Origin of the sequence: Shewanella sp. BC20, assembly GCF_003129585.1 — a bacterium.
Classification (GTDB): domain Bacteria; phylum Pseudomonadota; class Gammaproteobacteria; order Enterobacterales; family Shewanellaceae; genus Shewanella; species Shewanella seohaensis.
In genome coordinates, this window is record NZ_NHRI01000001.1 from 288,357 (window position 1) to 346,027 (window position 57,671).

Genomic DNA, 57,671 nt, shown 5'->3' on the forward strand with positions numbered 1-57,671 from the left:
GACTCTGGGAGAGCTCCTCATGGTATCCCTGCAGAAATACAAAATGGGCATACTTAGCCGCAAGGGTTTGAAAACATTGCCCTATCTCAGGGTCGCCACTGCCTAATAGTACAAAAAGTGCCTTGGGCTGCGTCTGCTGCAACTGTTGCAGTAACGTCTCTAATACCGATAAGCCAGAAGGTAAAATATGGCGCAGGATCAGCACTTTTTGATCGGTCAGCCGACCGACCGAAGTCAACAGAAAGTCCGGGAACTCCCCCGCAGAGGCTTGGCGCCACAGGGCTTGCAGCCGAGTAAAAGCAATCATATCGACGCCACTCACCTGAGTTCGCCCGCCCTGCCACTGCACTAAGGCCGACTCTATGCAATTCAGTAGCGCCCTAAACTCAGTTAATCCCATACGTTCGAGGGAGGTTTGAGCTAAAGCCTCTGGGTATTCGCAACCGTTTAAAATACCAAGCACTCGCCCCTGCTCGGCTTTGTGTTGCAAATCGGCCTCAAGCCCTTCTCCACCAAAAAAGCCCAACTCTGGGCGAGAGGGAAGCAATACCTCCTTGGCGTAGGTGGGTGAGACGAGATGCACTTTATCCGCCAGTGCAATCCCCATCCGCATCGGATTAATGCAATGGGGATAACGGGGATCGATAATCTGGGCGCGTTGTCCCTCATCCAACTGGGCGAATAAATGAGGAAACCAAGCCGCAAAGCTTGAGGTATCATGGCTCAGCGGCCTTATCCCCTGCAGCGCAAGGTTATGAATCGAAAACACACATTCTATGCTTTGCAATGCTTGATACTCAGGCGCCAGCGCCCGCAGCATGGCTAAACAACCCGTGTGCCAGTCGTGCAGATGTAAAAGCTCTGGCATAGGCACAAGCCCCGCCACTAAGGCTTTGGCTACGCTTGCACACAAAAGCGCAAACTTAGTCGCATCATCGGCAAAGGGGCGATCACTTGTTCCTTGGCTATAAATCTGCCCGGGGCTCGATTGCCACAGCCCATGCTCGAGCAAGTAAATATTGGCGCCCTGCACCTTGGGGTGCGCCAGCCAATACAACTTAATCGGCTCCTGTCGCCCAGCAAAACTCACCTCAAACTCATGGATAAGTTTGGCGTCAAAGCCCGTTAAAAATCCGTAGCTGGGCATAATGACATCAGCTTGGATACCAACACCCGCGAGCGCTTGGGGCAAGTCACGGATCACATCCGCCATCCCGCCCACTTTCGCCCCTTTCAGCGCCCCATTTTCCGCCGCGACCATTAATATGCGTTTCACCTAACTTCATACTCCAACAGGGTTAATATTCAAGCAAATTATCAACTTGGCCTTACTCATAGCCCACGGGCAGCCCCAACATATCGCGGGTGACTAAGGTGATGCCTTTCTCGGACACCCTAAAGCCTTTTGCCCTGTCATGGTCGTGGTTATAACCTATCACTGTGCCTTCGGGGATGATGCAGCCCCTGTCGATGATGGCGTTTTTAATCTTACAGTGGCGCAGCACCACCACATCGGGCAGCACGACTGAATCCTCAACCACTGAGTAGGAACAGACCCGCACCTCGTTAAACAATACGCTGCGACGCACTGTCGCGCCCGAGATGATACAGCCGCCGGAAATAATCGAATCCACCGCCATTCCGCGTCTATCGTCATCGTCGAACACAAACTTAGCGGGGGGCAATTGCTCCTGATAGGTCCAAATCGGCCATTTGGCATCGTAGAGATTTAAGGCAGGCGTGGGCGATAACAATTCCATATTGGCCTGCCAGAAGGAATCTAAGGTACCCACATCGCGCCAATAGGCTTGCTCGTTGGGGAAAGCACTCTTAAAGGGGTAGGCAAACACTTTATGTTTTTCGATGATCGAGGGAATAATATCTTTACCAAAATCCCGATCGGAATTGGCATTTTGCGCGTCTTTCTTCAACTGTTCGAACAAAAACTCTGTGTTAAACACATAGTTGCCCATCGAGGCAAGACACTTCTCGGGATTGCCTGGGGAGTGTTTAGGATGCTTAGGTTTTTCTTCAAATCCTAAAATGCGCATATCGTCATCGACTTCCATCACCCCAAATGCACCCGCCGCTTCGGCCACAGGCACCTCGAGGCAGGAGACTGTCATATCGGCGCCGGATTCGGCATGGGCGGCCAGTAAGCCTGCGTAATCCATGCGATACACATGGTCACCCGAGAGCACCATCACATACTTAGGCAACTCATGGCGGATGATGTCGATATTTTGGAATACCGCGTCGGCCGTGCCCTGATACCAATTCTCCGAGTAACGTTGTGAGGCGGGTAGAATCTCCACCGACTCACCTAATTCCTTTTTAAAATGGCCCCAACCACGCATCACGTGGCGAATTAACGAGTGCGACTTATATTGGGTCACCACCCCAACGCGGCGGATCCCCGAGTTGATGCAATTCGACAGCGGAAAATCGATGATCCTAAACTTGCCCCCGAAATACAGCGCGGGTTTAGCGCGCCAGTCGGTGAGTTCATGTAAACGCGAGCCTCGGCCACCAGCCAGAATCAATGCATAGGTTTCACGAGTTAAATTACTGATATAACGTACATTAGACATAGGCTCTACTCCCCAAATAGCACATCAGTGCCGATTGCTTCACAACCACTCTTCCCTGCCGCCCTAAGGCCGCAGGATTGCATACAACAGCGCATTCCTTTGCTCATTAACCTCTCCGTTACAGTTTCCAAATATCATCTCGATAGCCAGCAATCGTCACATCACTGGAGAAGCGACCACTGGCCGCCGTGTTGCGAATACTCATTTGTGTCCACTTTTTCGGATCTTTATAGGCCTTAGCCACAGCCTCTTGGGCGAGGCGATAACTGTCGAAATCCGCCGCCGTCATCCACTGATCATCCGGGCTTTCAATCGAGGCGATAATGGGGTCGAAAATACCCGGTTCCAGCAGGCTGAAATGGCCACTCTTGAGTAAGGCCATGACTTCGGATAAGGCGTGGGACTCGGCGATAATGCGCTGAGGTTGGTAATCACAGCGCATTTGGGCCACTTGATCGGCGTTGAGGCCAAAGAGGAAGAAGTTATCCTCGCCTACCTCTTCGAGCATCTCGATATTGGCGCCATCCAAGGTGCCTATGGTGAGTGCCCCGTTCATCATAAACTTCATATTGCCCGTGCCAGAGGCCTCCTTACCCGCGGTGGAGATTTGTTCGGAGACATCGGTGCCGGGGCAGATTTTTTCCATCGCACTGACGTTGTAATTGGGCAGAAACGCAAAGCGCAGATAAGGCGCCACCACAGGATCGCAATTGACCATATGGGCAACATTACTGGCGAGTTTGATGATGAGCTTCGCCATAAAGTAACCGGGTGCCGCCTTGCCACCGATCAGCACACAGCGTGGTACCAGATGCTCTGTATGCCCCTGCTGGATTTGATGGTAGAGATGGATCACATGCAGAATATTGAGTAACTGACGCTTGTACTCATGGATCCGTTTAACCTGCACATCAAACAGCATTGCAGGGTCAAACTCGACGCCACATTCCTTGGCGATCATCTTGGCGAGTTGCACCTTGTTGGCTTGTTTCACCTCACGCCACTTTTGAATAAAACTGGCGTCTTGGGTTAAGGCATTGAGCGCCGTCAGCTGGCTTAAGTCCGTCACCCAGCCCTTGCCTAAATGACTAGTTAACAGTTTGGCAAGCGCGGGATTGCAGTGGGCTAACCAACGTCTTGGGGTCACGCCATTGGTGCGATTGTTAAATTTCTCCGGCCACAGGCTATAAAAATCCTTAAACAGGCCCGACTTTAATAACTGGGTATGCAGCGCCGCCACACCGTTTACCGAAAAGCTCGCTACTATGGCTAGGTACGCCATGCGCACATGGGGATCGGGGCCATCTTGAATGATCGACATGCTGGCCAGTTTGGCGCCATCTCCCGGCCAGTGGTGGGCAACTAAATCGAGGTATCTGGCGTTGATTTCATAGATGATTTCTAAAATTCGCGGCAACATCAGCGCCATCATACGCACGGGCCAGCGCTCTAACGCCTCGGGCAACAATGTGTGATTGGTATAGGCCATAGTCTGGCTGGTAATCGCCCAGGCGGCGTCCCATTCGAGGCCATATTCATCCACCAGCAGCCGCATTAATTCGGGGACGGCAATACTGGGGTGAGTGTCATTCAGTTGGATCACATTTTTCGCGGCAAAATCGCTGAAATCATGGCCGTGGTGATGCACCCAACGCTTCAAAATCGCCTGCAGGCTGGCGGAGGACAAAAAGTACTGCTGACGCAACCGCAGCTCTTTACCGTTTTCACTGGCATCGTTGGGGTACAACACCATAGTGATTTGTTCAGCGAGGTTCTTGCACGCCACCGCCTCTGTGTAATCCCCTTGGTTAAACTCTGCTAAATCAAAGTCATCCGTCGCTTCTGCCTTCCAGAGTCTGAGGCTATTCACCCGACCATTGCGATAACCGGGCACGGGCATGTCATAGGCCACGGCGAGCACATCTTGAGTATCGACCCAAATCATGTGCCTGCGCCCTTGTTTATCCACATAGGATTCGGTGTGACCGAAGAACTTTACCGTCACATTATGGTGCGGAACGCGCACCTCCCACGGGTTGCCCTCACGCAACCAGCGATCTGGGCGCTCCACCTGATAGCCATCGACAATCTTCTGGGCGAACATGCCGTATTCGTAACGAATGCCATAACCCGTGACGGATAAATCCATGCTGGCGCAGCTATCGAGAAAACACGCGGCGAGTCGCCCAAGGCCACCATTGCCTAAACCTGCGTCGTGTTCGGCCTCCTCAAGCTCCTCAAGAGACACGGAATATTGGCTAAGCGCCTCGCGGCTGTCTTGCTCTAAATCTAAATTTAACAAGGCATTACCTAATGCCCTGCCCATGAGAAACTCCAGCGATAAGTAGGCCACTTGCTTGTTGTCATAGCAGCTATCTTTTATCCGCGTCTCACGCCACTCATCCAACATTTGCTCTTTAACGCTGAGTGCCAGAGACTGAAATAACTCACCGTGAGCCACTTCGCCGCGGCTTAAACCGTAACGCACATGGCGATTAAAGGTCGCGGGCAGGGCATCACAGGGCTCGCAGGGTTCGAGAGTCGCTTTTGGCTTACTCGGCGCGGCCTTAGTGGCACGTTTTTTAGGGGGAACGCCGCTGGTATTGGGGCTCAGCTCACTGTTATGACTCATAGTTAATTCCTTATAAAATCAGCATGAAACAGCATAAGACTGCGATCCTGTAACAAGTACCGCGTCGGTGAGGACTGAGCATCCAGCGGCTCAGTGGGAGTTAAAAATTGTGGGTCTGTTTGGGTATGCAGCAGGCATTGCCACGGCCCCAAACCGTCAAAAACCGGCAGGGTAAAAGCCAAGGGATGCTCATCGGCATTCACCATCAACAGCAGCGCTTGAAGGTTGTCACCCTGAGTCTGTGGTTGAGTGGCGGTTAAATTACCCGATAACACCACGCAAAGGCTGCGGCCCATGGACTCGCTCCACAGGCTTTTGCTCATCGGCTCACCTTGGCGGCTAAACCAGTCCAGCCTCGCCCCCGATGGGGTTGAGACAGAGCTTACAGCATGGCTTGAAGATGACTCGGACGACCAATCGAAGGCGTTGGCCACTAGCTGCTCATGGATAAAACGTTTGGAACACAAGAGCGGGAAGCGTTTGCGTAAAGCAATCAACTGCGAGGTGAAACTCAGCAAAGAGCTATCCATACCATCCGATGACCAATCGAACCAATTCAAGGGATTATCTTGGCAATAAGCGTTATTATTCCCGCCTTGGGTGCGGCCCGTCTCATCGCCGCAGAGTAACATGGGCACCCCTTGGGATAAGAATAATGTGGTCAATAGATTGCGTTGCTGACGGGCGCGCAGCGCGAGAATGGTGGCGTCGTCAGTGTCGCCCTCTACCCCATAGTGATGACTGAAGTTCTCATGGTGGCCGTCGCGGTTTTCTTCACCGTTGGCCCAATTGTGCCGCTCGCAATAACTCACTAAATCTTTGAGGGTAAAACCATCGTGACTGGTTAAAAAGTTGATACTGGCGGCAGGAGGCCGGCCGCTATGCTCAAAGAAATCCCCCGAGCCATGAAATCGCCGCGCAAACTCGGGCAACATGCCGTGATCGCCCCGCCAGAAACGCCGCATGGTGTCGCGGTATCTGTCATTCCACTCGCTAAAGGCCACCGGGAAATTACCCAGCTGGTAACCACCCGGGCCAATATCCCAAGGCTCGGCAATCAGCTTCACCCGGCACAACACGGGGTCTTGCAGCAGCGCATCAAAAAAACCACTTCCGGGGTCAAATCCATAGGCTTCACGGCCAAGACAGGCGGCTAAATCGAAGCGAAAGCCATCGACGCCCATCACTTCGACCCAGTAACGCAGCGAATCAAGCACTAACTGCAACATGCGCGGATGATTGAGGTTTAAGGTATTACCGCAGCCGGTATCGTTGATATAAAAGCGTTTATCGTTTGGATGCAGGCGGTAATAACTCAGATTGTCGATACCGCGAAAGCTAAAGGTCGGCCCGAGGCGACTGCCCTCGGCGCTGTGGTTATAGACCACATCGAGAATGACTTCGATACCCGCGCCGTGTAGCGCATCCACCATAGTGCGAAACTCGCCAATATCCTCACTCGAGAGATAACTCGGCTCAGGCGCAAAAAAGCCTATGCTGTTATAACCCCAATAGTTAGATAGCTGTTTTTCAAGCAGAAAGGGCTCGGAGAAAAATGCCTGAACCGGCAGTAACTCGACACAATTCACGCCGAGATTGACTAAGTAATCTATCGCGGCATTCGATGCCAGCCCGGCAAAGGTGCCACGCAGCGGCGCATCTATCTCAGGGTGCAGCGCGGTAAATCCCTTTAAGTGCATCTCATAGATAATGCACTGCTCAAGTGGCAATGGCTCACGCTTGCTTGAGAGCAGCCGAATAGCATGGGCCTTAGCGGCATAAAAAAGGGGCCGAGTATCGACCACTTTGCACTTAGGTACAAAATCCGCGTTATCTAAGGTGCTGAAAGATAAGTCTTCATTAGGGTTATCAATCTCATAACCAAAATTGGCGATATGGTGGTGATAACGCCCCACGAGCTGGCGAGCGTAGGGGTCTAATAGCAACTTATGTGGATTAAATCTGTGGCCTAATTGCGGCTCGTAGGGACCATAAACACGGTAGCCATAAAGCTGGCCGGCACTGAGCCCATGCACATACAAATGCCAGATCTGCTGGGTCTGCTCCGTCAAGGCGATGCGCTGAATTTCTACCTCGCCTTGAGCATCAAACAGACATAACTCCACCCCAGTGGCATGGGCCGAAAACAGGGCGAAATTCACCCCGCCATCATCGACCGTCGCCCCCAAGGGAAAAGGCTGCCCTGCACTTAAGTTATAGGCGGTTGAGCCATCAGCATTTACAGGCAAGCGATTCGTCATAGGCTGGTATCTCTTGGCGCATCCGTCACAGGCCCGAGGATTAAGCAACCCAGAGGCGGCACAGTGATCAACGCGCTCGATGCCATGCCCTGCCAAGGTAAATCTTCGGCAATGACCTTGCCCGCATTCCCCTGATTGCTACCGCCATAGAGATGGCTGTCGCTATTGAGGTACTCACAGAAATCTCCGCCTTGGGGCAAGCCGATACGAAATCCTTGGTGCAGGGTTGGCGTCATGTTCACCACAAACACTAAAGGCACATCACTGCCCTCGCCATAGCGAACAAAGCTAAAAATACTGTCGCGACCATTGTCACAATCGAGCCAGCGAAACCCCTGCGACTCATAGTCGAGCACGGATAAGGCGGGAAATTGGCGATAAAGCTGATTCAGATCGCGAAGCCAGCGCTGCACGCCTTGGTGAGGCTCGAAGGCGAGCAAATGCCAATCGAGGCTATGGTTATGGTTCCATTCGTCACGCTGGGCGAACTCGCTGCCCATAAACAGCAGTTTTTTGCCCGGATGCCCCCACATAAAGCCGTAATAGGCCCTGAGGGTGGCGAATTTTTGCCAATCATCGCCGGGAATTTTATGCAGCAAAGAGCCCTTGCCGTGCACCACTTCATCGTGGCTTATCGACAGCATAAATTGCTCCGAATAGGCATACATCAGACTAAAGGTCAGCTGGTTATGGTGATACTGGCGATAGATGGGATCGCGGCCCAAGTAGCTTAGGCTGTCGTTCATCCAGCCCATATTCCACTTAAAACCAAACCCCAGCCCGCCGCTATCCGTCGGCTTAGTCACCCCCGCAAAGGCGGTTGACTCTTCGGCTATCATGCAAATGCCGGGGAAGGCTTGATACAAACGTTGATTCAACATTTGCAGGAAATGAATCGCCTCTAAATTCTCCCGTCCGCCATAGGCATTGGGCAGCCATTGCCCGGGTTCACGGCTGTAGTCGAGGTACAACATGGATGACACCGCATCGAGCCTGAGCCCATCGAGGTGAAATTCCCGCAACCAATAGCAGGCATTGCTGAGCAAAAAACTGCGCACCTCACCGCGGTCGTAGTTATAGATCAGCGTATCCCAATCGGGGTGTGTGCCTTTGCGCGGATCCTCATGCTCATAGAGGCAAGTGCCATCGAAACGCACAAGGCCGTGGGGATCCTTAGGGAAATGCGCCGCGACCCAATCGAGTAACACGCCAATGTCGGCCTGATGGCAGGCATCGATAAAGGCCTTTAAGCCATTAGCATCACCAAAACGATGGGTCGGCGCATACAGGCCAACGGGTTGATACCCCCAAGAGCCGTCGAAGGGGTACTCGCTGACTGGCATCAACTCGATATGGGTAAAACCTTGCTCCTTCACATAGGGGATCAACTGCTCGATTAAGTCTTGATAATCAAAGTATTGCTCACCAAACTCACCTTTTCGGCGCCAAGAGCCTAGCTGCACTTCGTAGATAGACATCGCGGCGCGATGCCAAGCCGTGGTCGCCCGTTTGTGCATCCATTGTGTATCTGCCCACGGGTGTTGGTGTTTTTTCGGCACTATGGAGGCATTGTGCGGTGCACATTCCATTTGGGTCGCCATGGGGTCAGATTTGGCGTGGCGCTCGCCATTTTGATAAACCAAATCAAACTTATAGTGCGCGCCTTCGGCAACATCAGGCAGGAAAATCTCCCATAAGCCGTTGGCCATATGTTGGCGCATCACATGGCGAGTATCGTCCCAGTGATTAAAATCCCCCACCACAGAAACCCGCTTAGCATTGGGCGCCCATACGCAAAAATGCACGCCTTCGACGTTATCGACTTGGCGCCAATTCGCACCTAAAAAGCGATAGGCCTGCTCAGAGCTTCCTTCGCCGAAGAGGTATAAGTCCTGGCTATCGAGGAGGGAACCAAACTGATAAGGATCGATAATATCCAACTCACAGAGGGGATAACTCACCCGTAGCGCATACAAAAAGGGCTTAACCCGTCTGCCAAGCGTCCCCGCAAACAGCCCCGCCTCATTGACCCGCTCAAGGCTCGCTACTTTACGGCCATCCTTAAGACTTATCACATCAACTTTTTGGGCGTTGCGTAAAAAACAGCGCACCACCAAGGCCTTACCCTCGTTGATGCTGTGCATACCGAGCAGGGAAAACACATCCGTATATTGACCGTTTAACAGTGCGACATCGCTACCGTCATAGAAGTAAGTCTGGGCTTGAGTCATCATTTGGCTTCCATTTTTAGTCAAAGGGTATCTGTATGCGCAGCCGTTTCTGGCAAATGTCTTGCCGCAGCAATGCGTTGCAAACGCTCAGCCAGCGCAGGCCTAGCTGTAGCTTCGCTTAGGCTGATGGGCAATCGACGCTGCCAATTGGGGTACTCGAGCCAAGTGCCAGGGATATTCACCGCATGGCGGTCCCCGAGCAGATCGCACCACTGCACGCTGTAAAGTGCGCTGTTGCCCGAGGCGCCAAATGGCATCCACGCCGTTAATAAATCTTCAATATCAATCTGTTGAATATCTGTCTCCGGCAATAAGCCCTGGGAGATTAAGCACTGCGCCAGCTGGTGTTTTTCCTGCTCACGTCCGGCTAAGGCCTCACCTAATTGTTCGTCGGTATTGAGCAGTTCGAGTTGTCGCCTCAGGTGCAAATCGCTGCCCGTCCACCAGGCGACTAACGTCGGCACATCGTGGTTTGCCAGCATCATCAAACTTTGGAACTTATAGTGGCTCGGCGGCTTAAAGCCTTGATGGTCTTTGCAGAAGTAGAACAACTCGTTGGAGTAAACCCCCGCCTGATACAGGCGATGAATAATATCGGGCGGCACTAGGCCCAAATCCTCACCAATCACCACACAGCGGGCACGTTGACTCTCAAGGCAGAGAATCGCCAACAGGGTTTCGACCGGGTAATACACATAGGCGCCATGGCCGAGGCGCTTATCCAGTGGCCACCACCAGAGTCGCAGCAGCCCCATCACATGGTCGATTCGCAGTGCCCCGCAGTGGGTCATGTTGGCGCGAGTCAATTCAATAAAATGGCGATATTGATGCTGTTTAAGCTTGACGGGATCGAGGGGCGTAAGTCCCCAGTTTTGCCCCTGCGGCGCGAAGGGATCTGGCGGCGCGCCTATGCTGGCGTTTAAGCAGAACTGCTGTGAATTGGCTTGAACCTCAACGCCTTGCAACGCAGCGCCTACGGCCAAATCACGAATAAGCCCAATGCCCATTCCCGCTTCTTTGGCTTTGAGCTGGCACAATTGCAGTTGATCTTCAGCCACAAACTGCAGGTATAAATAAAAACCTTCATCCTGTGCGATGGCCCGTGGACTGCGTAGCGATTCGGCTTGGGCAAATTCCCTGAGCGGCGCGCCCTGCTCTGCCACAAAATCCTCAAATCGCTGCGCCCTGGGTGTGTTTGGCTGTAAATGGTGTTCGCAAAAGACAGTGTATAAACGTGCAAAGGCGCGGTACTTAAGCTCGCTCACTTTGGGGTAATCGAGCCAGTTCTCCGCGTTGAGTAGGGCAATGGCTTCTTGCCATTCTTTCGCCGCAAACTCCGTTTTTAATGGCTCAAATTCAGACACGCTAGGTAAATGAATATACAGCGGATTCAGCCTTCTACGATCGCAGGGACTATAGGGACTCGGATGTTCCGGCGCGGCAATATCTAAGGCATGCAATGGATTAAGTTGAATGAAATCGGCGCCATATTCGGCCACTAAACCGATAAGTTGTTCTAAATCGCCAAAGTCGCCCATACCCCATTGGCTTTCGCTACGCAGACTATAGAGCTGAAGACTCACACCCCACGGTTTATGGCGCTTTCCTTGAGCCACAGCGCTCATCACCCCTTGATAGGCGGTTCTCGGTGCCACCATAAAAGTGCCATGGAACTCAGTCGCCTTACTTGCTGCCGAAATGCTTACTGATGAGTTGCTTGCTGCTGAGGTGCTTGCCGATGCTAGACCTTGTTGATCATCTGCCAGCCCAAGCAAACTGACGCTCAGTGTGTGGTAGCCCAATCCCAAGCAAGATAAATCACTTAAGTTGTCTTTATTATTAGATGTGTTTAGCGCGGCGCTGACATTTTCCCATGAACGGCGCGGCTCAACCTTGCTATCTTGCTCAGCTGCATCACCCGCATCACGGCAATGAAACTCATGACCTAAAAGGTCGAGGCGGTATTGCAGGAACTGACACTCATTGGCAAAGGGGCTATTGCCAAACTGTGCCAACTCCTGCGCCTGAATCCGATAATCCCCAATCGGTTTTAGCGCCGAAAACGGCACCTCGAGGATAACCCTCTCCCCTTGCTCGCAGGTAAAGGTGAGCAGCAGATCGCCACGGTAAGATTGAGGTAAATACAGACAGACCCAAGGTTCGTCGACATAGCACCAATGAAACGCTGGCAATACTTGTGTCCAATGCTGTGCATCGAGTTGATATACCTGAGCGTCAAGCTCGTCGCCACTGGGTAAACTCGTTAATGGTTCATCCTTTGCCTCGCAGGCCTGAGTATTTTTCTCCTGCAACATACAGGTCAAAATCCCTTGCCTGTCAGCCTCGGGAATGCGGATGTACTGGCCGAAGCAGTCGGTAAAGTCTGCTCCCACGCCCCGCAAATACAGCAACTTCTCCAGCCCCATATTTGTCGCCCCCGCGACTGCTCATCCATAGCCTTAGATAGGCAGTAACCATGCCAGCGCAAAATAACAGCATGAAGACAGATTTGTGTCAGCCAAGTGACAACAAAGAAAACTTATAAATCAGCATCTTGAATAAAATGCGTGTCTTTATCGCCCAAGCCTTGGCCCACAGGGCCATCTCGTAAACGCACTAGTTTGAAGCAGGGAGTGATTAAAAAAGGTGCAACGCGCTTAAATGGCGCATGCAAAACAGCGTCTTATCTTGGAGCAGTATTTCATGAAGTATCGCAGCGGTTGAATCCCCCGCACAAACAACAAATCCCGTATCAGCAACTAGCTGCAACACTTTGTATCAATTGTGTTTTTCATCTTGAACTCCAGTTCATCGCTCTGTCACTATGCGCGTTCAAAACAAAAACAACACCTAATCGCAACATTTCCCCATAGCGACTTACATCATTCAAAGTGGCGGGGATGAATGGCGAACGACGCAAAATAAGGAAATAGATATGAAAAGAATCACGGGACTTTTACTCGCCACCAGTTTGAGCTTAGCCCTTGGCGCCTGCGGCGGCAGTGGCGAAGATGAATTAACACCAACGATCCCAACTCCCGATCCAACCCCACCGAGCTTAAGCGCCGATGTCTGTTATTTAATGAGCACTACTAAGGGGGATTTGACCTTAGCCATCGACCTCACCCATATGCCGATCACGGGTAAGAACTTTAAACAATATGTCGATAAGTCATTCTATAACGGCACTTTATTCCACAGAACCATCAATAACTTTGTGATCCAAGGCGGTGGTTTCACCACGGGATTACAAAGCAAGCCGACCAGCGCGCCGATTAAAAACGAGGCAGCCGTCGGCATCAGTAACAAACGTGGCACTATCGCGATGGCACGTACCACAGTGCCAGACTCAGCAACATCACAGTTCTTTATCAATGTGTTAGACAATCCGCAGCTCGATGCTTCGGCAAGCAGCTATGGTTATGCCGTGTTTGGTAAAGTCGTCGAAGGGATGGATGTGGTCGATCAGATAAGCATTGTGCCGACCAAAACCAGCAATGGTTTTAGCGACACACCTGTGAATGAAATTTTGATCAATAGCGTGACGGAAACGAACTGCCCCGCCGCCTAGCAAAAACAACAAAGCACTGTAGATACAGTGCTTTGTATTATTTAGCACAGAAAGGGGATTATTCGTCCCCTTGAATTTTACCCACCAACAGCATTGGCGCAGCATCAATTTTATCGGCGTCCATCATGGCGGCAATACGCTCCACCGATGAGAGCAACTGACTCTGCTCCCACTCTTCAAGATTTTGATATTGCTTTATAAAGTGCTCTTGAAGTGGTTTAGGCGACTCTTGCAATAATGCCCGCCCCGCCTCACTTAAATGCAAATGCACCTTGCGCTTATCGGACTCGCTGCGTTTGCGGATCACTAATCCCCGCCCTTCGAGCCTATCAATAATTGTCGTCACAGTGGCAGGGCTGAGGGTGATTTCTTCGGCCACCTGTTTGGCTAAGGGAGCGCCGAGCTGGGCAATTTTCTGCATCACCATCAACTGCGGCCCCGTCAGGCCTGAATGTTTATTGAGTTGCCGGGAATGAATGTCGATAGCGCGGATCACCCTGCGCAGTGAAATCAGCAGTTGTTCGTATTTTTCCATCGTGCTTCGCGTGCTCCTCATCAACCCAACGGCCGCACCTTACCAGAAACTCAGCCACAACTCACCTCGAAGGGCGAATTTATCGCGCAATAATCTGAGTTTAACTAAACAAGTAAAAGCTGAAAAAAACCTTAAAAAACATAGCGTATATCAAGCCTGATCCCTGTCATAAAAGTTCATTATTTAGTTACCCAGTTCCAACTTTAGTGGGAATTTCACCTCAATAAACTGCCTAAGCCGATCTAGATCACATCTTACATACCCCTTAATTGGTAGCTTGGTCACCAGAAAGAAACAAATTTAATTTACAAGCAAATAGGTGGACTTATGGCTGCTAAATTTTTTATCCCTTCCGTCAACGTATTAGGCAAAGGTGCCGTCGATGACGCTATCGGAGATATCAAAACCTTAGGCTTTAAACGCGCGTTAATCGTGACGGATAAGCCTCTCGTCAAGATTGGTCTGGTCGGTGAAGTGGCCGAAAAACTCGGTCAAAATGGCATTACTTCAACCGTGTTCGATGGCGTGCAGCCCAACCCAACCGTCGGTAACGTCGAAGCCGGTCTTGCGCTATTAAAAGCCAATCAATGTGATTTTGTGATTTCATTAGGCGGTGGTTCACCCCACGATTGTGCTAAGGGTATCGCCCTAGTTGCCACCAATGGCGGCAGCATCAAAGACTATGAAGGGTTAGACCAATCCGCTAAGCCACAACTGCCATTAGTGGCCATTAACACTACCGCTGGCACTGCCAGTGAAATGACCCGTTTTTGTATCATCACTGACGAAGCTCGCCATATCAAAATGGCAATTGTCGATAAACATACCACCCCATTGCTGTCTGTGAATGACCCTGAGCTGATGCTGAAAAAACCAGCGAGCCTCACAGCTGCAACAGGCATGGACGCGCTAACCCACGCGGTTGAAGCCTATGTGTCTATCGCTGCAAACCCGATTACCGATGCCTGCGCCATTAAAGCCATTGAACTTATCCAAGGCAACTTAGTGAATGCGGTAAAACAAGGCCAAGATATTGAAGCCCGTGAGCAGATGGCCTATGCGCAATTCTTAGCGGGGATGGCCTTCAACAACGCCAGCTTAGGTTATGTGCATGCGATGGCGCACCAATTAGGCGGTTTCTACGATCTGCCCCACGGTGTATGTAACGCCCTGTTATTACCCCATGTGCAAGAATACAACGCCAAAGTGGTACCAGATCGCTTAAAAGATATTGCGAAGGCCATGGGTGTCGATGTAGCCAATATGACCGATGAACAAGGTGCTGCAGCGGCGATCGCCGCCATTAAAGCCCTATCCGTTGCGGTAAACATTCCAGAAAACCTGACATTACTCGGGGTTAAAGCGGAAGATATTCCAACGCTGGCCGAAAACGCCTTAAAAGATGCCTGTGGTTTCACTAACCCTAAACAGGCAACCCATGAAGAGATCTGCCAGATCTTCACTAACGCGTTATAAGCACATACGCGTAATAGAGCATTAACGCCGTCTGTCGCGCGCCAATTGACAGGATGTTGTTCGGCTAGCGCAAGCTAACGACATGAGAATCGGCCCAAACAAGGGATCTTGTTTGGGCCTTTCTTTTGGGCTGCTCCAGCCAATTTTGCACTACGGCATAATGTAAAAAGCCGCCGTAGCGCCTTAATCTTCGGCAGTTGGGATCCCATAGATCGAAAAATCGGCCCAATAGCGTAAAAACGTGATCTTGGTGGGTTACATGCTGTTACAAATCCGCTAGACTGGCTCCAGTTCGCTTTTTCCCTGCAAAAGATGAAGCCAGCTCAGAGGCCCATTCTAAGGAATGGGCCTCTGTCCCTTTTAGCGCCCGCCCCTACACCTTCCCAATAATTTGCTACTGTTTAATGGCTCACGGCACCATGTAGATCCTGTCACTTATTTGCTGCTTTATTGCGCAGTAATTAAGCAAAAACGAATTTGAGTGCAAAACTGAGAGATAGCACATAGATATTCGTTAAAAACTCATGCTAAATAACACTGAATGGAAATGAATTAACTGACTCATTTTTAACCAAAAACACTTGTAAAAACTGTGATTTAACTCGGGCGATATCAGCGCAATTAATGATTGACCGAATTCAAAAACGATGCCTATGATGGCAGCAACATCCTCAACAGGTAGGTACGCTATGACAGCAATTACTCATGTATATAACTACACAGTTAGATGTCCGCATTACAAAGATCCCGAACATCCAGTGAGTTGGTTAAACCACATCGAATTAAACCAATCCAGTGAAATTGCCTTAAACCGTATCACCAAATGGCACGAACTCTCAGGCAGTAAATCCTTCGAAACCAGTAAGTTTGTAGTCCGCAAAGCCGACAATGAAGAAGCCTACTTCTCCATGCAAAGTGATAGGCTTAAAAATGATGGTCATGCGCTGGTCACCTTTAAAATCTTCCTCGATACCTGCTGCGACGATGCCGCCCCAGAAGAAATTATGCAGCACCTGATTGATGACTATCAGCAGCGTTTAGCGAAACTCGACCAAGCCTCATAATCTTTTGCTTGGGAGTCACATGTCACATAAGCGGTTAATCGCTAAGTGAAATAGTAACAATGCCAGAGTTAATACTCTGGCATTTTGTTTTACTCACCTTGTTAACCAATCCATTCTAAACCGTCACTCATCCGCCACAGACCCACGCCTCGTTAACTTGGATGAAGACATTTCATCTTTACTCAAGCAAACTTATGCATTATCTCTCATCTAATAATTGGGCTACAAAGATTGGAGCTCCGATAATTGGATTTTCAGATTATTAAGGCGCGGTACAGCAGTATTTGGTATCTTGCCTAACAAACGTGCGTTATCAGGATGAGTACAATGAAAAAAGCGATGCTGTTAATACTACCACTGCTACTGGCCACCACAGCCTGCGCCGATTTAAAGGATGCGGGTCGCGCCATTGGCACCACCACTAAAGATGTGACGAAAGAGATTGGTCACGCCACCCGCGACACCACCAAAGCCATTGGTCATGCCTCACGGGATGCGGTGAAATCGGTCAAAGAAGAACTAACAGAAGATTCAGAGTGACGCCCATGCGTCACTCTGCTTTATCGGAGCTCAATCCTTAGGCCGCATTGGCTCGAATACCATGGGGCACGGGTAAGCCCTGGGCATTCACGTTTACAAACACCATCTTATCGATACTAACTACTGGCGCTTGCGTCATCTTATTACGTACTTGGCAACTGACCGTAATGGAACTGTGCCCAAGGCTGACAAGCTCCAAACCAAATTCCAACACATCCCCTTGGCGCGCCGGCGTCATAAAATTGATTTCAGAAATCAGCTTAGTCACATGGCTGGAGCTCTTCATCTGGCACGCAGCAAAGATGGCCGCCTCCTCGTCAATCCAACTCAATAACTGGCCGCCAAATAGGGTATTTGCAGGATTTAAATGTTCAGGTTTGACTAAACGACGACTGTAATATTTCATGACGGTGACCTCACTGTGAATGCCAAGTTTTACAGCCAATTCACAGCATTATTTAGGCCAAGATAAATAGCCATTGAATAACAATGAGATAGAATTAAGTTATTGTAAAACGGTTAAAAAATTGCACCAACTCGAGTCAGAGTTGCACCAGAATAATCAATTAGATAAAAAAATAGCGACTCAGAGAGTCGCCAAGCTCAGGCAAGCAATGTATTGACTGGGTAGGAAGTTAAGTCACAAGGTTTGACTTAAAAACCCGTGCAGCACATGTAGGCGAACTGCACGGGGGACAACAGCTGCAATGCAGCTAAACACAGGGTTTACGGGTACAACATCTTACGGGTAGAACCTATTCGCGATACAACAGACTTCGCTTAAAACTGCTCTTCTTCGGTCGAGCCAGTCAGTGCCGTCACCGATGAATGACCGCCTTGGATCACTGTGGTGACTTGGTCAAAGTAACCAGTGCCCACTTCCTGTTGATGCGCGACGAAGGTGTAGCCTTTCTTCGCTGCTGCAAACTCAACTTCTTGAACTTTCTCAACATAATGCTTCATACCTTCACCACGAGCGTAGTCGTAAGCCAGGTCAAACATGTTGTACCACATGTTATGGATACCCGCTAAAGTGATGAACTGATACTTGTAGCCCATGTCCGACAACTCTTGTTGGAAGCGCGCAATCGTCGCGTCGTCCAAGTTTTTCTTCCAGTTGAACGAAGGTGAACAGTTGTAGGCCAGTAATTGGTCTGGGTACTGAGCATGGATTGCCTCAGCAAAGCGGCGTGCTTCTTCTAAGTCAGGCTTAGCGGTTTCACACCAAATTAAATCCGCATACGGTGCGTAGGCGAGACCGCGAGAAATCGCTTGGTCCAGACCCGCTTTTACGCGGTAGAAACCTTCACTGGTACGCTCGCCAGTCACGAAGTCACGATCGTATGGGTCGCAATCGGAGGTCAATAAATCCGCTGCGTTCGCATCGGTACGAGCGATAACTAAAGTTTCAACACCGCTCACGTCGGCGGCAAGACGCGCCGCAACTAACTTTTGTACCGCTTCTTGGGTCGGCACTAATACTTTACCGCCCATATGGCCACACTTTTTCACTGAGGCTAATTGGTCTTCAAAGTGCACACCAGCGGCACCTGCGTCGATCATCGACTTCATCAGCTCGAACGCATTCAGTACGCCACCAAAACCCGCTTCCGCATCGGCAATAATCGGCAGGAAGTAATCGACAAAGTTTTCTTCTTCCGGATTAACCCCATTGCTCCACTGAATTTGGTCAGCACGACGGAAAGAGTTGTTAATACGGGCGACGACTGCTGGCACTGAGTTTGCTGGGTATAAAGATTGGTCTGGGTACATAGTGCCCGCTAAGTTAGCGTCGGCCGCCACTTGCCAACCAGACAGGTAAATCGCTTCGATACCGGCTTTAGCCTGTTGTACCGCTTGGCCGCCAGTCAGTGCACCTAACGAGTTCACATAACCTTTTTTTGCACCACCGTTGACTAAATCCCACAGTTTAGCGGCACCGCGTTTGGCAATGGTGTTTTCGGGTACGATAGAACCACGAAGTGCCACAACTTCCTCTGCAGTGTATGGGCGACGTACGTTTTTCCAACGTGGATTCTCAGCCCAATCTTTTTTGATCGCGTCAATCTGTGCCTGACGTGAAGTCTGTGTTGCCTTAGTCATAGTGTCACTCCTTTCTCTGTGATGTTGTAGCAAGTGAAGCTGCCCCACAGCCTCACCCTGCCCATTGGTTTAATTGGCGGCTTGGCCGCCATAACGCATTCCATGTAAACGCATTCAGTGTTACAGCATTAAAACGCTAATCATTAAGCCGTTAACATCTCGTAACCGGGTAAGGTTAAGAAATCGACCAACTCATCCGAAGTGGTAATATCCTCAAGCAATACAGCTGCTTGGGTAAATTTTCCGTGGGTGAATCTGTCACCGCCCACTTCTTTTTTCACATTTGCTAACTCTTCCACCAGCATGTCCTTAAACAATTGTTTAGTGACGGGTTTGCCGTTTGAGAGTGACTTGCCATGTTGGATCCATTGCCAAATCGAGGCGCGGGAGATTTCCGCCGTTGCCGCATCTTCCATTAATCCGTAAATCGGCACACAACCGTTGCCACTGATCCACGCCTCAAGGTATTGCAGAGCGATGCGAATATTCAGGCGCATCCCTTGCTCTGTACGCTCACCATCACAGGGTTTTAATAACTCAGCGGCGAGGATCGGTGCATCCACATCACGGGTGATATGCAATTGATTTTGATGATCTTGGCCTATGTATTCGTTAAAGATCCCCATTGCCGTATCCGCAAGACCTGGGTGAGCGACCCAAGTCCCATCATGACCATTGCGAGCCTCAAGCTCTTTGTCCTTACGTACCCGTTGCAACACGGTTTCGTTCTGAGCGGGATCCTTCGCTGGAATAAAGGCCGCCATGCCGCCCATCGCCAGTGCGCCACGTTTATGGCAGGTTTTGATCAGCAGTCTTGAATAGGCGCTTAAGAAAGGCGTATCCATGGTCACCGCTTGGCGATCCGGTAATACACGGTCGCTATGACGTTTTAATGTTTTGATATAGCTGAAGATATAGTCCCAACGACCACAGTTCAGCGCGACAATGTTTGAGCGTAATTCATAGAGAATTTCGTCCATTTCAAACACTGCGGGTAAGGTCTCAATCAAACAAGTACATTTGATTGTGCCAGGCTGTAGGCAAAATCTTTCTTCAACAAAAGCAAACACTTTTGCCCACCAACGCGCTTCAATATGGCTCTCGAGTTTAGGAATATAGAAGTAAGGACCACTGCCCTTCGCCAGCAATTGGCGATAGTTATGGTAAAAGTACATTGCAAAGTCGAATAACGCGCCGGGAATGGACTGCTGGTTAAATTCAACGTGCTTCTCTTTTAAGTGCAGGCCACGCACACGGCAGATTAATACCGCAGGATTTGGGCCTAACTTGTAGTGTTTACCGGTTTCAGGCGCTGTGTATTCAATCTCACCGCGCACGGCATCACGTAGGTTAATCTGACCTTCCACGACTTTCTGCCAGCTCGGTGCTAAGGAGTCTTCAAAATCCGCCATAAACACTTTGGCATTGGCATTAAGCGCATTGATCACCATCTTACGTTCGACGGGACCGGTGATTTCGACACGGCGATCGAGTAAGTCATTCGGAATGCCGCGGATCTTCCATGCGCCGTCACGAATTGCACGAGTCTCGGGTAAAAAGTCAGGCAAAGCCCCTTTATCGATACGCGCCTGTCTATCTTTACGTTTGGCGAGTAAGGTGGGCACTTCTGTCGCAAATTCACGGCAAAGTGACTCAAGCAACGCCAGCGCGCCTTCGGTAAAAATCACCTCCTGCCCCGGGATGGTATTTCCCACTAAGGCCAGAGTGCCATTCGCAGTGGCCTTATTCTGTGTCGAATTCAATTGCTGTTCACTTAAAGTGTGTTCCGTCATCTTCTCGCCCTCCCAAGAGGCTAACCTTTTGCTCGTTTACGACCCGTTACCAGCAAAGACATGAGTAACATGTACAAACATTCACCACAAAACATTCAAATGTTCGTTTAGAACCAAAACTTACAGACAAACATTTGTATTTGCAACTATCCAAAAGTGCCATAACCGCTAAAAAATTTGACCAAAAAACCTCTCAAAATTGGTCTGACCAAGACACAAAAACCAGCACAACTAACTGATAAACAACAACTTTAAAATTGTTAACTAAATAAGATTTTTCTTATCGTGAAATTTGTCAGACAACTTTACCACTACAAGCGCAATGTAATTTTATACGTAATTTAATTACCTATTGAAAATTTAAATGTACAGCATTTTTAGCCTATTCGACCTAAGTAGAAAGCAGTGCGCGTTTTGAACTCCACCCGGAGGAAAGCGGTAAAAATCAACAAAACCAATCAATTAACAAAATAGAAACATATTAAAAATTTAAACACTCGTTTAACTATTACGTTTACGTAAACAGTCGAACAAGTAAGGGGAGAGTGACAGGGATCACGGGTTATGTTTCTCGATCAAAAACCCGAGTCGATATGGTTAACCCAAAAAATAAATCACTTTTTTATAAAAAAAATGAAACAAATTAGAATTCTGACCACGTGTTGCTTCAAATGAGTGCAGCAAGTGATAGTGAAGGTCTTTATCCCAACACTGTTAACCGTATTTCATATGTAAAGATAACCAAGGTTCATAGTCTTTTAAGTGCCAAACAAGGGGTTGCAAACTAGATGAAAATCATTATCATTCGCGACCTTTCTGATTGGGGGACTTTCAATGCCAGTATTACAGCCTGTATTTCGCTTATCGCTTATTGCACTCGCCTGCCTCAGTGCTTTACCACACACAACCTACGCCGATGACACACCTTCAGCTCGCGATGAAAACGTCGAGCGTATAACGGTATATGGCAGACAAAACTCTGTGGTGAAAAACTCAGGACTTGCGACTAAGTCAGATATGTCCTTAATGGAAACCCCTGCGGCGGTTGTTATCGTTGACCAGGAGCTGATTAACAGCCAAGGAGTCGACAATCTGCAGGACTTGATTCGCAATATCAGCGGGGTGACTCAAGCGGGCAATAACTACGGCATTGGGGATAACTTAGTGATTCGCGGCCTCGGCGCAAACTACACCTATGACGGCATGTATGGTGGTGCCGGCCTTGGCAATACCTTTAACCCCACTCGCTCCCTAACCAATGTGGAATCCGTGGAGGTTTTAAAGGGGCCAGCGACTGGACTCTATGGCATGGGCAGCGCGGGCGGCGTGATCAACCTGATTGAAAAGAAACCGCAATTTGAATCCAAACACAAAATCACCACAGAAGTTGGCCAGTGGGATACCTACTCGCTCGCCGTCGACAGCACGGGTGGAATTACCGATGATCTTGCGTACCGCTTAGTCGCCAAAACCGCCCGCAGTGAAGGCTACCGTGATTTAGGCGCCGACCGTGATGAAGTGTTCGGCTCACTCAAATGGGTATTAAGTGACAGCCAAGATCTGATGCTATCCGGCGCGTATATCAAAGACGCCATTGCCGTTGACTCCATCGGCCATCCAATCCGTATCTACAATGCCGATTCTGTCGGTGGCAAAACCGCGGGCGAAGTCACTTGGCAAGATTTGATTAACGATCCTAAAGGTCAAGGCATACAGCTAACCGATGAGCAGCGTCAGCAATTAGTGGCGTCACTCGCCAGTGGTGATGGTTTAACTCCCTACTCCTTCGGTGACGCGGGATTAATTTCTCCCATGGCAAAGGATAACGAAGGTGAAGAATTAAGGTTCAAGCTGACCCACAATATCTACTTTACCGATAATCTGTTCCTCAACCAGCAGTTGCAATATCGCGACTACACCACAGGTTTTGCCCGTCAAACAGGGGCTTACAACTATGTGTATTGGAAGCGTAAAATCAAGGTTGGTGGCGTATCGACTGATGTGATTAACGAAGATCCCCGCGCGCCACTGGTTGAAAATGGTGTGCTCTATCCCTTTGCCGCCAGACGTCAGGAATACCGCCAACTCGATGCCGAAGAAACCTCATGGCAGTATTTTGCCGATCTACGTTACGACTTCCAAATCGGCAATATCGACAACGAATTACTGGTGAATGCTAACTACGAAGACCGCAACATTCGCCTCGAGCAATTCTCGATTTACGATGCAGATCAAGTCATTAAAAACAAACAAGGCGAAGTGATTTACCGTGGTTCGCTACCGTACATTTACGATATCCGCAATCCAAATTGGGGAACGGGTAAATTTGCCGACTACGATCCACTCAAAACCGCCAACTACAACAAAAAAGTCAGCGCTTGGGGCTTAGGCGTGCAACATGTGGGTTATTTAGGTTATGGCTTTACCACCCGTGTTGGCGTGGCCTTTAACGAAATCAAACAGAGCTATGAGCACTTAGGTGTGGATGAGCGCTACAGCGCGAGTCAAGCGAGCCCCACTCCAGAGGAAGATAGCAAAGATAACGGTGTGACCTACAACTTGGGCTTAACCTATATGCCCATTGATGATTTATCATTTTTCGTCAATCACTCAAAGGGTCGCACCGCCTATAGTATTTTAGGTTCAATCACGGGGGAAAATACCGACCGCGAAGACTCAGAATCCGTTAGTAACGATCTCGGTATGCGCTTTAAAGCCTTTGACGATCAGATGCTAGCATCACTGGTGTTCTTTAAAAGCTCACGCACTAATGTGCCTTACAACAACCCAGACTATAACGCTGGCGTGTCAGGTGCCGAGGTGCCCGTGTACTTTTACGATGGCAGCGAAGATACCCAAGGGGTCGAGTTGGATCTCAATGCCCACTTAAACGATAACTGGCGCATCAACCTTAACGGCATGTATCAAGACGCTAGGGATAAACAAAACCCGAATGACAAAGCCAACTACGACAGCCGTCAAAAAGGTGTGCCCTATGTGACCGCCAGTGCTTGGGTAACCTATGGTGCAGACTGGTTTGCCTTAACAAGCCCTATTGAGCTGAGTTTAGGCGCCAAGTATGTGGATGATAGAAGCACACACTCAAGCTCATTTGGCATCCCAGATGGTTATGTGCCGAGCTACACCTTAGTGGATTCTGCCATCAGCTACGCCACCGACTCTTGGAAGTTACAATTGAATATCAACAACCTATTCAATAAAGACTATTACAGTAAGGCGATGTTCCTCGGTGGCATGCCAGGCGAAGAGCGTAATGTGAAACTGCAATACAGCTACAGTTTCTAAGCGTTTTCCTTAAGCCCATAAACAACAAGAGAGCCCATTGGCTCTCTTGCTGTTTTAGCTGGCAGACTTAACTGACGTTTTCCCGGTCGCCACGCATCAGCGACTCCAACTCAGCTTTCCCCTTAGTGGATAAATCAATCAGCTTGGCTAAATCATGCTGATGGGCAGCACTGGCGATCACCAGCTTTTTATCGTGCTCAGCAAAAATCTTCACCCTTTCATTGGCTTGTACCTGTGATAAGCCTAAGCCCTGCAAAATCTTCTCACTGGCGGATAAGGCCGAACCAAAGGTTTCACGGAACACATCGGTCACCCCAAGGCTCATTAATCGATACGCGTGGTTACGGTCACGCGCCCGAGCGACAATATTGATATGGGGAAAATGGGTTTTCACCTGTTGGGCGATTTCAATCGAATCCTCAACATTATCAACGGCCAGCAGCAGCAAGCGCGAGCGCGCAATCCCCGCCGACATCAACATATCTAAACGTCTGGCATCGCCAAAATAGACCTCACCGCCGTATTTGCGGATCACATCCACATGGCTGGCATCTTTATCTAAGGCCACAAACGGAATGCCCGATGACGCTAAAATACGACCAGTGATCTGCCCTACTCGTCCAAATCCGGCGATCACCACCTCAGATTCAGTCACATTAATGGTATCGGGCAAACGTGTATCCACCACCTTAGGTTTAGTGGCTCTAAATAGTGTGAAAATCATCGGTGTGACTGCCATGGATAAACCAATAGCTAACACTAAGATTTGGGCGATTTTATCATCCACTATGCTGGATAATTGCGCCTGCGACAGCAGCACAAAGGCAAACTCACCGCCCTCTGCCAAGATAAGCCCTAGGGCAATACTCGGGCGCCATGTATGGTGGCGCACTCGACCAAGCAGCATCAGCACTAGGGTCTTAATCAGTAACATGCCCAGCAAAATCGCGAGGATAAGTAAGGGATCGGTTAAAAACAGCTTGAGATCCATACTCATGCCCACCGCCATAAAAAACAGCCCTAGCAGTAAGCCTTTAAAAGGTTCGATATCGGTTTCGAGCTGATGTCGGTAGCTGGAGTTCGCCAGCATAATTCCGGCTAAAAACGCCCCCATACCCGCCGATAGCCCCAGCCACTCCATCAATTCGGCGCTGCCCATCACCAGCAATAGTGCAAAGGCGGTTAACACTTCACGAACCCCGCTACTGGCAACGAGTTTAAGTAACCGCGGCAACAGATATTTACCCACTAACACAAAGCCCACTAAGGCCACACAGGTCCAATACCAAGGCACCGCATGGTGCTCAATCTGGGCCGAATTAGGCGCAAGGTAAGCGGTTAATAGCAACATGGGGATCACGGCGAGATCTTGCATTAACAACACCCCAAAGGCATCGCGGCCCAGCGGGGTGGTCAGCAGTCGATGTTCGCTCATCAACTGCACCGCAAAAGCCGTCGATGACAAGGATAACGCCGCGCCAACCACTAATGCTGCCTCAATGGATAAGCCAAATCCCCAAGCTAAACCGCCAATTGCCGCCCAAGAAAGGAGTAACTGACCACTGCCGAGACCAAAGATGGCGCTGCGCAGCTCCCATAACTTGCTCGGATTGAGTTCAAGCCCGAGCACAAACAGCATCAACACCACACCCAGCTCGGCAAAATGCAGCACGGCTGCGGGATCAGACACCAGCGCCATGCCTCCTGGGCCTAAAATCACCCCAGCAGCGAGATAAGACAGAATCGGTCCTGCGCCAAAACGTTTGCCCAAGGGTACAAAAATCACCGCGGCCAATAAAAATAACAGTACAGAAGTGAGCAGACTCGACTCTTCCATTAGGGCTCCACAACATTAGCAAAAGGCAAAAATAGGGGTATGACCTTAAGCGAAAAAAGCTTCGGCTACCGCTGGCAATCATACTCTAGTTAGGCAGGAAAAAGTGTGAAAAATTGACCTAAAAATCATTGAGAAAACGCAAGGAATAACCGAAAAAGCGAAAGAAGAAAACCGCGTTACATTAACCTAAACAGCCAGTTACACAGACAATACAACTCGTATCCTACTGCCTTGGCAACTGGCTGGTAATATTGGTGGCGCGTTTATCGGAGGCTAAAGCGTCCTCATAACAAAATACACTGTTACGACCATTCGATTTTGCGGCATACAGCGCCATATCGGCACGGTGCAGCAGAGGATCTAAGCTTAAGTCTTCTTTTGTCATACCGCTGACCCCAAAGCTCGCGGTGATAGTAAATTTATGCCCCGACAGATGCGTATCAATGGCTTCGATTCGGCTTCGGCATTGTTCGGCAACTTCCATCCCCTTAGATTCATTGGCGTAAGGCAAGAATAGTGCAAATTCCTCACCGCCAATCCGAGCAAACACATCACCATTGCGCACATGGGGTTTTAACGCCTCAACGACTTTTTTCAGCGCCCAGTCACCCGTACCATGGCCGTAGGAATCATTAATCCGTTTAAAATGGTCTAAGTCGAATAAAATCACGCAAAAATCGCCCCCTCGGGCAGCGGCTTGCACAAACAGATTTTCACCCAGGTCTTGCCCTGCACCACGGTTAAGCACGCCCGTCAAAGCATCCATTCTGGCCATACGCATAAAACGCCGTTTTTGCAAATTGCCCACGACTAACAAAATCGCGAGGAAAAACAGCCCGCCCACTAATATCGTGATAAACATCAGCATATTAGTGTACTCGCGCTCTTTTACCGTTTGCTGAGCGATGTAAAGTTCACGCTCTTTATTCAGCAAGTTGATTTCACGCGCCTGCTCATCGGCATTAAACTTAGCCGCCTGATAAGCAAGGGTTTTCATCTTCGACTCATCAAAAATCAGTTGATTATAATGTTGCTCTTTTCTGGAGTATTCATAGGCTTGTTCAAATTGTTTGTCCGCCGCCATCAACTCGGCAAACACTTTGTAGGCAATATGCTTATGTTCGATATAACTATTGTCATCGGGAAATGTGAGCACTTTAACAGCGTGACTTTTTGCTTGCACCAGTTCACCCGTTGCAAAGTAATTTTCGGCAAGTAGTGCATGCACATGGCTGATTTCTAATTGAAATTGAAAAGCTTCATACCCTTTTAACGCTAATAGCAAAATCGCTCTCGCGCCTAAATAGTCACCTCGCTCCTGCAATACCATCCCTTTGCCTTTCATCGACATAGTCGCCAAAAGGGGAAATTGTTTCGCATCACAATATTCACGGCTATCTTCGAAGGCATCGAAGGCGTCAGGACTTTTTACACCGAGCAAGTAAATCGCCCGCAGCAATTTGGCATGGCAAATATCGCGAACATCGGTTTCCTGAGCGAGTTGTAACACCTTATTGGCATAGAGGCCCATATCGCTATAAGCGTCCATTTCAGAATAAATATTGGCAATTCTTAGATAGGAGTGACGTTTAATCGTAACATCATCGATATTCACCACTAGGGCTAATGCTTTGGCAACTGCCGACAAAGCTTTGTCATAGTCACGCATCCCTATATATACCGTGGCTTGATAGCTATAAACCGATGCTAATAATTCAGAACTTGTGATTAAGGTTTCGGCCTGATGCAGATCGTCTAAGGCTTTGGCATATTCACTGACAAAAATATAACTAATGGCTCTGTCAATTCTTAGTCTGCCTTTTTGTGTCGGGGTTAAACTGCTAAATGCGGTCTCATATTCGGCCAGTTTTTTCTGCGCAGCGCTAAGATCTGATTGCAGTAATACATCAAGCTCATTGAGTGCCTGATCAAAATCAAGAGAGTTAGCCATCAATGCTGTCGAACACAAAGCAAAGATGGCTAATAGGGCACAACGTAACCGTTTCAAGATAAGTTAATTATTACCATGATTCACTAATAAGAAGGCTTGATAGTCTTGGTCGCCACTTAAGGTTTTGAGCTTTTCCATATCCCCAGTCATTACAGCGTTAATTTCTTCATCAGTTAATCCGTGGGCACGCATCACCGCCTCGGGATTCTGTTTATAGTCTTCCATTAACTGCGCATCTTGGCCTAGCTGGGTAAAAAAATCCGATAATGCAGACATGTTTTTTTCCTTATTGTTAATAATGACTCAGTATCACACTTCAATTTAGCCCAAATCTTCGGGACCGATCCCTAACTTAGCCAAAATAGCATAGTTGTACTCTAGCTTTTTTGCTGGCGGAATTAACAACGTACTAATCGGTGTTAAGTGTGCTTGGGGTAAATTCGCTAAAGGTAAACGCTCGATACGTGGGGCTTGGATTGGCAAATTAGCCGCTTCGTAGATGACTACCTCATGGTCGAGGGGATACCATTGATTCAACTGCTCCACGAGGATCTGCAACCTATCACTCGAGGTATGAAATTGGGTTAGGGTATGTTCGCCCGCAATCGCGATTTGCCAGAGTAATAAGTGGGTAGTGGGATCGGGCACATGGTTGAAAAACATAAACTGGCTAGCTTCAAAGCTTTGATGCCCGGAGTTGCCAGGGTCAATCCCTAAGTCGGCCCACAGGCAAGCTTCGGCCGAAATCCCCGGCTCCATCTTGGCCGAAAACCCTTCTGCCTTGGCGCGAGTGATAGCCATATGGGATACACAGGCAAACACGCCCGGATGACCATAGAGTGCACACACGGTTTTTTTACCCGCTCTCACCGCATCTAGAATGGCATTGACCATTTGCTCGTAGGTGTCCCGACGATTTTTAACTTCACCATTTTGCGCATAAAACTGCTGCAAATTGATGACATTGGAGTTGAGCTTCGTCAACCAACGCTGCGAGAAACCGTCGGGTAAGAGTGAAAATACAATATCGGCATGTTCAATATAGCTGCGGCTTAATACGCTAATTTGTCCCGCGAGCTGTAACCCCGTACCCACACAAACGAGTGATCCCAATGGTCTCTCCTAAAAATGCACTGTCGCAGGCTTATTGATGAACTCAAACCGTCACCTTGATAGCAACCGCTAACCCCTATGCTACCCCCTAAAGTAGCGAAAAAATGCTAACACCATCAAAGTAAAACATTTTCACAACTTTACCCATGTTTTCACAACATTGCTACATGACTATTTCGACTTTGCTTAACTTTACGGTTTTTCAGCGCAATTTACCGCAGGGCAGCTTATTTAAGCCCAATGATCATCATAAAAATCTTCACTCACAGCGAACTAAAACGCGCCGCTTAGGTCGAAAACTCACACAATTGCAACGATAAGCGCCGCAACGCCCAATTACCCTTGTCATAAGGGGGAGTGCTTGGGTATGATGGCCGCCAGATTTTCAGAAGTAGCGCATACAATGATCAATAAAAAGCAAAGTCTTACCCTGCTGAGCGCCATTGCGCTCTCAGTTTCGCTCAGTGCCTGTAGCGTGTTTGATTGGCTGATCTATAAGCCCGATATTCCGCAAGGCAACTACATGGAGCCGCAACAGGTTGAAAAGTTGCGTATCGACATGACCAAAGAGCAGGCCGAATACATTCTTGGTCGCCCAGTATTGCGTGACAGCTTTGCCGATGACACTTGGTATTATGTGTACCACTATAAGAGTGGCCGTGATGCGAGCATCACCCACAAAGAACTAATCCTGCACTTTACCGGTAACAAATTAAGCTTAGTAAAGGGCGACTATGAATTAAGCCCAGAGTTTAATACACCGCTTGAGCAGAGTAAGTTACCTATGGCTAACACCGCTGAGTCTGCACCGCTCGTGCCAGCACAGCGCCCAGATGAAAAGCCATTAGTGAAAGAAAATCAAACCGAAGCGCAAGTTCAAAAGCCGATCAAGTAAGCACACTGGTTTAACACTTGCCCTAAACACAAAAAGCGCCCATGGCGCTTTTTGTTTATTCGCGTTCTAACAGATTAAGACACCCGTCCACCGGTCACTTTGTTGGCACGACCTTCATCCTTGGCCTTATCGGCACGGCGACGGCGCACATCCTTAGGATCGGCGATCAGCGGGCGATAAATCTCCACTCGCTGCCCCGGTAAAATCACTTGGTCATGCTTAACCACATTGCTAAACACCCCAAGCTTTACCGTTTCTAAATCAATCTCAGGGAAAAAACTCACCATATTGCTCTGACGCACTATGTCAATTGCGCTCGTGCCGGGCAATACGCTAACCGAAATCACCTTTTGCTGAGTCGGCAGCGCATAAATAACATCGACGACGAACTTATCTGCTTCATTTGTCACTGTAAATTACCTTAGCGCGGCTGGTAAATGCCGTCACCATAGACACCATAAGATCATTAAACACTTTACCAAAAGCCATATCGACCAATGAGCTGGAAAACTCGAAATTTAAGTCAAACTCCACTTTACAGGCATCTTCCGTCAACTCGGTAAAACGCCACTGGCCGAATAAGTGTTTAAAAGGCCCATTTTCAAGTCTTAACTCGATACTCTTTCCCGGCACCACCTGATTGCGCGTGGTAAAGGTCTTACGGATCCCCGCCTTACTCACATCGACCGAGGCCACCATGGTTTTACCATCAAACTCAAGCACTTTACCGCCAACACAACCGGGTAAAAACTCTTTGTACGACTCAACATCATTGACTAAATCATACATTTGCATCGCACTAAAACGAACTAACACACTTCGAGAAATTTGCGGCATAGGGCTTGGCACTCTCAATCTAAGTAAACACGCTGTCTCAAGCAAACTCCGCGCGCCCTAATCTCTAGGGAAGCTAACAAAATTGGTTTGGATTCTACCACGATACTTAAAAAACGCACCCCTCACATATCCCTATGATGACTAAGCAAAACCGCATAAAAAAACAGCAATAAATTGATGAAGGCTTGAAATAGCTCAAATAAACCCTTATATCCATTTCAAATTGATTCACCGTGCGTATAATGGCGCCACTATGGTAAAGAAAAACTCAAAAAAAGCCGCGCCTGCGACGATCGCACGTAATAAGCGCGCAACCTTCGAATACCGTTTCGAAGAAAAAATGGAAGCCGGCCTGTCCCTCATGGGATGGGAAGTGAAGTCTATCCGCATGGGTAAAGTGAACCTATCGGACTGCTACGTTTTCTTAAAAAATGGCGAAGCCTTTATGCACGGCTGTACCATTATTCCGCTCAATACCGCCTCCACCCATGTGGTGTGCGACCCGATTCGACTGAAGAAATTGCTCTTAAGTCGTAAAGAGTTAGATAAATTAGCCGGTCTTGTTGAGCGCCAAGGCTACTCGATTATCCCTATCTCCATGTACTGGCGTAAAGGTGCTTGGGTCAAAGTGGAAATCGGCCTAGGTAAAGGTAAAAAAGACCACGACAAGCGTGAAGATACTAAAGCGCGTGAGTGGGAAGTGGAAAAAGCCCGCGTAATGAAAAAGGAAAAAACGCGCGGATAATGAACAAACGATTGAACTTGCAGCAAATGATACTAGGTTATCGCCACGCGACGAGTTACAATCAACTTTCTTGGGGGCGATTCTGGATTCGACAGGATTCACGAAACCCTGGGAGCATGCCGAGGGGCGGTTGGCCTCGTTAAAAGCCGCAAAGTTATAGTTGCAAACGACGATAACTACGCTCTAGCCGCTTAATGCCGCTAGCCATCTACCACACGTTTCGCACATGGGCAGTGGATTTGATGGTCATCTCACATCGTGCTAGCGAGGGAACCCTGTCCGGGGGTGAACCGCGAAACAGTACCGGACTCACCGTTTGGGATCCTGTCTTTCGGAGTTCAAACGGTTAGACAATAGAAAGACTAAGCATGTAGCGCCTTGGATGTAGGTTTTCTGGACGCGGGTTCAAGTCCCGCCGCCTCCACCAAATGATAGAACGAAGACGTCTTAGGACGTCTTTTTTCTTATCTAGATAAATTTAAAATCAATAAGTTACAAGATTTACTTGTAGTAATTCGTCTTTTTTCATCCATTAATATCCGCTTGCAATAGATACACCCAGAGCTACACTGTTTGAAAAATGCTCTAATTGGTGTATCAAAATGGCAAAAAGCACGAAGCAGATTAGCGATACAGAAATTCGCGCAGCAAAACCTAAAGAGAAAGAGTACAACCTGTTTGATGGCTTAGGACTCCGTTTAAGAATCAAACCTAATGGCTCAAAGTTATGGCTACTTAACTACACTCGCCCTACCGATAAGAAACGAACCAACCTCAGTCTGGGAAGCTATCCCGAAATATCGCTAGCGAAAGCCCGTGCTTTAGTTTTAGATGCCAGAACCCTACTTGCACAGAATATCGACCCCAAAATCCATAAAGACCAAACTGTTGCAGCAGAAACTGCGTTGAAGGTAAATACCTTTGAAAAAGTGGCTGGTGATTGGTATGAAATTAAACGGGATAGCATTACTGCTGAACATGCGGCCAAAACCTGGAGTTCACTTGAGCTCCATATCCTCCCCTATTTAGGCAAAACACCTATAGGGCAAATCACGGCCCCAATGGTCATTAAAATCTTCCGACCTCTTGAGGCCAAAGGTACGCTAGAAACGGTTAAACGCCTATCACAACGCATAAACGAAATCATGATTTTTGCCGTCAACACAGGATTAATCCATGCTAATCCCTTATCCGGTATAAAGGCTGCATTTAAGAAACCCAAAAAGCAGAATATGGCGGCAATGCCACCAGCAGAGCTCCCAGAGCTTATGCGAACAATAGCCAATGCCAATATTCGGCGAACAACACGATTCTTAATCGAGTGGCAACTGCACACCATGACTCGTCCAAACGAAGCCGCAGCGGCTCGGTGGGATGAAATTGATATTAATGAGCGCCTATGGGTGATCCCTGCTGAGCGGATGAAAATGAACCGTGAGCACATTATCCCACTTTCTGATGAATGCCTTGCTATTTTAAAGGCCCTTAAACTCATCAGTGGCAATCGTGAATATCTTTTCCCCGCGGATAGGGATCCTAAAACCCACTGTAACGTGCAAACAGCTAATGCGGCATTAAAGCGTATGGGATTACAGGATAGAACTACCGCCCATGGCCTGCGCTCATTAGCCAGCACAACATTAAACGAACAAGGATTTGATTGGGATGTGGTAGAAGCAGCACTTGCCCATACTGACCGAAATCAGGTTCGTAGCGCCTATAACCGCGCAAAGTATCTTGAACGACGTAAAGAAATGATGGATTGGTGGAGCAAACATATTGTTAAAGCTGCTATATCGAATGCCAGTTTAGCTATATCTCAGGAGGAGCCATGGTAGACAGGAGCATACTTAGAACAACCAATATTCTTCAACATGATCGAAAAAGCTTACACCAATATGGTTTTAGTGATCCCGAGATAAACAGACTTCGTCAGTGGGTCATGTCCAGCCCATGGGAAATCAATGAAGTTAACGCGGCATATGAAAAACTGACTGAGATTAAGGAAAGTATTAGTGAAATTAAGAAGAATTTGTCACGATTAACGGCATCACTCCCAGCCATAACACTAGAGTTAAACCATATAAATAAACAATTTAGCCAAAACTCATCTCCTTGCCTTTTCGAAGGCTTCTCTTTTATTAACTCCAGTCAAACACCAGACGCAGCGCAAGCTGAGCAAGAATTATTAATAGGGCTTAGCAGCCTAGAATCGACCATAAATCACCATTTGCAAACATGCCAAGCCCCAATGCTGATCCAATATAATCAGACCCTAATGGAAATAAAGGAAACGACGGGGAAAGAGCGCCTATTACTGGGATTGCGTGGAGTTTGGGCGCAAAAGCACCCAGAAGATTTAGCTGATGCCAGCGCTAACTTCATCAACTTTATCGCGATTTTATTTATGAGCTCCGATGGCAAGGGTGCAGAAGACGTTAATAACAACACTTGCAAAGGGTGGTGGAATAAAGTTCGCAAACCTGAGTTAAAAAATGCTAAACGGTTACGCTACCCCATCATCAGCCTCATCGATGAGCAAGGAAATAAGACCTATCTAGCATTTACACCAAAACCCCACGACTAAAACCAGCGAAACTCAATGCAAGTACAAAACTGCAATTTTTTAATGCAGTTTTGTACCAGATCTCTAATTAACTTCTCGGCATCATGACTCCGAAATCATTCAACAACATCCATTACGGGGTTAATTATGTCAGAAGTAAAAAGAATCGTTCGTAAACACGAAGCCAAAACAATGCTTGGGATTAGCCACAGCACCTTGCATGAACGTATCAATGCTGGGTTGATACCACCTCCCTTTCGTTTATCGGGTCGTGCTGTAGGTTGGTACGAGTATGAAATCCAATATATTCTCGCGGCCCTTGCCGCTGAAGAATCGGATACTGAACTCGCATTGGTAGTAAATAGCCTGCTGAAACAACGTAAAGAAGCCTGGGCAGCATTAAGGCGCTAACAATGTAGCCCAATGACGCTTCAGACAAGGACGTCTAGCGCTCATTATCGGACGAGTTCGGTTGTTTTCGATAATTTCGATGGGTTTTTAACCCTCAAAATACAAACACAGTAAACACCTAAACACCACAGAAAACGCCACTCGGGAAGTTAATACACATGGTTAGACAATCGGGGATATTAATAATATCTCTATCCCCCATACCACACTTGCCGAAATAATATTGGACAACAACCAATGCATATAACCCATGCGGACTTTTTTCACTATGCAGGACAGGATTGGAAAATCAATAACAAAGGCTCAGGATGTTATTTGAACATTCTCAATTCACTCTTCAAATTAATTATTAGCTATCAGCAGCAACACTACCGGCTACTCGCCATTCGATACGATTTGCATCAAGTCAGCAGCGTTGATAGCAACAAACGCATGACGGTATTTTTTAGACGTTTGAACAAACAACTCAATGCAAAGTACCAAGGCATCGATATGCGCTATGCCTGGGTCAGAGAACAAGCCACAGCAAATGCACCGCATTATCACATTTTATTGTTACTCAATGGGCAAACTGTACGCCACCCTCATAATATTACGATGATTTGTACAAAGATTTGGCAGGAAATGAGCGGTAGCATTTTCTTTCCAGAAAATCTGTATTACTTGGTATCACGAAGCGATGTACGCAGACTAGCCCAGTTAATCTATCGGGTAAGCTATTTCGCAAAAGGGAAAGATAAAGAAAATCGACCAGAACAAACCAAAAATTTTAGTTGCTCCCGATGCGAACTAAAAAATTAAGCAATAAAATCCGCACTGTAAAGTACGACGTCAAGCTCGCGTCAAGCTCGCGTCAAGCTCGCGTCAAGCTCGCGTCAAGCTCGCGTCAAGCTCGCGTCAAGCTCGCGTCAAGCTCGCGTCAAGCTCGCGTCAAGCTCGCGTCAAGCTCGCGTCAAGCACGGCAGAGTAACAGGTTATCTCTTCAATTCAATAAACAAAACTCAAAGCCCCTTCAAAGCCCCTTCAAAGCCCCTTCAAAGCCCCTTCAAAGCCCCTTCAAAGCCCCTTCAAAGCCCCTTCAAAGCCCCTTCAAAGCCCCTTCAGGTTGAAGAAAAGCAATCTCTAATTGCAATCAATGATTGAATAGCCTCCCGCATATCTAAACACGCTGAAAAACAAACGCAAACCTGCGCGGATGCTTGCGAGCATAGACTTAACTAGACTACAACCAATCCATTCAGGAAGATGTGACTAACGATATTTGGGAGACAAAAAGATATAAAATCTTTAAAACACGCACTTTACACAGCTATCTTACGTCATGATGGTGCTTCACTTTCTTTAACCACCAAAGCCTGAAGGGATATAACGCTTCTGAGTCACATAGAGGTGAGTACAACAAATGGGACAGGCATTTGCCATGCCTTTAATCCCCGTGAATGTCTTACCGCAAACACAAGTGCAGCGCACAAGTTTGCGCGGGTCAATATGAGAACCTTTGGTTGATTGTTCCGCTGCAGCCATAGTGCGTTTCCCCAAATCCACATCCTCAGATATCAGACTGTCGGCCAATTTCTGCTCCTTCAGCGCCTCATCAATCAGTCGATGCTTTTCGGCAAGACGTCCATCCTCTCTTGGATGGTACTTCCAACACTTGGCTATGGTGCCGGTGTTAAGCCAGCCAAGTAATTGAGCTCTGGCAGTGCCAAGTACACCCCCTTCGGCTAGAGGATCGCGATAAAAGTGGTGGGATAACCCCCCCAGATCCAGCAATATCGCACCTGCTCCCATTTGCCTCAGCAGATTCTTATCTATCGGAAAGCTGCGCCCCTGATAGACGAAATACACAATTAAGAACGCTTCAGGAAACTCATACAAGACATCGACTTTGTGCCCCATAAAGTCGGCATCGACCGTCAACTTAACATCATTGGCCGTTAACAGCATTTGTTTGGCACACTTAACCTCAGGCTTAAAGCGGTGCTGCAAAGTGAGGGGAATTGTTACTTGAATTTGGTACTCTGGCACAGTTAATCCGGCGCCATCACTTAGCAGCTGGTGGGCCATCATCCTAAGCGACACTTCAAACGAGTACTCGCAATCGACTATCTCTTCTTTGGGGATGTTGCGGGTATGGTGAGAAAAGTGCCACTCGCGCTCATCACCATGGCGTGCAGATAAGCGCAAACCACAAGAAGGGCAAATACAGCCGCAGGCAAGGCCGCGCTCAACCTCGGCGACATCCTTCCAGTCGCCGGTAGTTTCATCCTTTCCGAAGGGTACACCGAATTTCATTTTTGCCATCCTTGCACAAGGTTAACCCACGAGTTCCCCAAATAAAGAGTTCTCTCTCCTAATTCGCTCTAGCGCTCACTGATTAACTTTTTCTGTCACAATTCCAAATTCGGCCATTTTGTTAATCAGCCGAGTGATGCCTCCAATACTCCATTGATTCGAAATCGCGATGCACTCACCAGAGCGAAGCAGGATTGTTGCATCATCACGGGAGTGATAACGTTTCATCCTCGACTCTTTAATGTCATCCCATAAGATGGCAACCCCACTACGGTGGATAGTTCGATCAAATACTGACAGCAGCGCTGCCAAGTTTGCTGGACAGTTCATTTCTATCCAATCCGTCAACAACACAAGGGCGAGGTTACGCTTGTTATAGGTCTCGCCTTTGTATCTGAATTGGGAGTAATCCCGCCCGCCTGATTGGCTCTTTTTCTCTTCAGCCCGCTTTTCACGGAACTTAATTTGATAAGCCTCAGCTTCCGGTACAGGAATAATTTGCTCGGAGTTAATGAGCACATCTCCTTGATACTTAAATGGCGTCAGCCGCACACAGCTGATATCAAGACCTTTGTCGCGAAGCCACAGCACCGAAGTCGTCAACTCTTTGCCGAAATCAGCAGACACCAGCACGATACGCACATCGGTACCAAAGTCATCGAGGCGGCTTTCATCCAAATCGGCAAAATCCAACAAGGTTTTGCGCGCATCAATGTCCAACCTTTCCTGCTCGATATAAGCCTCAAAGTACTCACAGGCTTTATCAAAGGTCATGTTGGCTATCATGGCGGCATAACGCAGCGCCTGTAGTTCCATATGTGCGCCAGTGTCATCCCGCTTCAGCTCTATCACCACCAAGTTAGCATTTCTGTCTATCGCCAACAAATCAATGCGCCGACGGCTGTCTTCCCAGTCCGAAAATTCATCAGAAATTATCAGGCAATCCGGTGCAATCGCATCAATGCTATGCTTCAGCGCTTCCTGTAAGTCATAGCGTTCTTGTAGCCCCTCTGCAGCAAAGGTCGTCTGCACAAGCGGCTGGAGTTTCTTGTTGGAAATGTTGTAAATGCTCATCAACTTACCCCTTAAGTCCTTTTAATTTTAGTAACCTAATTCAAAATAACCAATTGAATATATTGAGCAATATAACTACGTTTGCGTACAAAAAGACCGTAGGTAACGGCAGTGACAGTTACGGTCCCGCAAGTAAAACTTGTTGACAAAAGTCCGTATGACGGACTACTCTTTGCACCAACACGACCCCGGCCTCTTGGTTGCTTTGCAACTTACGCTGGGGTTTTTATTAGATGATTTTTACCACCGACGGCATTACCACCACTCCTGCCAGTTCTCTATGTACCCCATATTTGCCAACCCCAGCTTGCGCACCGACTTTTGTGTGGGGAACGTCAGCAGATGATCCCGCAGGCGCAGATGCCACTGGGTATTCGGGCAAATCACCTTGAGTAGATGCCGCGTGATCGCCAGCAACACGAATGGCTTGGCCAGCCGCTCATCATCTTTTGCCAGGAAATCGCACCATTGCACCTCTCTTGGCTTGGGCAACTTCACCTGCGTCGTCACGTTGCGGTTCCAGAGGCGGCTATGATGGGCGCAGATATTGCGCAGGTAACTGAGGCCGTAGATCCAGCTGGCAAACACCTGCCAGTCCAGACCGTATTTGCTGGCGATATGCTGCTGATCCGATACCTTCATCATGCCGATCAACTGCGAGATGGCGCCAAAATCAAATACCTCCACCGCCACCCAAATGGGCAGCTTATCGCCATGGCGCTGATGATAGTGGCGTACAAAATCCTCTTTGGAGCGTGTCACCAGCCCTTGGTACTTCTCCATCCACGCCTCAAAACGGGTCAGCCTACTGCCCTTGTATGCTTGCTGGCGAATAAAGCTGGGGTGGAAGTAGCTGCGATCGAGGTGAGCAAAGGTATTTCGCTTGCCAAGGAGATAGGCAAGATCGACCCGCAAGGCCACCTCGATCCGCTCCAGCGCATCCACTACCAGCAGGCGCAGCTTCTTGTCGAACAGATAGAGCTCCACCGCATCCAGCAGATGGGTACCTTGGCAAAACTGGTCGGTCGCCCGGGTCTCCCGTTTGCTTTCCCCCTCAGCAGCGGGCTCAAAGCGGCGAAATGGGTACCAGTAGCCGCTTAAACGGTAATAGCCGATCCGCTCCAGATAGCTCAGTGCGGCATCCCGGTCTGTGACCGTGATACCGCGCCCAATCAGCTGATCCAGTTGCTGTTGATAGCTAAGCCAGGGGCGAGCGTAGGACATCAGGCAAGGGCTCCTTCCACTAGCGACTCGGCCAGCGCAAGCTCGGTCTGCTGGTTGGTTTGCAGGCGGGATTTGAGCTGATCGCAGATAGCCATCAGTTCATCAACTTTAGCGGCAATCTTGTGCTGTTCAGATACTGGTGGTAAGGGAAAAATCAGACTTCGGAGTGCTCCTAACGATATAAATGGCTGAGCCCCCCCAACAGCTTGTTCTTGAAGGTCATTCGCTAAATGCTGAGTGTATAAGAACACATATTCAGGTAATGTGCATTCCTTACTGAAGTACTTAAACAATGCCACGTTCTTAACGCTAAATGGTCTTTGACTCATAACCATCACTTGGTTACCAATATTCCCACCAATCATTGAGAAAAGAATGTCGTACTTTTCAACAAGTGAACGCTTAGATATTTCAACATGGTCCTCTTCTGAAATGTACCTAGCATTTTCAAAGTCAACCAGACCATTTTTGAAGTCTTTACTTGTAATCAATGGATATGTGTTCTCCCCAACAGCATCTTTAGGGGAATCATGAGTTCCATCCCTGACATCTATCACATTTTGTAATCGTGCAAACACCCAGCCTTCTGGTATCAAAAATGGTTTATCGTCTTCACTAATAGCAGGCAGCGGTTTCTCTTTTTTGATTTTCTTCTCTTTGACCAGCTGGGCTTTTTCGGCAGCGATGCGCGCCAGCAGGACTGCGGCGGGTTCATCGCTCGGGTCTTGCGGCACCAGCTTGCCCATCACCGCAAGTTGCAGGATGGTCTGTTTCAAAGTGTCGATGCTGGCCTCGCTGGTAAAGAGGGTATCGAAGTGAGTCCTTAGCCGCGCCCAGTTTTGTGCCAGTTCGTCGGCGTCGGTGCTGTCGGTCAGGGTCGCCAGCAGGGTCTCTACCAGCGTCTGATGGGCCGCCAACTGCGATTCGCTGCGCTGCTCCAGCTGGTCGCAGAGGGCCATAAGCTCATCAATTTTAGAAACAATACGTTTCTGCTCATTAAATGGGGGGAGAGCCACAATAGTCGCTATTAATTTATCTTTTGATATATTCGGTTGAGCTCCACCAGCCCCCATACCAATCAGCCTGGGTCGATATGCTTTTAACAGTTGAAGCAGATATAAATTTAAAAAACCATCAAATGTTGTACAGGCACAAACAGCTTGGTTAGTTGTAGCCTTAACACCAAGAATAGCTGTTTTACCAATTGTTGCGCCATACATGGCTACCAGCACATCACCCACATCATTATAACGTAGTGATGACTTGCTAAGAGCTAATTCAGTCACGGACTCTTCAGACTTAAATATATAATCCGATGTCAACTCTCCAGATTTAAACCATGGAATATTCCCGCCGTAAAAATCTGAATTGCTTCTAGTCGGAGTCGCTCCCGCCCCCCAATCCCCAAGGTCATTTAACCTTGCCCACTCCCACCCATCGGGTAATTCAAACAGCTTCTCTTCCTCACCTATTTCCGGCAAGGCTTTAGACTTTTTAATTTTCTTCTCTTTCACCAGCAGTGCCTTTTCGGCAGCAATCCGTTCCAGCAGCACGAAGGCGGGTTCATCGCTGGGGTCTTGCGGCACCAGTTTGCCGCGCACGGCCAGCTCCAGGATCAGCTCACGCAGCTTTTTAATACCGGTGAGTTCCAGCTTGCTATTGCTACCGCGCCCGGCACTGCTTTTGGGGCGCACTGCTACAGTCCAGAGATCAATGTGGTCGATAATTGCTCCTGCATGATCGACATTCACGCCATCCATGGCGCTTGCCGTAATAAGCTTCTCGACTGACATCAGTTGAACTCTCCTTGAGTGCCAGAGCTGAGCGCTTTGCCAAGAATGTCTTTAAGCTGGTCACGCAGGGCCTGGATTTCGCTCTGCTCTTTGGCATAGCGCGCCAGCAGCTCGTCGGGGTCATGGCTTATCTGCTCACCGACATGGGGGTTTTTGATATCGAGGTTAAAGCCCCGCTCGATGATGGTATCGATGCTGACCTTCCAGGCGTGCTCGTTCTCTACGCGAGCGGCAAAGCCGTCCGCCTCATCGCCCCACCAGGCAATCTCGGCTTCGAACTCTTCAAACTTCATCGGCTTGGTTTTGCTGTAGTTCTTCACCCCAGCCGGATAGGGGTGTTCGTAGAACCAGACGTCTTTGGTGGGTTGGCCCTTGGTGAAAAAGAGGATATTGGTCTTAATGCCGGTGTAGGGGGCAAACACGCCGTTTGGCAGGCGCACTATGGTGTGCAGGTTGCACTCTTCGATGAGCAGCTTTTTGATTTTGGTTTTAACGCCTTCGCCAAACAGGGTGCCATCGGGCAGCACCACGGCGGCGCGGCCGCCCTTGCCATTGCTGGCGCTGCCATCTTTAAGCACTTCGATGATGAGCTGCAGGAACAGATCGGCGGTTTCACGGGTTTGCATGTCGGCCGGGAAGTTTTTTTCGATACCGTCTTCTTCGGTGCCGCCAAAGGGCGGGTTGGTGATGATGACATCGACATCGTTATCCCAGCTGGACAGCGGCTGGCTTAGGGTATTGCCGTGTTTGATTTGCACCGGCACTTCGATGCCGTGCAGCAGCATGTTGGTGGTACACAAGAGGTGCGGCAGCTGCTTTTTCTCAACCCCGTGGATTTGCTGCTGCAGCTGTTGATGTTGGGCGGCGGTGCTGACCTGTGCTTTTAAATGCTCGACCGCGCAGGCCAAAAAGCCGCCGGTGCCGCAGGCAGGGTCCAGCACCTTTTCACCTAACTGGGGATTGATGCGATTAACCATAAACTTGGTGACGGCGCGGGGGGTATAAAACTCACCGGCATTACCGGCGCTTTGCAGGTCGCGCAGGATTTGTTCGTAGATATCGCCAAACAGGTGGCGCTCACTGGAGTCGGTAAAATCAACCTCGTTGAGTTTGTTGATGACCTGACGCAGCAGAGTGCCGTTTTTCATGTAGTTGAAGGCATCGCTGAACGCCTCTTTGACCACATAGCCACGGGGATTGGTGTCTTTGGGGGCTGTGAGGTTTTTAAGGTCCACGAACAGCGCGTTGTTGACGAACTCCAACAGCTCATCGCCGGTGATGCCTTCTTTGTCTTCGGCCCAGTTGCGCCAGAGGTATTCACTGGGAATGGGACTCTTGTAATCGTCCTGCTCGAACTCCAGCTCCTGTTCCTGTGCATCAAATATTTTAAGAAACAGTAGCCACGACAGCTGACCAAGGCGCTGGGCATCGCCATCGACACCGGCATCTTTGCGCATGATGTCTTGGATAGACTTAATAACGGAACTGATGGACATGAGAGAAATACCTGAATACCGGAAAATGCTTGGGATAGTAGCAAATTAGTGGCGTCAGTACACGAATTGAGGGGATATTTACGAGCAATATAATTGGATGGCGTGAATAAAAAATCGCCTTGTAGCAAATAGTTAATAGCATATGTCACAAAAACCTTCGCTTAAGGTAACAAAGCCTATTCAAGGAATAAGACTTTGTGCTTAAATGCGCGCAACAACTCATATACAGGGACGAGAGTGAGCCAGAATGATAATCGAATGCCCCCATTGCCGACACGATAACGAAATAGAGTATGCAGAACATATCCGCTGTAAAAAGTGTGAGAAGGACTATAAAGGCTATAAATTTTCAAAGCGCAAATGGATTGCTACCGGGACCCTTGTTGTTGGCGTAGTTTTTGGTGTTCATACGGGCAAAGACCACCTATTGCACGACAATGCCGATCGTTATCCGTTGGATGTGGAATATGCCTTTTTGGACAGCTGCGTTAATGGCAGTAATAACCTGATTTCCACCAGCAGATATCAGGATAAACGTAAGGTGTGTTTATGCGCGATGAAAGAAACTCAAAAACAATTTAGCTATCGCGAGGCACAAAAAAATATCGACAATTTTAAGGCCGCACTTCGGCTAAATGCCCACAACTGCAGTTAATCTAAAGAGTAAAAAGGCCTACATCATGTGCAGGCCTTTGTTTTATGGGTTCAGATTATTTTTTGGGCGTGTTACCACGTCCAGGGCCGGATGGATTACCCGTCTTGCTTGGGTAATTGGGGTTTGGCTGAGGCTTTGCTGGCGCATAAGCAGGCGATTTAGTCATCACTGTCTCCTTATTTACCGGCATTTTGGTTTTTTGCTGCTCCGCTTTGGGCGCGGGCAGCGAAAGAACCTTTGGGAACTTGGCCACCATTCTGCTTGGCGGTACCAGACTGAATACGAGCAGCGGCTGCGGGTGTCATTGGGGTTTTATTGTTGGACATAATCAATTCCTTTAATGAGTTAAATGGGTGTCTTCGCTAAGACAGGCACAGAATCGCACAGGGAGCGGGGACAAATGGGGACAGCACAAAAACAAAAGCAAATTAAAGAGCTATTGAGCAAGTTAGGGCTGAGTATTCCGAATTTTGCTGGGCTGGTTTACGAAGCGCTTTATATAGATGACTGTGGCGATTTGGGCGTAAGTGATGCCGATGAAGATCGCAAGTTTGCAGAAAAAATAAAAAAGCATCTGAGCCGCAAGACGACACCTGAAGAGATTCTGGATCAATACCTTGAGATACTGGCTGAGCAGCCAGGCTTTGAGGCATTGCAACTTGGGTACATTAAAAGCCGCTATGTACCTCACACCTGCTTAAGTGATGAAATGACCGAGGTCATGAGGCAAATTTCTGTTGAGCTTGATGTCAGGGCAGAAAAGTCAATCACATAGGCAGTTAAACTACCCCACCGATTGATAGATAGCGGCCTCAAGTTCGCTGATAGCCTGCTCGTAATCAGCGACATCCCCAAAGCTCTTTTTCACAATTTCCATAGGGCGTCCCAACTCAGTAAAGGGGGCGACCTTCAATACCTGACGGTTTTCAATCTCCTGTACTCCGGCGTCGGCATACTTATCAAGTAGGCTTTGGAGCACTTGCTGGGCGGTATCTGAGTATTTGGTGAAATAGTTGCGCTTTTTCACCTGCTCGGCACGCTCGCGGCGGGTGAGTGGCGGTTGGTCATACACCACATGGCAAATAAGGTCGAAGGGGTCCATTTCTTTGCCGACCTCTTGCTCCAAGAACTCCCAGACGATCCCCAGAGTTGCCAGTTCTTCTATGACGGCCTGCTTACGCTCGGCGCCATGCCAGCGCTTGATAAACTCGTCCATAGAGGCAAACTGTTTAGATAGGGTTTTACGGGTGTAATCTTTAAATGACTCGGTAACCAGTTTGCCGTCAGTGTCGTAATACTGTACCCGCTCCGCCAGCGCTTTTACGGCCACGCCATTAACATGGAATTTGCGGACTTTATCTTCGCTTTCCCAATCACTATCATTGCCCTGCTTGTTATTGCCTGCCCCCATCTGATAGCTGGATGGCGGCTCCTGAATCGAGCCAGGATCGATATCCTCACCATCAAAGATTGAGGTCGGATCGTCACTGGTTGCATCAACATCGTCTTCAGAGATGTTGTTTAAACCTTCTTCGGTGTCGAAGTCCTCTGGCTTGACCTGCTTAACCCGCTCGGGGGTACCATCGAAGCGCTCGTCGGCAAAGAGTTCAGTAGCCTTTTTGAAATCGAGAATGGTGAACCACAATTTGTTGTATCTGTCGTCAATGCGGGTGCCACGGCCGATGATTTGCTTGAACTTGGTCATTGACTGGATGGATTGGTCGAGCACCACCAGCTTACAAGTTTTGGCATCGACGCCGGTGGTCATCAGCTCTGAGGTAGTGGCAATGACCGGATAGGCTTTTTTGGGATTGATGAAGTTATCCAATTGGCCTTTGCCGATTTCATCATCACCGGTGATCTTCATGATGTATTTATCGTTTTTGGCCACTTGCTTAGGATTGAGGTTTACCAAGGCGCGGCGCATGCGTTCCGCATGATCGATGTCATTACAGAACACTATGGTTTTGGCCATGGGGTCGGTGCGCTGCAAATACTGAGTAATCGTTTTGGCCACCAGTTCAGTACGCTCATCAATGACCAGAGTGCGGTCCATGTCCTTTTGGTTGTAGATACGGTCTTCGATTTCGTGCCCAGCTTTATCCAATTGGCCTTTGTTTGGGCGCCATCCCTGAACGTCCACATCAATATCGACGCGGATCACCTTGTATGGCGCAAGGAACCCGTCCTCAATGCCCTGCTTGAGTGAATAGGTATACACAGGATCACCAAAGTATTCGGTGTTGGAGACTTCATCGGTTTCTTTGGGGGTAGCAGTAAGGCCAATTTGAGTCGCAGCGGAGAAATATTCGAGTATTTCACGCCAGGCACTGTCTTCGGCGGCACTGCCGCGGTGACACTCATCAACAACAATAAGATCGAAGAAATCTGGCGCAACTTGTTTATACGCTTTTTGGCTTTCTTCTGGGCCTGTTAGCGCCTGATAAAGCGCGAGATGTATTTCGTAGGCTGGGTCTACAGTTCTGCCAGTAACCTTGGTCATGGACGTACCAAAGGGTTGAAAATCATTGGTTTTAGTTTGATCGACTAGGATGTTGCGGTCGGCAAGAAACAGGATGCGTTTTTTAGCGCGGGACTTCCACAAGCGCCAGATGATTTGAAAGGCTGTGTATGTTTTCCCTGTGCCAGTTGCCATAACTAAAAGCACTCTGTCCAGCCCTGCTGCAACAGCCTCAACGGTTTTATTGATGGCTTGAAGCTGATAATAGCGCGGCGCCTTACCGTTGCTGTCAGGATAATAATCCTGTGTGATAACCGGCAAATGCTCTGCCTTGTATCCCTTCCAAGTGCAGTACTTGTCCCACAGCTGCGCCGGTGTGGGGAAATCTTCGAGGGTGATAGTGGTTTCGAGTGCTAGAGGATTGGTTTTATCGTGAAAAACAAAACCATCTCCGTTTGACGCAAATATAAATGGCACTTCCAGTAAGGCGGCATAATCCAGCCCTTGTTGCATTCCCTTGCCAATTTCATGCTTGTTGGCCTTGGCCTCTATGACAGCCAGTGGCATGGATGGCTTGTGATAAAGCACTATGTCGGCTGATTTTACTTTTCGCCTTGCTGCAACCTGACCACGAACAATCACTTTACCATCTCGAAGTTTTACCTCTTGACGGATTTGTGTCATATCGTTCCATCCTGCTTGCTTGATGGCTGGTAAAATGAACTTGGAGACGATATCGGCTTCAGTTAACAAGGCTTTTTGCATTAGTAGGCTTCCACTATCATCCATGGGTTGGAATATGTTTTGATTCTCGCACAAAGAAACTGATTCAGGTAGCAGTGAACCTGAGTTATTTGATTTAAGACAATGGGATAGATATTTAAAATCAATCAAACACACGTAGGTTGGCGCGGATAAACGCATTTTGTGCAACCATCAAAAAACAACAGAAGATGCAGACTTAGCACGGCTTCCTCGGAACAACCGCCATATTGACAGTCTCAATATTCAAGTTTATGTTTAGACCGTAAATTAGCACGCGATTCACCAGTGTGATACTGAATTGGCATTTATGGAGAGTATGGGTTGAGCCCGAAATCCAAGCTTGGCCGCTTTGCCATGGACTACATCCATTAGAAGTAGTTGTGAATCCTGATTGAAAGACCCCCATAAGGGGCTTTCGCCACCGTTTGAGCAGCCATGAGCCTACGGGGGCATTAACTCAGGATCATAACTATGCCTATCAAACAGATCGAAACCGCCCCAAAAACCGCTCAATTTTTTAAAAGTGTATCCTATGAAACTCTAGCCGCATCTTGGCTGCAGGCTGATGGCTGGGAAGTCTTTATGCCTCTTACCGATCATGGCAGTAAAACGGATTTACTTATTTCAGATGGCAGACAGTTTTATCGTATCCAGGTAAAGTCACTGCAAACCAATGATGAAAATACTGAAGTGGATGCCCAATGGCCAAAGGATAAGATTGACTATGTGCTGTACTTTTCTCGCGTAGGGAACTGGGGCTACATTACCCCACCTTTCCAAGGACGTGTAAAACTGAATCGTAAAGGGCATATTCGGTTTCACCAACATCCTAAAAACTTCAATTCAATGTTCGCCCAAATTTAGGGTAATTTTCATGCAAAAAGTTTTTTAGGTACATTAATAGGTGCATCGAATTAATCAAAAATAAAAATTCACTATTTAAATTAATAAATTACAAAACAAATTCAGATGACGCCGCCTCCACCAAATAAAACAAGGGCTTAGCAGAAATGCTAAGCCCTTTTTCTTTTCAGTGGCTACAAAATAGCTACATCGGGATATTGCCCACTTAGCTCTTAAGATTTAATGCTCATTATTTTCTTGTACCCAAAAGATGACCTAGTGCATTTTTAGTTTAACGAATGCACTTTGATTGTTTATTTTGCAAACACCCCCAAATGCATCTAGATGTGGCCAATATAGCTGCATATGGGACTACTCAAGAGATATATTTCGATGGGCAGGCAGTTGGGGGGAGATTACCGGGGCAGAAAAATTTAGCTCAAATCCAAACTGACAGCGGCCCACTAAAAAATGGGCAACGGCCAGTTTAGATCTGAGCGAGTACAGATACGTTATTGGCCCACATCGACACCATTTTGATAATGGTATTCGGATGAGGCTTCGCCGTTGAAGTAGTAGACCAACTTGCCGTGTAACTGGTTATCGACATACTCTTCGCTTCGCTGCAGGCTACCGTCTTCATTGAAGCTGTAGCTTTTCCCTTGCAAAAGGCCTTTGTTATCGTATTGCATCGTACCCAATAAGTGGCCGTTAGCGGACATGGCTCGCCACGATCCCACTTCGTGCCCCGCTTGGTATTGGCCGTGCCATAACTTCACCTCGCTGTAGCTGCTCTCGTCTTGTACTAACCATTTGCCTTCACGCTGGCCATTAACGTACTGGCCTTGGGCTTGCAGTTGTTTATCGAAGCCTCGCTGTAAAAAAGCGCCATGCAGCTTATCGTTTTGATAAAACGCTCGATACATTACCGTGCCGTCGGCGGCGATATCGCTCTGTTCGCCGTTGAGCTGTCCTTGTGAATTAAACTGTTCGATACGCGTCGAATCAGGATTTTGGGTGACCCACTTACCGACCTTTAGATCCGATTGATATTGCCCTGTGACAAAACTGCCATTTTCGGCGTTATCTTCACGATACGCGCCGTGCATTTTGCCTTTACTGTAATTTATCCGCCTGAGAGAGCCATTCCAACCTGCGCCGACATATATCCCTTCGTAGCTGCCTTTAACTCGCTCTTCTCGTTCAAGCAACTCGCCTGCCCTATCAAAACGCTGACGCAGACTCCAGTCTTTTACGGTATCGCGCTGATATTGATAAGTTAGCTTTCCGCTCTCATCGAAGCGCTGCTCGTTGGTTATATGGCCTTTCGCGAGATATTGAGTGTCAATTTGGGAGGTTACATGGCCCGTACTCGCATAGGTTATATCCTGAATCTCACGGCCTTGTGCATCGTATTTCTGCTGCTGGGCTAACCGCCCTTGCTGATCAAAACGTTGTTGTATCCCTACCTGCTTATCATGCTGATAATGTTTAATTTCTCTAGGCACACCGGCGGCTTGGTAAACCAACACTTCACCGTGTAATTTTCCTTTGATGTAAAACTCTTTAGTGAATAACCAGCCTTCTTTTGTCCAGTAAAGGCGCTCGCCTTCTCTTTTACCCGCGACCATATTCACAGTTTGCTCTGGCTGACCATTGCTATGGAAGCTTTCATATAAGCCTTCCATTCCCTTAGCGCCATAGGTTACCCGTGTTTGCAGCTGGCCATTGTCAAAATAACTTTGCGCTAATCCAGACTCCACACCATTCGCATAATGTTGATGGTCGCGTAATTGACCATTGAGGTGATAACGTTTTTGCTCACCGTGGAGCCTGCCATTCAGATATTGGTACTCACCCGAGCGTGTTCCATCTTCCCAGTAATACAGATGCGTTCCCTGATAACGCCCTTGTGCATCGCTACGTCCCTTGCGAGAAAGTTGACCATTAGAGTGATAAAATTCGAAATCACCGACGATAACACTCTCCGCTAAATTGGGGCCGTTGACTGTCCCCTTAAAAACGGGTTTATCCGTCTCTACATAAAAAAGCGTTACTGGCCACACGCCCTCTTGCTCAGTCGCTTGCTGTTTCTGGTAGTAAATAGCCTCACTAGGCACCGCGCTAGGCTGCCATTGTTCGTCGAGTAAGATGCGTTCAGCCAGCACATTAAACGATAGAAATAGTGTAGATAATAGTAATAAGGCTCTCATATCAGCTCCTTAAGGTAAGGCTGGGAATGTAGTAACCCACTGTTTATTAACGGGCTCGCCGCTAACTTTCAGGTATTCAATCGCCTGCACTCGCCCTTGCAGCTCAAACCAACGGTCTTGATTAAGCACTTGCTGTAACGGCCGTTGATAAAAATCGTCGCGCTCCCCAGGCATAAAAGGTGCGAGTGGAATGTTCTGCGCATTTAAAAAACGATAACGGCGCATCACCTCACCCACGGTTTGCGTGGTATCGAGTTCTGGCAATTGAGTGGTATCAATCAACCAACCTTGCTTAGGTTGATACGCAAGCGATTGCCATTCGGGCGTACCCGTACAGCTCAAGGCACTGCTGACTTTAATATCGTAAAAATTACGACGGATCCCATCGGCACTGGTGAGTTGATATAGAACCGTCTTATCAAGATGTTCCGCCATACTGTTTTCGGATTTAATCTGCGTCCATTGCAAGCTGTGGCCGTCAACTTGGGGCGCATCCAGCACAGTTAGCGAGCACACGGCGGCTTGCTCGGCGCTTAACTGCAGGCTAACACCATACTTAGCGACCATTTGGGGTTCGAGTAAGGCGGGATCGGCGACGAATGTCTCTTGCGGCTTATCGTAGCGCGCATACATATCATCACGGTAAAGCGTGCGCTGATCCACGGGGGGATAAGCGACGTTATTCATGTAATCCCCCATTGGAATAAAACGAACATCTTGGGTCAGCTCGCTACCCTCATCCGGTGTATTCACATAGATGGTTAGCGCCTGTGGCTCGGCCGGAAAACTAAAGAAGGTGGTGGGTTCAAATTGCATCGATGCAGCTAACCCCAACATATTGCGTTCGGCTGAGGTTAACCAAGCAGGTCCTTCTACCGATGGCGATTGGTACTTCATCATGGCGCCTTCGGCACCGTCGAATCGCCCCGCTAACCAAGATTTATGGGTTGGGTCACGCGATGTGAGCACATAAGAGAAGGGCTTATCGGGGATCGGAGCAAATTCCAGCTGTAAATCTTTATACTGCAAGGACACCGTTTTGTGTGGATCGGGTGTTAATGCCAGTTTAACCAGCTTAGCGCCCTGATAGTGGGCCTTAGCACGAAACTCAGTCACTTGGGAAAACAGCTCGGAGGGTTCATTCCAACCGACGAGTAAATGTTGCTCTACGGATTTATAAAAACCATCCTTTTCAGCGAAATTAAAGCGATAAATTTTACTGAGTTGTATCGGTAAAACACTGCCATCGGCACTGTGCGCGGTAATATCGGTTAGATGAAACTCTCCCGATGCTTTTAAACCTGAGAAATCATGTTGATAGGTAAGGCTGAGTTGGTCATCATAAAGGTCAAAGTAACCTGCATCGTAGGCAAATACCGCCTCTTGGGTTAAAGATTTATTGGCCTCTTCAAGTGATAATTCGGGCTGTTTTTCATACTCACCCGGTGGGAAATCGTAATCAAAAGCCACTCGCTGCGACAGGTCGCCCAGCTCACGCTCCTTAGGCACCATAATCACATTGCTGCGCATCGTCCCCTTAAAGCCATAACGCTCAAAGGGCACCTCAGCCACTAGCCCCATCTGCACAAGCCATCCTCGGTCGCGCTCGAGCATCAGTTGGCCGTATATTTTGGCTTGCTCACCTTCGCTTTCCACCTGAGCCAGAACATGGGTGTCAGTGACCTTTAACACGGTAAGCTTTGAATTAGCATGGCCTTGATAGGCCGGAAGCATCACCACAGCCCCCACTTCAGCAGGTATCGAATTAATAAAAACCGATGAGCTAAAGAGCTTTTTAAGTTCCTGCTCAAGCTCAAGACCGCGTTCTGCCAGCATGGCTTGCCAGGCAGGTTTATTTAACGCGCTAAATTCTTTAACGCTGCCATCGTCTAAATTTAATGCAAATTCAAAGCCCTGAGAGAAAATGGCATGCATTTCGGGATTTCGCTCAGCCCGTTCGCCGCTGCTCACGCCACTCCCTTGGCCATCTTGCATTTTCATATAATCAACATGCACTTCGAAACGGCTATTTTTACCCGCCTCGAGCACCTTATAACGCAGTAATTGATGGGATGTGGTGTCCACCGTTTCATTACGGCCACCTGCCTCGACCGAGATGCGGGCAGTGCTATAGACTTGATACGCGCGCTCATCGCCTTTTTGTGGCTTAAACTCCACATCGGCATCGCCAAATGAGCAGGCTGATAAGAGAAAACATGTAACTACACTAACCAAATACTTCATGGTTATTCCCTGTAACTGAATATTAAAACGCCGCATTATGCCCGTTAATTGGGCATAAATACATTTTTGAGGCGATTTTTATCTAATTTACGATATTTGAGATGAATAATCCTCTCAATCAGGGATTAATGTAATTTGGTCTTTGGCTCAATTTTTATACGGAACTTTAACAAAAACGTGATATTAACGGAGAGGAAAAGCACTATTCATAAGAAATATCTTTCAACATCATTTTCAAAAGTAGCTAAAATTAGTATTGGTTGTTACTTGTTTTTTGGGGTTGGAACTATGTTGAATTACAACATGACACAAAATTAGTATCACCATATCAAGCCAGATAAATAGCTTAGTATGGTGATAAATAGAGGTACAATTTAGAAGTCGTAACGCATACCAAGGCTGACAATAGTATCGTCAAAATCATCATACTGCTTCACATCAAACTGACCGATTTCAGTATGTAGACGTGTTGATTTACTCAATTTATATTCAGCGCCAATCGCCCATTGGGAGATTTCTGGCACCTCATCAATCAAGGTGTTTTTACTGGCATAAACACGGTTAGCGATTAATCCAGTACCGGAGTTATCAAATCCATATTGGGCCTTTAATGATAATTGGCCTAATTGATATTTGGCACTAACGATAACTCCATCACCTTCACGCTGTTGCCAATCGGTTTTATCAGTATTGACCAATTTTGAATTTTGCAGCATTGTCGCAAACTGCCACTTATCCCACTTATATTGGACAACGCCACGGTAAGCTTCAATATCTTCTACACCGTCACTGTAGGCAACTGCAGCATATATATCGCCCGTTTTAAAGAACTTATCACCATAGGTAACCGCTAATTGGTAATTGCCATTATCACGACGGTTATCATTATTACTGTAATGATTGTCCTCCAACAAATAGCTCACACCTAATTGCAACTTATTCCAATAGGCTGACTTGTATTCAAAGGAGTCACCCCAGCGCTTATCTCCGGCAAATAAACGGTCATGTTTTAAGGAGTAATTGTCCATTGCATCAGACATCCCCTTAGCCATTTTAAATACCGGATCAATCCGTCCAACCGCTAAGGCACCATAATTGGTGTGTTTCACACCAATAAATGTTGGCCGTGCTGAGAATGGTTTATCGCCACTATCTTGGCTCTCACCATTTACGCCGACCTCAATTTGGTAAAATAGTGAGGTGCTGTCGGTTAATTGACTAGCCCCTTTAATACCGATGCGCGTAAAGTTATTTTCTAATACGGTGCCGCTTTTATTTTTATGCGTCGCACTGCCGCTATCGGAATTGGTTACCGAATAATCGATACGACCATAAAACTTATGTTCATCAGCCACGGCCTGTGTAGCACATAGCGCCAAGGTAAGCATCGAAATAGCAAATGATTTATTCATCATGTTAGGTATCCATTATTACTGAGCAGGTAAGGCATGTTCACTAATCACGCCATCGGCACGCATTTGCTTGTACAACACATCAGCGAGTCGCAGATAGTTGTCCCAGGCATCTGAACGCTTAGTAAAGCCGGTTTGGGCGTAACTACCGGTATCACCTGCTGCAGGTAAATCATTAATATTGAACAGCGAACCACCCTCTTTCAGATGCGAAGATAAGGCATCAATCATCACGTTAAATCCGATACGCGCGGGCTCAACATAATTAATCGAGTCATATTTGGATTGACGATAAAATGCTTTCAATGAGGCGTCTTGGATATCTTTCTTCTCGTCAGCAAAGATTTCATCGTAATGGGCACGGGTAATTTTGTGGCTATTTTTATCAACCACTAACCGCAGCATCGCAGTAACGCCTGTCCAACGACCTTTTTCATCGAGCAATTTTTCAGCTTGCTGATAAAAAAGCGCATCACTCGCTCCAGCTTGAATCCGACTATGGATCTTAGCGGTCAAAGGGATCATCGATTGCTGAATGCTGTTTGAGGCGCCAGCAACAATATCAATACCTTGATATTTTAAGCGGTTAGGCTCGCTGAGCTGGTTGCCTAACTTAGGATCGTAGTGAGGATTTAACTCAAAGGTAAGTTGGTCTTTTTCCATCATTAACTTTTCCATAGTTAATGCGGATTGTACCCATGCGGTACCTTTCTTTTTGCCCATAGAGAAATTGTACTCGGACATGCGCTTAGGCACATTTTGGTAAAGGCGAGTGTAGTAATTCGGACGCCCACTCTCATTAAACTCGGCCAGGATCACATCCTGAAGGTTGTTTGAATCAACTACCACCAACATGCTACCCATATGCCCTTGGCGGAAACGCGCTTCTTCAAAGTAGTAATCACCTTTCACTAGACCTAAACGCGGTTGGATAGACCATTTCAGTTTAAAGTCATCATCCCCTGTTTGGCTGCGTGCACCCACGGTTTGATATTCAGGCTTGGCACCATCTACACGAGGTAAATCATTGATTGCTTTTAAAATACCATTAGATGAGTAGGTTGCGCCTGCAATAGCATCAATTCCCTCATAGCCATTGTGGCTCACAATCTCGGGTAGCAAACGCTCAGCATTGAGGTACAGTGACTCGGTTTCTTTATGTGACAGAGTTTTTACCTGAGTGATATTGCCCTTTTCAACTTTAACCTCAAGGGTGATTTCACTTTTTTTGCCCTTACCGCTGACATGATGGACGCCATCAATATATTTCCCCTGCGGTGCAGTATTAGCACAACCTGCTAAGGCAAATGTTGCGAATGCAACCGCACTAACCAGCAAACTTTTTTTGAAATGTAATTCAGCTTTCATCATATAACGCTCTTCAACTAATGAACTTGCCGCCAGCATAGACCTCGGAAAGAATTCGACAATTGCGGATAACCGCAATAGCCAACCTCAATTCAAAATAGTTGAGTTAGCTAACACTTTGCTGATTGATTACTGTCATCAACTGAAATTCATGCTACTAATTTAATCGTCATCAAGATGGGGGTTGTATGAAATATTTATTATCTTTTACTGTATTAATTTATCTCTTTTTTACGCCAACAATGGCAAATGCGACTTTTTCACCATTCGACTGCAATACCAATGCAACATTTAATTATGAGCACGGAAAAGGCAGTATGAATACGTTAAAATATTTTGGCACTTCCATTACCATTGATATTTATGAGGCAGACAAAAACAAAGCCTACTCAGCATTATGCCATGCACTTAATGTGGTGCAGGAATATCATTATTTAGCATCAAACTTTAGCACTTACCCTGGCTACACCAATATCCAGACTATCAATAACAATCCTGAAAAATTACACCATATCGATGCAAAACTCACCGAATTATTAGCAACCAGTATTGAATGGCATGGCATTACCCAAGGCCGATTTAACGTTGCCTTAGCCTCCGTGTTAGAAATTTGGCGAAGCTATCGAAAACGTTGCCAACAGGGCGGCACATGCGAACTACCCAGTGATATCGAGTTAGCCAACGCGGCAAAACACATTGATATAAAACAGATAAAACTCGATGTAAACAATAATACCATTCAAATGAAACCAGGAATGAAACTGGATTTAGGCGGTATAGCCAAAGGTTGGATGGTTGAAAAAGTGTATGACCAATTAAAAGCCGATAATATTACTGCCTTTATGATTAATGCTGGTGGAAATATTCGCCATTTTGGTAGCCACCCAGATGGCCGCCAATTTATTACAGCAATCGAAAATCCATTAATCCGCAAATATCAACTAGAACATAAAGATAATATCGAGATTAATAGCGGTGATATTTACCACGAAATCATTCAAGGTGAAGATATAACCATTGTATCGAGTGGAAATTATCTCAATTATTACACTGTGAATGGTCAAGAGTATCATCACATTATTGATCCAACGACACTCTATCCGAAAAATGAAGGTATCTCAGTATCGGTTATTATGAAGAATAAACCCATTCTTGCTGATGTGATTTCAACCAGTCTATTTTTATTACCGATGCCTGAAGCGCAAGATCTCATAAAGCGAATTGGCGATATTGAAGCGGTATGGTTTCTGGATGAACAAGGCACCAAAATCGCCACACAACAATTTGAACAATATCGAGTTAAACTCACCCCTTAGGCTAATGTGTGAAGCGGCTCAATATATCAGTAATCACTAATGGGCATAATATGGCCACTATTTTTGGCCATCAGCTCAGCATCGCGCAGCCTATTTTACAGCGATGCTGTAACGTCTTGTTGTGTTAACCACTAAATGAAATCGCCCAGCCAGGTTTAAATCATGTATCAATTCTTCACTCGATTAATGTTTATCCTGGCCCTTTTTATCGGCATTAAGCTGCCAGCCATTGCCGCCGATAGCCATACAAGTGATCCGGTGCGAATAGGCATAATGGCGTTTAATGAACCCGATGAAGTCATGGCCAATTGGCAGCCTACTGCTGATTGGCTGAGCCAGCAGTTGCATCGTCCGGTACAACTCATGCCATTAACGCCATCCCAATTAGATGAAGCACTCGCTAAGCAACGTATCGACTTTTTAATTGGCAATGCCCTCACCACGGTCGCATTTAAAAAAAACTATGGTACCAGTCACTTACTCACCCTAGTCCATAACCGAGTGCATTCACCAGAGCAGAGCATCGGCTCTGCCATCGTCACGCGAATTGACAACAACCTGAGCCAATGGGCACAACTTAAAGATGAAAAGTTAGTATCAAGCGACCCACAAGCCTTTGGCGGATTTCAAATTTTTGCAGCGACGATGGCAACCAAAGGCATCAATGCCTACCGCGATATTCCCCAGCTGCGCTTTAATGGTTTTCCACAGCAAAAACTATTGCAAATGCTGTTATCGGGTGAGGCTGATGTTGCGATATTACCTAGCTGCGTATTGGAAAATGCACAAGAGCGAGGACTCATTCCAGCGAATAAATTAAAAGTGGTCCTTAAGCAACCGCATCCTGATTTTGCCTGCGAAGTATCCACCCAGTTGTATCCCGGCTATGCCTTAACCAAATTAGGCCATACAGATCATAAACTTGCTACCCAAGTGGTCACCAGCCTGTTGCAAATCCCCCCAGAGAGCCAAGCGGCGGTGCAAGGAAGATATCAATATTGGTCAGCCCCCGTGGACGATAGCCCAGTATTTGAGCTGTTAAAACAATTAGAGCAATGGCCATTTGTCACTAACTGGCAGCGATTACTGCACAATGCCTTACCTTGGGGTGCAAGCTTCATTTTTGCCTTGCTGCTGGGCTATATTCATCACTTAAGGGTTAAACGTTTAGTGGTCAAACGTACCCAAGCCCTATCTGCCGAAATAACCCATCATCAGCACACCCAAAAAATCTTACTCGAGCAACAACAACAGTTTTACCGCGCCCAACGGGTACTGCTGACAGGCGAAATGGCATCAGGCATTGCCCACGAGCTTAAGCAACCCCTAGCCGGTATTCGTTATCTCACCCAAGGCTGTTTATATCGTTTAGATAACACCCAATCCGAGCTTACCACCGCGCTCAATAAGGTTATAAATCAGGTCGATAGAGCCCAAACTACTATCCATCGACTGCGCACATTTTGCCAACAAACTAGTGATTACCAACTCTGCGATTTACACACTGTGATAGAAGAAACCTTGACCTTAATGCAACCAGAGTTTCAGCGGCTCAAACTCAGCCCTAAGGTCAACTTACACACCTTACCCGTATTTGCCGATGCCAGCTTGATCCAGCAAGTGCTGGTGAATTTATTACGTAATGCACTTGATGCCATGGAGAATGTCCCCCAGAAATCATTGATGATCGACACGGGGATTACAGATGAAAACGTCTATATTCACATAACCGATTCTGGCTGCGGCCTTAGCGATAACGCGTTAGAGCGATTATTCTTCCCCTTTGAAACCTCTAAACCCCAAGGGCTTGGGCTTGGTATGGTCATCTGCAAACGTATTATTGAAGAGCACAAAGGCAACATTGACGCACTGCACGCCACCCCGGGATTAACCATTAAAGTCACCCTGCCACTGAATACGCAGCCAGCTTAGGAGAGCTCAAATGACACCACTTTACCTCGTGGATGATGATCAAGATGTACTAGACTCCCTAAGTTGGATGCTTGAGGGGATGGGGCTTAACTGCAAAGGCTTTAACGCTGCGGATACGTTTT

44 protein-coding genes and 1 other RNA gene (2 of these 45 cut by a window edge) are annotated in these 57,671 nt (G+C 47.7%); 18 read left to right on the forward strand and 27 right to left on the reverse strand.

Features of this window, described 5'->3' with window-relative positions:
* The 6 genes from CBX96_RS01215 to malQ form a co-directional block, all read right to left on the reverse strand.
* Positions 1–1,261: the 5' portion of a glycogen synthase gene (locus CBX96_RS01215; protein ID WP_181382127.1), read on the reverse strand. Its footprint begins 323 nt before the window's first position; only the first 1,261 of its 1,584 coding nucleotides appear in the window; the start codon lies at positions 1,259–1,261; the stop codon falls past the left edge of the window.
* A 67-nt stretch (positions 1,262–1,328) separates the two neighbouring features.
* The gene (gene glgC / locus CBX96_RS01220) at positions 1,329–2,591 is read right to left on the reverse strand and encodes a glucose-1-phosphate adenylyltransferase (RefSeq protein WP_109285432.1); all 1,263 of its coding nucleotides are present in this window, start codon (positions 2,589–2,591) and stop codon (positions 1,329–1,331) included.
* A 118-nt stretch (positions 2,592–2,709) separates the two neighbouring features.
* Positions 2,710–5,223, reverse strand: coding sequence for a glycogen/starch/alpha-glucan phosphorylase (locus CBX96_RS01225; RefSeq protein WP_109285433.1), 2,514 nt, complete (start codon positions 5,221–5,223; stop codon positions 2,710–2,712).
* Positions 5,224–5,225: 2 nt separating this feature from the next.
* Positions 5,226–7,484, reverse strand: coding sequence for a glycogen debranching protein GlgX (gene glgX / locus CBX96_RS01230; protein ID WP_109285434.1), 2,259 nt, complete (start codon positions 7,482–7,484; stop codon positions 5,226–5,228).
* Positions 7,481–9,718 carry a 1,4-alpha-glucan branching protein GlgB gene (gene glgB, locus CBX96_RS01235; protein ID WP_181382117.1) on the reverse strand — a complete coding sequence of 746 codons (2,238 nt, stop codon included), beginning with the start codon at positions 9,716–9,718 and terminating at the stop codon, positions 7,481–7,483. Before glgB ends, glgX begins: the two co-directional genes overlap by 4 nt.
* 17 nt (positions 9,719–9,735) lie before the next feature.
* Positions 9,736–12,141, reverse strand: a complete 2,406-nt coding sequence (gene malQ, locus CBX96_RS01240) for a 4-alpha-glucanotransferase (protein ID WP_109285435.1) — start codon at positions 12,139–12,141, stop codon at positions 9,736–9,738.
* A gap of 509 nt (positions 12,142–12,650) precedes the next feature.
* On the opposite strand from malQ, the gene CBX96_RS01245 reads away from it, so the two are divergent.
* Positions 12,651–13,286, forward strand: a complete 636-nt coding sequence (locus CBX96_RS01245) for a peptidylprolyl isomerase (protein ID WP_109285436.1) — start codon at positions 12,651–12,653, stop codon at positions 13,284–13,286.
* Positions 13,287–13,344: 58 nt separating this feature from the next.
* Here the strand turns inward: CBX96_RS01245 and CBX96_RS01250 are convergent, their stop codons facing one another.
* Positions 13,345–13,821 carry a MarR family winged helix-turn-helix transcriptional regulator gene (locus CBX96_RS01250; RefSeq protein ID WP_041408827.1) on the reverse strand — a complete coding sequence of 159 codons (477 nt, stop codon included), beginning with the start codon at positions 13,819–13,821 and terminating at the stop codon, positions 13,345–13,347.
* A gap of 327 nt (positions 13,822–14,148) precedes the next feature.
* Between CBX96_RS01250 and yiaY the strand changes: the two genes are divergently transcribed.
* The 3 genes from yiaY to CBX96_RS01265 all read left to right on the forward strand — a co-directional run bounded on the left by yiaY (position 14,149) and on the right by CBX96_RS01265 (position 16,901).
* Complete coding sequence (yiaY, locus tag CBX96_RS01255; protein WP_088210573.1) at positions 14,149–15,297, forward strand: L-threonine dehydrogenase; 1,149 nt, start codon at positions 14,149–14,151, stop codon at positions 15,295–15,297.
* 689 nt (positions 15,298–15,986) lie between these two features.
* Positions 15,987–16,361, forward strand: a complete 375-nt coding sequence (locus CBX96_RS01260; protein WP_086904376.1) for a cytoplasmic protein — start codon at positions 15,987–15,989, stop codon at positions 16,359–16,361.
* A 327-nt stretch (positions 16,362–16,688) separates the two neighbouring features.
* The gene (locus CBX96_RS01265) at positions 16,689–16,901 is read left to right on the forward strand and encodes a hypothetical protein (RefSeq protein ID WP_011623515.1); all 213 of its coding nucleotides are present in this window, start codon (positions 16,689–16,691) and stop codon (positions 16,899–16,901) included.
* 37 nt (positions 16,902–16,938) lie between these two features.
* Here the strand turns inward: CBX96_RS01265 and CBX96_RS01270 are convergent, their stop codons facing one another.
* From CBX96_RS01270 to aceB, 3 genes are all read right to left on the reverse strand, one after another.
* Positions 16,939–17,307: an acyl-CoA thioesterase gene (locus tag CBX96_RS01270; RefSeq protein ID WP_011623516.1), complete on the reverse strand. Its 369-nt coding sequence runs from the start codon at positions 17,305–17,307 to the stop codon at positions 16,939–16,941.
* Between the two features lie 374 nt (positions 17,308–17,681).
* The gene (aceA, locus tag CBX96_RS01275) at positions 17,682–19,004 is read right to left on the reverse strand and encodes an isocitrate lyase (protein ID WP_086904378.1); all 1,323 of its coding nucleotides are present in this window, start codon (positions 19,002–19,004) and stop codon (positions 17,682–17,684) included.
* Between the two features lie 143 nt (positions 19,005–19,147).
* Positions 19,148–20,797, reverse strand: coding sequence for a malate synthase A (aceB, locus tag CBX96_RS01280; RefSeq protein WP_011626816.1), 1,650 nt, complete (start codon positions 20,795–20,797; stop codon positions 19,148–19,150).
* 834 nt (positions 20,798–21,631) lie between these two features.
* On the opposite strand from aceB, the gene CBX96_RS01285 reads away from it, so the two are divergent.
* Positions 21,632–24,103 carry a TonB-dependent siderophore receptor gene (locus CBX96_RS01285; protein ID WP_109285437.1) on the forward strand — a complete coding sequence of 824 codons (2,472 nt, stop codon included), beginning with the start codon at positions 21,632–21,634 and terminating at the stop codon, positions 24,101–24,103.
* Between the two features lie 67 nt (positions 24,104–24,170).
* Here CBX96_RS01285 and CBX96_RS01290 read toward each other — a convergent pair whose 3' ends face one another.
* The 4 genes from CBX96_RS01290 to CBX96_RS01305 all read right to left on the reverse strand — a co-directional run bounded on the left by CBX96_RS01290 (position 24,171) and on the right by CBX96_RS01305 (position 29,004).
* The gene (locus CBX96_RS01290) at positions 24,171–25,940 is read right to left on the reverse strand and encodes a monovalent cation:proton antiporter-2 (CPA2) family protein (RefSeq protein ID WP_086904598.1); all 1,770 of its coding nucleotides are present in this window, start codon (positions 25,938–25,940) and stop codon (positions 24,171–24,173) included.
* 223 nt (positions 25,941–26,163) lie between these two features.
* A complete protein-coding gene (locus CBX96_RS01295) occupies positions 26,164–27,891 on the reverse strand; it encodes a GGDEF domain-containing protein (protein ID WP_109285438.1) in 1,728 nt (575 codons plus the stop codon).
* 63 nt (positions 27,892–27,954) lie between these two features.
* Complete coding sequence (locus CBX96_RS01300; protein WP_086904596.1) at positions 27,955–28,167, reverse strand: hypothetical protein; 213 nt, start codon at positions 28,165–28,167, stop codon at positions 27,955–27,957.
* 45 nt (positions 28,168–28,212) lie between these two features.
* The gene (locus tag CBX96_RS01305; RefSeq protein ID WP_037415991.1) at positions 28,213–29,004 is read right to left on the reverse strand and encodes an SAM-dependent methyltransferase; all 792 of its coding nucleotides are present in this window, start codon (positions 29,002–29,004) and stop codon (positions 28,213–28,215) included.
* 403 nt (positions 29,005–29,407) lie between these two features.
* On the opposite strand from CBX96_RS01305, the gene CBX96_RS01310 reads away from it, so the two are divergent.
* A complete protein-coding gene (locus CBX96_RS01310) occupies positions 29,408–29,899 on the forward strand; it encodes an outer membrane protein assembly factor BamE (protein WP_039978606.1) in 492 nt (163 codons plus the stop codon).
* Positions 29,900–29,973: 74 nt separating this feature from the next.
* Here CBX96_RS01310 and CBX96_RS01315 read toward each other — a convergent pair whose 3' ends face one another.
* Positions 29,974–30,309 (reverse strand): RnfH family protein, encoded by a 336-nt coding sequence (locus CBX96_RS01315; protein ID WP_011623525.1) that lies wholly within the window; start codon positions 30,307–30,309, stop codon positions 29,974–29,976.
* Positions 30,299–30,736: a type II toxin-antitoxin system RatA family toxin gene (locus CBX96_RS01320; RefSeq protein WP_011623526.1), complete on the reverse strand. Its 438-nt coding sequence runs from the start codon at positions 30,734–30,736 to the stop codon at positions 30,299–30,301. Before CBX96_RS01320 ends, CBX96_RS01315 begins: the two co-directional genes overlap by 11 nt.
* A gap of 253 nt (positions 30,737–30,989) precedes the next feature.
* On the opposite strand from CBX96_RS01320, the gene smpB reads away from it, so the two are divergent.
* The 6 genes from smpB to CBX96_RS01350 all read left to right on the forward strand — a co-directional run bounded on the left by smpB (position 30,990) and on the right by CBX96_RS01350 (position 35,259).
* Positions 30,990–31,481 (forward strand): SsrA-binding protein SmpB, encoded by a 492-nt coding sequence (smpB, locus tag CBX96_RS01325; protein ID WP_011071661.1) that lies wholly within the window; start codon positions 30,990–30,992, stop codon positions 31,479–31,481.
* 72 nt (positions 31,482–31,553) lie between these two features.
* Positions 31,554–31,908: a transfer-messenger RNA gene (gene ssrA, locus CBX96_RS01330) on the forward strand.
* A gap of 175 nt (positions 31,909–32,083) precedes the next feature.
* Positions 32,084–33,319 carry an integrase domain-containing protein gene (locus CBX96_RS01335; protein ID WP_109285439.1) on the forward strand — a complete coding sequence of 412 codons (1,236 nt, stop codon included), beginning with the start codon at positions 32,084–32,086 and terminating at the stop codon, positions 33,317–33,319.
* The gene (locus tag CBX96_RS01340) at positions 33,313–34,068 is read left to right on the forward strand and encodes a hypothetical protein (protein ID WP_109285440.1); all 756 of its coding nucleotides are present in this window, start codon (positions 33,313–33,315) and stop codon (positions 34,066–34,068) included. Before CBX96_RS01335 ends, CBX96_RS01340 begins: the two co-directional genes overlap by 7 nt.
* A gap of 126 nt (positions 34,069–34,194) precedes the next feature.
* Positions 34,195–34,458, forward strand: a complete 264-nt coding sequence (locus tag CBX96_RS01345; RefSeq protein ID WP_109285441.1) for an AlpA family transcriptional regulator — start codon at positions 34,195–34,197, stop codon at positions 34,456–34,458.
* A 237-nt stretch (positions 34,459–34,695) separates the two neighbouring features.
* Positions 34,696–35,259, forward strand: a complete 564-nt coding sequence (locus CBX96_RS01350) for an inovirus-type Gp2 protein (RefSeq protein ID WP_109285442.1) — start codon at positions 34,696–34,698, stop codon at positions 35,257–35,259.
* Positions 35,260–35,799: 540 nt separating this feature from the next.
* On the opposite strand, the gene CBX96_RS01355 is transcribed toward CBX96_RS01350, so the two are convergent.
* From CBX96_RS01355 to CBX96_RS01375, 5 genes are all read right to left on the reverse strand, one after another.
* Positions 35,800–36,753, reverse strand: coding sequence for a hypothetical protein (locus CBX96_RS01355; RefSeq protein WP_109285443.1), 954 nt, complete (start codon positions 36,751–36,753; stop codon positions 35,800–35,802).
* 75 nt (positions 36,754–36,828) lie between these two features.
* Complete coding sequence (locus CBX96_RS01360; protein WP_109285444.1) at positions 36,829–37,827, reverse strand: hypothetical protein; 999 nt, start codon at positions 37,825–37,827, stop codon at positions 36,829–36,831.
* Between the two features lie 255 nt (positions 37,828–38,082).
* Positions 38,083–39,051, reverse strand: a complete 969-nt coding sequence (locus CBX96_RS01365) for an Abi family protein (protein ID WP_109285445.1) — start codon at positions 39,049–39,051, stop codon at positions 38,083–38,085.
* Positions 39,051–40,844: a restriction endonuclease subunit S gene (locus CBX96_RS01370; RefSeq protein WP_258293868.1), complete on the reverse strand. Its 1,794-nt coding sequence runs from the start codon at positions 40,842–40,844 to the stop codon at positions 39,051–39,053. The genes CBX96_RS01365 and CBX96_RS01370 overlap by 1 nt, the downstream gene beginning before the upstream one ends.
* The gene (locus tag CBX96_RS01375) at positions 40,844–42,340 is read right to left on the reverse strand and encodes a class I SAM-dependent DNA methyltransferase (RefSeq protein WP_109285446.1); all 1,497 of its coding nucleotides are present in this window, start codon (positions 42,338–42,340) and stop codon (positions 40,844–40,846) included. The genes CBX96_RS01370 and CBX96_RS01375 overlap by 1 nt, the downstream gene beginning before the upstream one ends.
* 247 nt (positions 42,341–42,587) lie before the next feature.
* Between CBX96_RS01375 and CBX96_RS01380 the strand changes: the two genes are divergently transcribed.
* Positions 42,588–42,995, forward strand: a complete 408-nt coding sequence (locus tag CBX96_RS01380; protein ID WP_109285447.1) for a hypothetical protein — start codon at positions 42,588–42,590, stop codon at positions 42,993–42,995.
* 176 nt (positions 42,996–43,171) lie between these two features.
* Here CBX96_RS01380 and CBX96_RS01385 read toward each other — a convergent pair whose 3' ends face one another.
* Positions 43,172–43,321, reverse strand: coding sequence for a hypothetical protein (locus tag CBX96_RS01385; protein WP_011626831.1), 150 nt, complete (start codon positions 43,319–43,321; stop codon positions 43,172–43,174).
* 74 nt (positions 43,322–43,395) lie between these two features.
* On the opposite strand from CBX96_RS01385, the gene CBX96_RS01390 reads away from it, so the two are divergent.
* Positions 43,396–43,770, forward strand: coding sequence for an elongation factor Ts (locus tag CBX96_RS01390; RefSeq protein WP_146194323.1), 375 nt, complete (start codon positions 43,396–43,398; stop codon positions 43,768–43,770).
* Between the two features lie 9 nt (positions 43,771–43,779).
* Here CBX96_RS01390 and hsdR read toward each other — a convergent pair whose 3' ends face one another.
* Positions 43,780–46,245 carry an EcoAI/FtnUII family type I restriction enzme subunit R gene (gene hsdR / locus CBX96_RS01395; RefSeq protein ID WP_181382118.1) on the reverse strand — a complete coding sequence of 822 codons (2,466 nt, stop codon included), beginning with the start codon at positions 46,243–46,245 and terminating at the stop codon, positions 43,780–43,782.
* A 447-nt stretch (positions 46,246–46,692) separates the two neighbouring features.
* Here hsdR and CBX96_RS01400 point away from each other — a divergent pair, with 447 nt between their 5' ends.
* On the forward strand, positions 46,693–47,085 hold the full coding sequence (locus tag CBX96_RS01400; protein WP_109285450.1) for a group I intron-associated PD-(D/E)XK endonuclease: 393 nt from the start codon (positions 46,693–46,695) through the stop codon (positions 47,083–47,085).
* Positions 47,086–47,576: 491 nt separating this feature from the next.
* On the opposite strand, the gene CBX96_RS01405 is transcribed toward CBX96_RS01400, so the two are convergent.
* The 4 genes from CBX96_RS01405 to CBX96_RS01420 all read right to left on the reverse strand — a co-directional run bounded on the left by CBX96_RS01405 (position 47,577) and on the right by CBX96_RS01420 (position 54,304).
* On the reverse strand, positions 47,577–49,277 hold the full coding sequence (locus CBX96_RS01405; protein ID WP_109285451.1) for a toxin-antitoxin system YwqK family antitoxin: 1,701 nt from the start codon (positions 49,275–49,277) through the stop codon (positions 47,577–47,579).
* A 9-nt stretch (positions 49,278–49,286) separates the two neighbouring features.
* Positions 49,287–51,521, reverse strand: a complete 2,235-nt coding sequence (locus tag CBX96_RS01410) for a hypothetical protein (protein WP_109285452.1) — start codon at positions 51,519–51,521, stop codon at positions 49,287–49,289.
* Positions 51,522–51,895: 374 nt separating this feature from the next.
* Entirely contained in the window at positions 51,896–52,936 is a 1,041-nt protein-coding gene (locus CBX96_RS01415) for a porin (protein ID WP_309221589.1), read from the reverse strand.
* Between the two features lie 15 nt (positions 52,937–52,951).
* Complete coding sequence (locus tag CBX96_RS01420) at positions 52,952–54,304, reverse strand: FMN-binding protein (RefSeq protein ID WP_109285585.1); 1,353 nt, start codon at positions 54,302–54,304, stop codon at positions 52,952–52,954.
* A gap of 185 nt (positions 54,305–54,489) precedes the next feature.
* On the opposite strand from CBX96_RS01420, the gene CBX96_RS01425 reads away from it, so the two are divergent.
* From CBX96_RS01425 to CBX96_RS01435, 3 genes are all read left to right on the forward strand, one after another.
* Complete coding sequence (locus CBX96_RS01425) at positions 54,490–55,617, forward strand: FAD:protein FMN transferase (protein WP_109285453.1); 1,128 nt, start codon at positions 54,490–54,492, stop codon at positions 55,615–55,617.
* A gap of 162 nt (positions 55,618–55,779) precedes the next feature.
* Positions 55,780–57,549 carry a PhnD/SsuA/transferrin family substrate-binding protein gene (locus tag CBX96_RS01430; protein ID WP_109285454.1) on the forward strand — a complete coding sequence of 590 codons (1,770 nt, stop codon included), beginning with the start codon at positions 55,780–55,782 and terminating at the stop codon, positions 57,547–57,549.
* A gap of 10 nt (positions 57,550–57,559) precedes the next feature.
* Positions 57,560–57,671: the 5' end (the start) of a response regulator transcription factor gene (locus CBX96_RS01435; protein WP_109285455.1), read on the forward strand. Its footprint extends 488 nt past the window's final position; 112 of the gene's 600 nt are visible here — the first part of the coding sequence; the start codon lies at positions 57,560–57,562; its stop codon lies beyond the right edge, outside the window.

What these genes read in the sequence shown, in the direction of transcription:
- CBX96_RS01420 (WP_109285585.1), bottom strand. Translation starts at nt 54,304, where the DNA reads ATGATGAAAGCTGAATTACATTTCAAAAAAAGTTTGCTGGTTAGTGCG.
- glgC (WP_109285432.1), bottom strand. Translation starts at nt 2,591, where the DNA reads ATGTCTAATGTACGTTATATCAGTAATTTAACTCGTGAAACCTATGCA.
- CBX96_RS01400 (WP_109285450.1), top strand. Translation starts at nt 46,693, where the DNA reads ATGCCTATCAAACAGATCGAAACCGCCCCAAAAACCGCTCAATTTTTT.
- smpB (WP_011071661.1), top strand. Translation starts at nt 30,990, where the DNA reads ATGGTAAAGAAAAACTCAAAAAAAGCCGCGCCTGCGACGATCGCACGT.
- CBX96_RS01310 (WP_039978606.1), top strand. Translation starts at nt 29,408, where the DNA reads ATGATCAATAAAAAGCAAAGTCTTACCCTGCTGAGCGCCATTGCGCTC.
- CBX96_RS01270 (WP_011623516.1), bottom strand. Translation starts at nt 17,307, where the DNA reads ATGAAATATTACAGTCGTCGTTTAGTCAAACCTGAACATTTAAATCCT.
- CBX96_RS01405 (WP_109285451.1), bottom strand. Translation starts at nt 49,277, where the DNA reads ATGAGAGCCTTATTACTATTATCTACACTATTTCTATCGTTTAATGTG.
- CBX96_RS01415 (WP_309221589.1), bottom strand. Translation starts at nt 52,936, where the DNA reads ATGATGAATAAATCATTTGCTATTTCGATGCTTACCTTGGCGCTATGT.
- malQ (WP_109285435.1), bottom strand. Translation starts at nt 12,141, where the DNA reads ATGGGGCTGGAGAAGTTGCTGTATTTGCGGGGCGTGGGAGCAGACTTT.
- CBX96_RS01350 (WP_109285442.1), top strand. Translation starts at nt 34,696, where the DNA reads ATGCATATAACCCATGCGGACTTTTTTCACTATGCAGGACAGGATTGG.
- yiaY (WP_088210573.1), top strand. Translation starts at nt 14,149, where the DNA reads ATGGCTGCTAAATTTTTTATCCCTTCCGTCAACGTATTAGGCAAAGGT.
- aceB (WP_011626816.1), bottom strand. Translation starts at nt 20,797, where the DNA reads ATGACGGAACACACTTTAAGTGAACAGCAATTGAATTCGACACAGAAT.
- CBX96_RS01425 (WP_109285453.1), top strand. Translation starts at nt 54,490, where the DNA reads ATGAAATATTTATTATCTTTTACTGTATTAATTTATCTCTTTTTTACG.
- CBX96_RS01410 (WP_109285452.1), bottom strand. Translation starts at nt 51,521, where the DNA reads ATGAAGTATTTGGTTAGTGTAGTTACATGTTTTCTCTTATCAGCCTGC.
- CBX96_RS01250 (WP_041408827.1), bottom strand. Translation starts at nt 13,821, where the DNA reads ATGGAAAAATACGAACAACTGCTGATTTCACTGCGCAGGGTGATCCGC.
- CBX96_RS01225 (WP_109285433.1), bottom strand. Translation starts at nt 5,223, where the DNA reads ATGAGTCATAACAGTGAGCTGAGCCCCAATACCAGCGGCGTTCCCCCT.
- CBX96_RS01360 (WP_109285444.1), bottom strand. Translation starts at nt 37,827, where the DNA reads ATGAGCATTTACAACATTTCCAACAAGAAACTCCAGCCGCTTGTGCAG.
- glgX (WP_109285434.1), bottom strand. Translation starts at nt 7,484, where the DNA reads ATGACGAATCGCTTGCCTGTAAATGCTGATGGCTCAACCGCCTATAAC.
- CBX96_RS01320 (WP_011623526.1), bottom strand. Translation starts at nt 30,736, where the DNA reads ATGCCGCAAATTTCTCGAAGTGTGTTAGTTCGTTTTAGTGCGATGCAA.
- CBX96_RS01430 (WP_109285454.1), top strand. Translation starts at nt 55,780, where the DNA reads ATGTATCAATTCTTCACTCGATTAATGTTTATCCTGGCCCTTTTTATC.
- CBX96_RS01365 (WP_109285445.1), bottom strand. Translation starts at nt 39,051, where the DNA reads ATGTCCTACGCTCGCCCCTGGCTTAGCTATCAACAGCAACTGGATCAG.
- CBX96_RS01375 (WP_109285446.1), bottom strand. Translation starts at nt 42,340, where the DNA reads ATGTCCATCAGTTCCGTTATTAAGTCTATCCAAGACATCATGCGCAAA.
- glgB (WP_181382117.1), bottom strand. Translation starts at nt 9,718, where the DNA reads ATGATGACTCAAGCCCAGACTTACTTCTATGACGGTAGCGATGTCGCA.
- CBX96_RS01380 (WP_109285447.1), top strand. Translation starts at nt 42,588, where the DNA reads ATGATAATCGAATGCCCCCATTGCCGACACGATAACGAAATAGAGTAT.
- CBX96_RS01390 (WP_146194323.1), top strand. Translation starts at nt 43,396, where the DNA reads ATGGGGACAGCACAAAAACAAAAGCAAATTAAAGAGCTATTGAGCAAG.
- hsdR (WP_181382118.1), bottom strand. Translation starts at nt 46,245, where the DNA reads ATGGATGATAGTGGAAGCCTACTAATGCAAAAAGCCTTGTTAACTGAA.
- CBX96_RS01335 (WP_109285439.1), top strand. Translation starts at nt 32,084, where the DNA reads ATGGCAAAAAGCACGAAGCAGATTAGCGATACAGAAATTCGCGCAGCA.
- CBX96_RS01345 (WP_109285441.1), top strand. Translation starts at nt 34,195, where the DNA reads ATGTCAGAAGTAAAAAGAATCGTTCGTAAACACGAAGCCAAAACAATG.
- aceA (WP_086904378.1), bottom strand. Translation starts at nt 19,004, where the DNA reads ATGACTAAGGCAACACAGACTTCACGTCAGGCACAGATTGACGCGATC.
- CBX96_RS01260 (WP_086904376.1), top strand. Translation starts at nt 15,987, where the DNA reads ATGACAGCAATTACTCATGTATATAACTACACAGTTAGATGTCCGCAT.
- CBX96_RS01295 (WP_109285438.1), bottom strand. Translation starts at nt 27,891, where the DNA reads ATGGCTAACTCTCTTGATTTTGATCAGGCACTCAATGAGCTTGATGTA.
- CBX96_RS01300 (WP_086904596.1), bottom strand. Translation starts at nt 28,167, where the DNA reads ATGTCTGCATTATCGGATTTTTTTACCCAGCTAGGCCAAGATGCGCAG.
- CBX96_RS01285 (WP_109285437.1), top strand. Translation starts at nt 21,632, where the DNA reads ATGCCAGTATTACAGCCTGTATTTCGCTTATCGCTTATTGCACTCGCC.
- CBX96_RS01340 (WP_109285440.1), top strand. Translation starts at nt 33,313, where the DNA reads ATGGTAGACAGGAGCATACTTAGAACAACCAATATTCTTCAACATGAT.
- CBX96_RS01290 (WP_086904598.1), bottom strand. Translation starts at nt 25,940, where the DNA reads ATGGAAGAGTCGAGTCTGCTCACTTCTGTACTGTTATTTTTATTGGCC.
- CBX96_RS01370 (WP_258293868.1), bottom strand. Translation starts at nt 40,844, where the DNA reads ATGTCAGTCGAGAAGCTTATTACGGCAAGCGCCATGGATGGCGTGAAT.
- CBX96_RS01265 (WP_011623515.1), top strand. Translation starts at nt 16,689, where the DNA reads ATGAAAAAAGCGATGCTGTTAATACTACCACTGCTACTGGCCACCACA.
- CBX96_RS01385 (WP_011626831.1), bottom strand. Translation starts at nt 43,321, where the DNA reads ATGTCCAACAATAAAACCCCAATGACACCCGCAGCCGCTGCTCGTATT.
- CBX96_RS01355 (WP_109285443.1), bottom strand. Translation starts at nt 36,753, where the DNA reads ATGAAATTCGGTGTACCCTTCGGAAAGGATGAAACTACCGGCGACTGG.
- CBX96_RS01245 (WP_109285436.1), top strand. Translation starts at nt 12,651, where the DNA reads ATGAAAAGAATCACGGGACTTTTACTCGCCACCAGTTTGAGCTTAGCC.